This is a genomic window from Mesorhizobium sp. C372A (genome assembly GCF_030323245.1).
Taxonomy (GTDB): domain Bacteria; phylum Pseudomonadota; class Alphaproteobacteria; order Rhizobiales; family Rhizobiaceae; genus Mesorhizobium.
Map to the genome: position 1 here is coordinate 4,087,728 of NZ_CP100475.1, position 56,515 is coordinate 4,144,242.

The 56,515-nt window shown below is 63.1% G+C and carries 53 protein-coding genes, 1 tRNA gene and 1 pseudogene (2 of these 55 only partly in view); 29 read left to right on the top strand and 26 right to left on the bottom strand.

What is annotated here, in order from left to right; genetic code table 11:
* From NLY42_RS19385 to NLY42_RS19410, 6 genes are all read right to left on the bottom strand, one after another.
* Positions 1 to 644, bottom strand: the 5' portion of a protein-coding gene (locus NLY42_RS19385; RefSeq protein WP_023667664.1) for a heme-copper oxidase subunit III family protein. It extends 79 nt beyond the left edge of the window; 644 of the gene's 723 nt are visible here — the first part of the coding sequence; it begins with the start codon at positions 642 to 644; its stop codon lies off the left edge, out of view.
* Positions 645 to 657: 13 nt separating this feature from the next.
* Positions 658 to 1,362, bottom strand: a complete 705-nt coding sequence (locus NLY42_RS19390) for a cytochrome c oxidase subunit 3 (RefSeq protein WP_023753355.1) — start codon at positions 1,360 to 1,362, stop codon at positions 658 to 660.
* Positions 1,359 to 3,128, bottom strand: coding sequence for a cytochrome c oxidase subunit I (gene ctaD / locus NLY42_RS19395; protein ID WP_023681631.1), 1,770 nt, complete (start codon positions 3,126 to 3,128; stop codon positions 1,359 to 1,361). The genes NLY42_RS19390 and ctaD overlap by 4 nt, the downstream gene beginning before the upstream one ends.
* A 22-nt stretch (positions 3,129 to 3,150) precedes the next feature.
* The gene (locus NLY42_RS19400) at positions 3,151 to 4,035 is read right to left on the bottom strand and encodes a cytochrome c oxidase subunit II (protein WP_023753354.1); all 885 of its coding nucleotides are present in this window, start codon (positions 4,033 to 4,035) and stop codon (positions 3,151 to 3,153) included.
* Between the two features lie 228 nt (positions 4,036 to 4,263).
* Entirely contained in the window at positions 4,264 to 5,190 is a 927-nt protein-coding gene (locus NLY42_RS19405) for a DMT family transporter (protein ID WP_023753353.1), read from the bottom strand.
* Positions 5,191 to 5,320: 130 nt separating this feature from the next.
* A complete protein-coding gene (locus tag NLY42_RS19410) occupies positions 5,321 to 5,962 on the bottom strand; it encodes a glutathione S-transferase family protein (protein WP_031244504.1) in 642 nt (213 codons plus the stop codon).
* Between the two features lie 160 nt (positions 5,963 to 6,122).
* Here NLY42_RS19410 and NLY42_RS19415 point away from each other — a divergent pair, with 160 nt between their 5' ends.
* The gene (locus tag NLY42_RS19415) at positions 6,123 to 7,037 is read left to right on the top strand and encodes a LysR family transcriptional regulator (protein WP_023753351.1); all 915 of its coding nucleotides are present in this window, start codon (positions 6,123 to 6,125) and stop codon (positions 7,035 to 7,037) included.
* 25 nt (positions 7,038 to 7,062) lie between these two features.
* Here NLY42_RS19415 and NLY42_RS19420 read toward each other — a convergent pair whose 3' ends face one another.
* The 5 genes from NLY42_RS19420 to map form a co-directional block, all read right to left on the bottom strand.
* Entirely contained in the window at positions 7,063 to 7,419 is a 357-nt protein-coding gene (locus NLY42_RS19420; protein WP_023753350.1) for a cysteine hydrolase family protein, read from the bottom strand.
* Positions 7,420 to 7,430: 11 nt separating this feature from the next.
* Positions 7,431 to 7,682, bottom strand: coding sequence for an isochorismatase family protein (locus NLY42_RS19425; protein ID WP_023729888.1), 252 nt, complete (start codon positions 7,680 to 7,682; stop codon positions 7,431 to 7,433).
* A 172-nt stretch (positions 7,683 to 7,854) separates the two neighbouring features.
* Positions 7,855 to 8,253 (bottom strand): RidA family protein, encoded by a 399-nt coding sequence (locus NLY42_RS19430; RefSeq protein WP_023753349.1) that lies wholly within the window; start codon positions 8,251 to 8,253, stop codon positions 7,855 to 7,857.
* Positions 8,254 to 8,450: 197 nt separating this feature from the next.
* On the bottom strand, positions 8,451 to 9,218 hold the full coding sequence (gene radC, locus NLY42_RS19435) for a RadC family protein (RefSeq protein ID WP_023753348.1): 768 nt from the start codon (positions 9,216 to 9,218) through the stop codon (positions 8,451 to 8,453).
* Between the two features lie 112 nt (positions 9,219 to 9,330).
* The gene (map, locus tag NLY42_RS19440) at positions 9,331 to 10,164 is read right to left on the bottom strand and encodes a type I methionyl aminopeptidase (RefSeq protein ID WP_023681623.1); all 834 of its coding nucleotides are present in this window, start codon (positions 10,162 to 10,164) and stop codon (positions 9,331 to 9,333) included.
* A gap of 278 nt (positions 10,165 to 10,442) precedes the next feature.
* Between map and NLY42_RS19445 the strand changes: the two genes are divergently transcribed.
* The 3 genes from NLY42_RS19445 (at position 10,443) to NLY42_RS19455 (ending at position 12,162) form a co-directional block, all read left to right on the top strand.
* On the top strand, positions 10,443 to 10,739 hold the full coding sequence (locus NLY42_RS19445) for a DUF982 domain-containing protein (protein ID WP_023753347.1): 297 nt from the start codon (positions 10,443 to 10,445) through the stop codon (positions 10,737 to 10,739).
* A 146-nt stretch (positions 10,740 to 10,885) separates the two neighbouring features.
* A complete protein-coding gene (locus NLY42_RS19450) occupies positions 10,886 to 11,161 on the top strand; it encodes a DUF6074 family protein (RefSeq protein WP_023681621.1) in 276 nt (91 codons plus the stop codon).
* 332 nt (positions 11,162 to 11,493) lie between these two features.
* Positions 11,494 to 12,162, top strand: a complete 669-nt coding sequence (locus tag NLY42_RS19455; protein WP_023705981.1) for a DUF2161 domain-containing phosphodiesterase — start codon at positions 11,494 to 11,496, stop codon at positions 12,160 to 12,162.
* 146 nt (positions 12,163 to 12,308) lie between these two features.
* On the opposite strand, the gene NLY42_RS19460 is transcribed toward NLY42_RS19455, so the two are convergent.
* The 3 genes from NLY42_RS19460 to phaC form a co-directional block, all read right to left on the bottom strand.
* Positions 12,309 to 12,383, bottom strand: a tRNA-Glu gene (locus tag NLY42_RS19460).
* A 332-nt stretch (positions 12,384 to 12,715) separates the two neighbouring features.
* The gene (locus NLY42_RS19465) at positions 12,716 to 13,837 is read right to left on the bottom strand and encodes a D-Ala-D-Ala carboxypeptidase family metallohydrolase (RefSeq protein ID WP_245259993.1); all 1,122 of its coding nucleotides are present in this window, start codon (positions 13,835 to 13,837) and stop codon (positions 12,716 to 12,718) included.
* A 360-nt stretch (positions 13,838 to 14,197) separates the two neighbouring features.
* A complete protein-coding gene (gene phaC / locus NLY42_RS19470; RefSeq protein WP_023753346.1) occupies positions 14,198 to 16,033 on the bottom strand; it encodes a class I poly(R)-hydroxyalkanoic acid synthase in 1,836 nt (611 codons plus the stop codon).
* Positions 16,034 to 16,130: 97 nt separating this feature from the next.
* Here phaC and NLY42_RS19475 point away from each other — a divergent pair, with 97 nt between their 5' ends.
* From NLY42_RS19475 to recJ, 4 genes are all read left to right on the top strand, one after another.
* Positions 16,131 to 16,541 (top strand): hypothetical protein, encoded by a 411-nt coding sequence (locus tag NLY42_RS19475; protein WP_023753345.1) that lies wholly within the window; start codon positions 16,131 to 16,133, stop codon positions 16,539 to 16,541.
* Positions 16,542 to 16,631: 90 nt separating this feature from the next.
* A complete protein-coding gene (locus NLY42_RS19480) occupies positions 16,632 to 17,849 on the top strand; it encodes an LL-diaminopimelate aminotransferase (protein ID WP_023753344.1) in 1,218 nt (405 codons plus the stop codon).
* A gap of 50 nt (positions 17,850 to 17,899) precedes the next feature.
* Positions 17,900 to 19,213 carry a homoserine dehydrogenase gene (locus tag NLY42_RS19485; RefSeq protein WP_023753343.1) on the top strand — a complete coding sequence of 438 codons (1,314 nt, stop codon included), beginning with the start codon at positions 17,900 to 17,902 and terminating at the stop codon, positions 19,211 to 19,213.
* 248 nt (positions 19,214 to 19,461) lie between these two features.
* Positions 19,462 to 21,246: a single-stranded-DNA-specific exonuclease RecJ gene (recJ, locus tag NLY42_RS19490; protein WP_023701219.1), complete on the top strand. Its 1,785-nt coding sequence runs from the start codon at positions 19,462 to 19,464 to the stop codon at positions 21,244 to 21,246.
* Positions 21,247 to 21,261: 15 nt separating this feature from the next.
* Here recJ and NLY42_RS19495 read toward each other — a convergent pair whose 3' ends face one another.
* From NLY42_RS19495 to folE, 3 genes are all read right to left on the bottom strand, one after another.
* The gene (locus NLY42_RS19495; RefSeq protein WP_023753342.1) at positions 21,262 to 22,233 is read right to left on the bottom strand and encodes a patatin family protein; all 972 of its coding nucleotides are present in this window, start codon (positions 22,231 to 22,233) and stop codon (positions 21,262 to 21,264) included.
* Positions 22,234 to 22,317: 84 nt separating this feature from the next.
* Positions 22,318 to 22,776: a phosphoribosyl-AMP cyclohydrolase gene (hisI, locus tag NLY42_RS19500; RefSeq protein WP_023753341.1), complete on the bottom strand. Its 459-nt coding sequence runs from the start codon at positions 22,774 to 22,776 to the stop codon at positions 22,318 to 22,320.
* Between the two features lie 35 nt (positions 22,777 to 22,811).
* Positions 22,812 to 23,447: a GTP cyclohydrolase I FolE gene (gene folE / locus NLY42_RS19505; protein WP_023667622.1), complete on the bottom strand. Its 636-nt coding sequence runs from the start codon at positions 23,445 to 23,447 to the stop codon at positions 22,812 to 22,814.
* 241 nt (positions 23,448 to 23,688) lie between these two features.
* On the opposite strand from folE, the gene NLY42_RS19510 reads away from it, so the two are divergent.
* Positions 23,689 to 24,135 (top strand): iron-sulfur cluster assembly scaffold protein, encoded by a 447-nt coding sequence (locus NLY42_RS19510; RefSeq protein WP_023741481.1) that lies wholly within the window; start codon positions 23,689 to 23,691, stop codon positions 24,133 to 24,135.
* 60 nt (positions 24,136 to 24,195) lie between these two features.
* Positions 24,196 to 24,591 (top strand): cell envelope integrity protein TolA, encoded by a 396-nt coding sequence (gene tolA, locus NLY42_RS19515; RefSeq protein ID WP_156933737.1) that lies wholly within the window; start codon positions 24,196 to 24,198, stop codon positions 24,589 to 24,591.
* Here the strand turns inward: tolA and NLY42_RS19520 are convergent.
* A complete protein-coding gene (locus tag NLY42_RS19520; RefSeq protein ID WP_023753340.1) occupies positions 24,588 to 25,523 on the bottom strand; it encodes a LysR substrate-binding domain-containing protein in 936 nt (311 codons plus the stop codon). The two genes, tolA and NLY42_RS19520, sit on opposite strands and share 4 nt — an antisense overlap.
* A gap of 94 nt (positions 25,524 to 25,617) precedes the next feature.
* Here NLY42_RS19520 and NLY42_RS19525 point away from each other — a divergent pair, with 94 nt between their 5' ends.
* The 6 genes from NLY42_RS19525 (at position 25,618) to NLY42_RS19550 (ending at position 32,360) form a co-directional block, all read left to right on the top strand.
* Positions 25,618 to 25,776, top strand: coding sequence for a hypothetical protein (locus NLY42_RS19525; RefSeq protein ID WP_023667618.1), 159 nt, complete (start codon positions 25,618 to 25,620; stop codon positions 25,774 to 25,776).
* A 122-nt stretch (positions 25,777 to 25,898) separates the two neighbouring features.
* Positions 25,899 to 26,288, top strand: coding sequence for a membrane protein insertion efficiency factor YidD (yidD, locus tag NLY42_RS19530; protein WP_023753339.1), 390 nt, complete (start codon positions 25,899 to 25,901; stop codon positions 26,286 to 26,288).
* A 138-nt stretch (positions 26,289 to 26,426) separates the two neighbouring features.
* Positions 26,427 to 27,242, top strand: a complete 816-nt coding sequence (blaOXA, locus tag NLY42_RS19535; RefSeq protein ID WP_023753338.1) for a class D beta-lactamase — start codon at positions 26,427 to 26,429, stop codon at positions 27,240 to 27,242.
* Between the two features lie 134 nt (positions 27,243 to 27,376).
* Positions 27,377 to 29,140, top strand: a complete 1,764-nt coding sequence (locus tag NLY42_RS19540) for an adenylate/guanylate cyclase domain-containing protein (RefSeq protein ID WP_023753337.1) — start codon at positions 27,377 to 27,379, stop codon at positions 29,138 to 29,140.
* A gap of 222 nt (positions 29,141 to 29,362) precedes the next feature.
* Positions 29,363 to 31,336, top strand: a complete 1,974-nt coding sequence (gene thrS / locus NLY42_RS19545; protein ID WP_023753336.1) for a threonine--tRNA ligase — start codon at positions 29,363 to 29,365, stop codon at positions 31,334 to 31,336.
* Positions 31,337 to 31,421: 85 nt separating this feature from the next.
* On the top strand, positions 31,422 to 32,360 hold the full coding sequence (locus NLY42_RS19550; protein WP_023753335.1) for a lysophospholipid acyltransferase family protein: 939 nt from the start codon (positions 31,422 to 31,424) through the stop codon (positions 32,358 to 32,360).
* A gap of 58 nt (positions 32,361 to 32,418) precedes the next feature.
* Here NLY42_RS19550 and NLY42_RS19555 read toward each other — a convergent pair whose 3' ends face one another.
* On the bottom strand, positions 32,419 to 33,381 hold the full coding sequence (locus NLY42_RS19555) for an RgsD C-terminal domain-containing protein (RefSeq protein WP_023753334.1): 963 nt from the start codon (positions 33,379 to 33,381) through the stop codon (positions 32,419 to 32,421).
* Entirely contained in the window at positions 33,374 to 33,562 is a 189-nt protein-coding gene (locus NLY42_RS19560) for a hypothetical protein (protein ID WP_156933736.1), read from the bottom strand. Before NLY42_RS19560 ends, NLY42_RS19555 begins: the two co-directional genes overlap by 8 nt.
* Between NLY42_RS19560 and NLY42_RS19565 the strand changes: the two genes are divergently transcribed.
* Together NLY42_RS19565 and NLY42_RS19570 are read left to right on the top strand one after the other, a co-directional pair.
* Complete coding sequence (locus NLY42_RS19565; protein WP_023723386.1) at positions 33,546 to 34,130, top strand: nitroreductase family protein; 585 nt, start codon at positions 33,546 to 33,548, stop codon at positions 34,128 to 34,130. The two genes, NLY42_RS19560 and NLY42_RS19565, sit on opposite strands and share 17 nt — an antisense overlap.
* A gap of 111 nt (positions 34,131 to 34,241) precedes the next feature.
* Positions 34,242 to 36,143: a CASTOR/POLLUX-related putative ion channel gene (locus tag NLY42_RS19570; protein ID WP_023753332.1), complete on the top strand. Its 1,902-nt coding sequence runs from the start codon at positions 34,242 to 34,244 to the stop codon at positions 36,141 to 36,143.
* Here NLY42_RS19570 and NLY42_RS19575 read toward each other — a convergent pair.
* Both NLY42_RS19575 and NLY42_RS19580 read right to left on the bottom strand, forming a co-directional pair.
* Entirely contained in the window at positions 36,140 to 37,015 is an 876-nt protein-coding gene (locus NLY42_RS19575) for an HpcH/HpaI aldolase/citrate lyase family protein (protein ID WP_023753331.1), read from the bottom strand. The two genes, NLY42_RS19570 and NLY42_RS19575, sit on opposite strands and share 4 nt — an antisense overlap.
* Positions 37,015 to 37,467 (bottom strand): MaoC family dehydratase, encoded by a 453-nt coding sequence (locus tag NLY42_RS19580; RefSeq protein WP_023753330.1) that lies wholly within the window; start codon positions 37,465 to 37,467, stop codon positions 37,015 to 37,017. The genes NLY42_RS19575 and NLY42_RS19580 overlap by 1 nt, the downstream gene beginning before the upstream one ends.
* Positions 37,468 to 37,618: 151 nt before the next feature.
* On the opposite strand from NLY42_RS19580, the gene NLY42_RS19585 reads away from it, so the two are divergent.
* Positions 37,619 to 38,740, top strand: a complete 1,122-nt coding sequence (locus NLY42_RS19585) for a DUF2336 domain-containing protein (protein WP_023753329.1) — start codon at positions 37,619 to 37,621, stop codon at positions 38,738 to 38,740.
* A 4-nt stretch (positions 38,741 to 38,744) separates the two neighbouring features.
* Here NLY42_RS19585 and NLY42_RS19590 read toward each other — a convergent pair whose 3' ends face one another.
* Positions 38,745 to 40,814 (bottom strand): FUSC family protein, encoded by a 2,070-nt coding sequence (locus NLY42_RS19590; protein WP_023753328.1) that lies wholly within the window; start codon positions 40,812 to 40,814, stop codon positions 38,745 to 38,747.
* 102 nt (positions 40,815 to 40,916) lie between these two features.
* Positions 40,917 to 42,971 carry a DNA topoisomerase IV subunit B gene (parE, locus tag NLY42_RS19595; RefSeq protein ID WP_023744803.1) on the bottom strand — a complete coding sequence of 685 codons (2,055 nt, stop codon included), beginning with the start codon at positions 42,969 to 42,971 and terminating at the stop codon, positions 40,917 to 40,919.
* Positions 42,972 to 43,228: 257 nt separating this feature from the next.
* On the opposite strand from parE, the gene cpaB reads away from it, so the two are divergent.
* The 10 genes and pseudogenes from cpaB to NLY42_RS19645 form a co-directional block, all read left to right on the top strand.
* The gene (gene cpaB / locus NLY42_RS19600; protein WP_023667604.1) at positions 43,229 to 44,134 is read left to right on the top strand and encodes a Flp pilus assembly protein CpaB; all 906 of its coding nucleotides are present in this window, start codon (positions 43,229 to 43,231) and stop codon (positions 44,132 to 44,134) included.
* 78 nt (positions 44,135 to 44,212) lie between these two features.
* On the top strand, positions 44,213 to 45,613 hold the full coding sequence (locus NLY42_RS19605) for a type II and III secretion system protein family protein (RefSeq protein WP_031244501.1): 1,401 nt from the start codon (positions 44,213 to 44,215) through the stop codon (positions 45,611 to 45,613).
* 4 nt (positions 45,614 to 45,617) lie between these two features.
* A complete protein-coding gene (locus tag NLY42_RS19610; RefSeq protein WP_023667602.1) occupies positions 45,618 to 45,884 on the top strand; it encodes a hypothetical protein in 267 nt (88 codons plus the stop codon).
* A 44-nt stretch (positions 45,885 to 45,928) separates the two neighbouring features.
* On the top strand, positions 45,929 to 47,143 hold the full coding sequence (locus NLY42_RS19615; RefSeq protein ID WP_023667601.1) for a CpaE/TadZ family protein: 1,215 nt from the start codon (positions 45,929 to 45,931) through the stop codon (positions 47,141 to 47,143).
* A complete protein-coding gene (locus NLY42_RS19620; RefSeq protein ID WP_023667600.1) occupies positions 47,140 to 48,561 on the top strand; it encodes a TadA family conjugal transfer-associated ATPase in 1,422 nt (473 codons plus the stop codon). Before NLY42_RS19615 ends, NLY42_RS19620 begins: the two co-directional genes overlap by 4 nt.
* A gap of 4 nt (positions 48,562 to 48,565) precedes the next feature.
* A complete protein-coding gene (locus NLY42_RS19625) occupies positions 48,566 to 49,531 on the top strand; it encodes a type II secretion system F family protein (RefSeq protein ID WP_023688292.1) in 966 nt (321 codons plus the stop codon).
* Between the two features lies 1 nt (position 49,532).
* Positions 49,533 to 50,498: a type II secretion system F family protein gene (locus tag NLY42_RS19630; RefSeq protein WP_023695444.1), complete on the top strand. Its 966-nt coding sequence runs from the start codon at positions 49,533 to 49,535 to the stop codon at positions 50,496 to 50,498.
* 148 nt (positions 50,499 to 50,646) lie between these two features.
* The gene (locus NLY42_RS19635) at positions 50,647 to 51,483 is read left to right on the top strand and encodes a PA3715 family protein (RefSeq protein WP_023753326.1); all 837 of its coding nucleotides are present in this window, start codon (positions 50,647 to 50,649) and stop codon (positions 51,481 to 51,483) included.
* Positions 51,484 to 51,616: 133 nt separating this feature from the next.
* Positions 51,617 to 52,087, top strand: a complete 471-nt coding sequence (locus tag NLY42_RS19640) for a hypothetical protein (protein WP_023667596.1) — start codon at positions 51,617 to 51,619, stop codon at positions 52,085 to 52,087.
* Between the two features lie 842 nt (positions 52,088 to 52,929).
* Positions 52,930 to 53,298, top strand: a pseudogene (locus NLY42_RS19645) (GGDEF domain-containing protein); the annotation flags it as partial.
* A gap of 125 nt (positions 53,299 to 53,423) precedes the next feature.
* Here the strand turns inward: NLY42_RS19645 and gcvP are convergent.
* Both gcvP and gcvH read right to left on the bottom strand, forming a co-directional pair.
* Positions 53,424 to 56,234 (bottom strand): aminomethyl-transferring glycine dehydrogenase, encoded by a 2,811-nt coding sequence (gcvP, locus tag NLY42_RS19650; RefSeq protein ID WP_023753324.1) that lies wholly within the window; start codon positions 56,232 to 56,234, stop codon positions 53,424 to 53,426.
* Between the two features lie 17 nt (positions 56,235 to 56,251).
* Positions 56,252 to 56,515, bottom strand: the 3' portion of a protein-coding gene (gene gcvH, locus NLY42_RS19655; protein ID WP_023725711.1) for a glycine cleavage system protein GcvH. Its footprint extends 105 nt past the window's final position; 264 of the gene's 369 nt are visible here — the last part of the coding sequence; the start codon falls outside the window, past its right edge — the gene reads right to left on this strand; the stop codon is at positions 56,252 to 56,254.

The window sequence follows — 56,515 nt, forward strand, 5'->3', positions numbered from 1 at the left end:
TTCTCGTAGCGACCCCTGCGGCTGGTGAAGAAGCCGGGGCGACCGACGTCGTAGTCTCCACGCCAGACCTTTCGCGCCACGATGATGAGGAAGATCACCCCGATCGTCACATGCGTGCCGTGGAAGCCGGTGATCATGAAGAAAGTCGAGCCGAATTGTGCCGCGCCCCAGGGATTGCCCCACGGCCGTACCCCTTCGGTGATCAGCTTGGTCCATTCGAAGGCTTGCATGCCGACGAAGGTGGCTCCTAGCGCTGCCGTCAGAAGCATGAGGATTGCGGTTTTGCGGCGGTCGCGGCGATAGCCGAAATTGACCGCCATGGCCATCGTTCCGCTGCTCGATATCAGCACGAAGGTCATGATGGCAATCAGGATCAGTGGAATGTCCGAACCGCCGATGCGAAGCGCAAAGACCTCGCTCGGATTGGGCCACGGCACGCGCGTGGAAACGCGCGCTGTCATGTAGGAGAGCAGGAAGCAGCCGAAGATGAAGGTGTCGCTGAGCAGGAAGATCCACATCATGGCCTTGCCCCAGGACACGTTCTTGAACGCGCGCTGATCCGAGGACCAGTCGGCGGCGATGCCTTGCCAGCCTGCGGGCCGCGTCTCCGTTTGGCCGGTATGCGTCAGTGTGGTTTCTGCCATGCTCCTCGACCTCCTAGGTCAGCAACTGCCGGCAAATATCGATGAACGTCACGGCCCAGCCGGCCAAAAGAGCGAAGATGGCGAGCCAGACGAAAAGCAGGAAATGCCAGTACATGGCGCATAATTCGACGCTGAGGCGAAGCCGTTCCGGGCGTGCACCGTTCCAGGCGCCGGCGGTTGTCCTGCTCAGGCCCACCAGCCCTCCCACGATATGCAGGCCGTGCATCCCGGTTATCAGGTAGAAAAAACTGTTGGCCGGATTGGAGGCCAGAAAATAACCATCGGCGGTCAGGTCCCGCCATGCCATGAGCTGCCCGATGAGGAAGGCGATCGCGGTGAGCCCAGCCGCGGCAAGGCCTAGCCTGACCGTGTCCATCTGGCGCTTGCGCGCCGCGATCGAGGCGCATTGCAGCGCGATGCTGCTCAGCACCAGCATGCCGGTGTTGAGCCAGAGCAGGCGTGGGATGGGCAGCGGCTGCCAGTCCGACAGCGCCATACGCATGAAGTAGGCGCTGGTGAACAGCGCAAACAGGCAGCCGACCACGGCGAGGAAGACACCGAGGCCGATCTTGGCGGTCGGCAGGCTCGATCGGTCGAAGGCGACAAAATCTCCTGCCACACCTTGCTCGAGCCATGGTTTCGCCATCAGCCGCTGATGCGAGAGCCACCAGCCGGCAAAGCCGGCGATCACGAGAAGGAAGACCAGGATGACGCTCATGCCGGCTCCCTGGAGGGGCCGAACGTGCCCGGCATGTTTTGCGGAATGAAGTCCTCCTTGGCGCCGGGCACGCTGTAGTCATAGGCCCAGCGATAGACGATCGGCAGATCCTTGCCGAAATTGCCATGCGCCGGTGGCGTCTGCGGCGTTTGCCATTCGAGTGTCGTGGCTCGCCATGGATTGCCACCGGCCTCGCGCCCATGGCGGATGCTCCAGATAAGATTGAACAGGAAAACGATCTGGGCGAAGCCGACGATAAACGCCATGATGCTGATGAACGAGTTCAGGTGATGCGCCGACTCCGTCATGACCGTCACGTCGGTCAGTTCGGCATAGCGCCGCGGCACGCCCATCAGGCCGATGTAATGCATGGGAAAGAAGATCAGGTAGGCGCCGAGAAATGTGACCCAGAAATGGAACCGGCCGAGCGTCTCGTTCAGCATCCGGCCGGTGACCTTCGGGTACCAGTGGTAGATCGCGCCGAAGATGACGACGATCGGAGCAACACCCATGACCATATGGAAGTGAGCGACGACGAACATCGTGTCCGACAGCGGGACGTCGACGACGACGTTGCCGAGAAACAGCCCGGTCAACCCGCCATTGACGAAGGTGACGATGAAAGCCATGGCAAACAGCATCGGTATGGTGAGATGGATGTCGCCCCGCCACAGCGTCAGCACCCAATTGTAGACCTTGATCGCCGTCGGGATGGCGATGATCAGTGTCGTGGTGGCGAAGAAGAAGCCGAAATAGGGGTGCATGCCGCTGACATACATGTGGTGCGCCCAGACCACGAAGCTCAGCGCGCCGATGCCAACGATGGCCCAGACCATCATCCGGTAGCCAAAAATGTTCTTGCGCGCATGCGTGCTGATCAGATCGGAGACGATGCCGAAGGCCGGCAGCGCCACGATGTACACTTCCGGGTGGCCGAAGAACCAGAACAGATGCTGGAACAGGATCGGGCTGCCGCCATTGTGCTGTAGCTGTTCCCCCATCTCGACGACCGCGGGCATGAAAAAGGAGGTTCCAAGCGCGCGGTCAAGCAGCATCATCACGCAGGCGACGAACAGCGCCGGAAAGGCGAGCAGCGCCATGACGGTGGCGGTGAAGATGCCCCAGACGGTCAGCGGCAGGCGCATCATCGTCATGCCGCGCGTGCGGGCCTGCAGCACCGTCACGACATAGTTCAGACCGCCCATGGTGAAGCCGATGATGAACAGGATCAGCGAGACGAGCATCAGGATGATGCCCCATTCCTGGCCGCCAGGTGTGCCGGTCATGATGGCTTGCGGCGGATAGAGCGTCCAGCCGGCGCCGGTCGGTCCGCCGGGCGCAAAGAAGCTCGACACCAGCACCAGCACGGCAAGGAGGTAGATCCAGTAGCTCAGCATGTTGACATAGGGAAAGACCATGTCGCGGGCGCCGACCATCAGCGGGATCAGGTAGTTGCCGAAGCCGCCGAGGAAGAGTGCCGTGAGCAGGTAGATCACCATGATCATGCCGTGCATGGTGATGAACTGGTAGTAGGCCTCGGGGGTGATGAAATCGAACGTGCCGGGGAAGCCGAGCTGCAGCCGCATCAGCCAGGACAGCACCAGCGCGACCAGGCCGATGGCCGTTGCGGTCGCCGAATACTGGATGGCGATGACCTTGGCGTCCTGCGAGAAGACATACTTCGTCCACCAGCTGTGCGGATGGTAAAGCTCCATTTCCGCGACTTCGGCGGGCGGGACGGCATCTGCAGGCGTGATATCGACCATAGGCGGAGCACCTCCGTGCCCTTCAGCGGGACCCGACAGTTTCGAGTTTTGCCGCAACTTCTAGAGCTGACGCCGTCGCGTTGCCCGGCGCCTGTTCCACCGAGCCCGTCTGCTGCGGCGCCGACAACTGCGCGAACGTCTGCTGCTGGTCGAGCCAGGCCACATAGTCCTGCTCGGTATCGACCATGACGATGCCATGCATCATCGGGTGCCCCTGGCCGCACAGTTCGGCGCACAGAACCTGGAAGGTCCCGGTCTTGGTGGGGGTGAACCAGAAATAGGTGACCGAGCCCGGTATCATGTCCATCTTGGCGCGGAATTCCGGAACGTAGAAATCGTGCAACACATCGATCGAGCGCAGCAGCATCTTGACCGCCTTGCCGACCGGCAGATGCAGGTCGGCCGCTTCGACCACGACGTCGTCCTGGCCGCTGGGATCCTTGGCGATCACGCCCAGCGGATTTTCAGCGGTGACGTCGCGGGTGTCGGATGTGCCGAGTTTGCCGTCCTTGCCGGGCAAGCGGAAGCTCCACTGCCATTGCTGGCCGACGACTTCGACCACGGTTGCGTCGCTTGGAACGTTGACGAACCGGCTCCAGACAAACAGGCCGGGAACCAGCATGGCGGTAACACCCACTCCGGTGACGATCGTCAGCCACCATTCGAGCCGCTTGTTCTCCGGTTCGTAGGCCGCCTGGTTGCCTTCGCGGTGACGGAAGCGGAAAACGCAATAGGCCATGAATAGGACGACTGCGGCGAAGACGACGCCGGTAATCCAAAAGGTGATGATGATGGTGTTGTCGATATAGTCCCAATTCGAGGCAATCGGAGTCCACCACCATGGGCTCAGGAAGTGGAACAACACCGAGCCCACGACGATCAAAACGAGTACAACCACTATGGGCATGTCCCGTTCCTCCCGGTATTTCAGGGGGCGCGAAGCCGTCCCGGGAAAATACCAAGTGCATCATGCGTGATTTGCGATCGAAATTCTAGAGCCGGTTGTGGAAGGAGCGAAAAATTGCTTCTGCGGCGCCCGGACCTTGCTTCGTTGGTGACGCCGGAGCGACACCTGACCCCCCAAATCAGGGAGGGCAGGGGCTGGCTTGATTCGGCTTGCCTTGTTCCAGCGGGATCAAAGCGCCTTGATGATGATGCAGCCGGCCAAAAGCAGCACGACGCCGGCGAGCCGCATGCCGGAGACAAGCCGCTGCGGCAGGCGGAACCAGCCGAAGGTGTCGACGAAGATGCCGGCGACCTGCTGGCCGGCCACCGTCAGGCTGACGGCAGCTGCCGCTCCGATGACGGGGATGGCGGTGAACACGGTCGTGACATAGGTGGCGCCGGCAAAACCTCCGAGCCAGCCCCACCAGGGCATCGACGACAGGCCGGCGAGGCGAGGGCGGGGCGTCTTCGTCAGGGCAAGCGCGATCAGAAGCACCGCGGCCATGGCCAGCATCGCCACCAGGAACGAGATGGTGCCGACCGCAAACGGCGCGCCGCCAAGGTCGTGCCGAAGCAAGGCGTTTACAGCGCCTTGCACCGGAAGCACGGCGCCTGCCAGCAGCGCCAGTCCGATCCACCCTGGTCTTGAGGATGCGGTATTGTCGGCCGCGCCCTTCTGTCCCAGAACGATGAGGGCAGCCCCGGCAAGCAAGACGAGCATGCCGAAGGCAGGCCCGGCTCGCAGTCCGGCTTCGGGGATCCCGAGCCAGCCGAACGTGTCGAGGGCGAAGGATGCAAGCATCTGCCCAGCGATGAAGAGCCCGACGGACACGACGGCGCCAAGGCGAGGGAACAGAAGAATGGTCGAAACGACGTAGAAGGCCGAAGCCATGCCGCCGATCGCATGCCACCATTCGGCTTGCCAAACGGCAAGCAGGGCCGGTGTCGTTCCGGTGAGGGCCGTGATCGACAACAGCACGATGGCGCCGACCGCGAGCTGAAGCGTGGTCGCGGCAAAGGGTGAGCCGACCGCCTTTGAAAGTTGGGCATTGGCGCCGGCTTGCACCGCAAGCAGGCCACCGGCGACAAGCGCCAGAGGGACGAAGAGGATTTCCACGATCGTATTCCTTGAATGTGGGTGCTGCGGCTAGGCATGATCCCAAAAAGTGGGTACCGGTTTTTGGAAAAGATCATGCTCCAACAAAGGGTTAGGTCATGATGAGATTTCAACCAAATCTCATCATGATCTAAGCGGCAGCCGATGCTTCGGGCAGGGCGGGAACGGCAATGCCTCTGACAACTGCGGAGCGTCGGCCTATGGCGGCATACCAACGCGCCAGGTCTGGCGCGTCATCGAGGCTGAGGCCGAGCCTGGTGACGGCCGCGTTGATCCATGGCCATGTCATCACATCGGCGATGCCGTAGCTTTTGCCGACAATGTGCTCATGGTGCTTTAGCCGGCTATCGAGAACGCGGAAGACACGTCCGGTTTCGCGCTCAAAACGCTCGATCACGTAAGGGATTTTTTCCGGCGCGAAGATTTTGTAATTCCACAATTGGCCAAGCGTCGGGCCGACATGGGCCGCCTGGAACAAGGTCCAGGTCAGCGTATCGTCCGCCTCCTGCGCGCCCACCGGCTGAAGCTTGCCCGACCGTCGCGCCAGGTAGTGTAGGATGGCGCCGGATTCGAAGACCGTGCGGCCGGCGTCCCGGTCGACGATCACCGGGATCTTGTTGTTGGGATTGAGCGCCAGGAAATCAGGCTTGGTCTGGTGGCCCCTTTCGATGTCGACCAAGCGGACCGAGTAGGGCAGGCCGACCTCTTCCAGCATGATCGAGGCCTTGTGCCCGTTGGGTGTCTGGCAGGTGTAGAGTTCTATCGGCGTCATGGCTCTTCTCCGCGACTGTTTCTTTTGTCGTCGGACTCCATATGGCGTGCGTGCATGCGCAGATCGACATGCCGATTCGCCCGCTTGCTCTGCGTTTTTGCACAGCGAAGCGTGATTTTGACTCGCAGAGCGCAGCGCTTTCTTTTATCTTTCTGCAAGAATGCACAGCTCACGCGATATCGACTGGGAAGATCTGCGCATGGTGCTGGCCGTCGCCGATGGCGCTTCGCTGGCGGCGGCGGCTCGGATCCTGGGCGTGAACCACACGACTGTGCTGCGGCGCGTCAACGCCTTCGAGGCGCGGCTGGGTATCCGCCTTTTCGATCGGCTGCCGACTGGCTATGCCCTCACCGCGGGCGGCGAGGAACTGCTGGGCGCGGCACGCACAATGGCCGAGACGGTCAATGAACTGGCGCGCAAACTGTCGGGGCAGGATCTCAGGTTCGAAGGCAGGTTGCGGGTCACCACCACCGATACGCTGATGGCGTCGGTGCTGCCGCCGATCCTGGCGGCGTTTCATAAGCTCCATCCCGGCATACGGGTCGAGGCGATGACGCAGAATTCCATCGCCAACCTGACGCAAAGGGATGCAGACGTGGCGATCAGGCCGGTGTCGCAACCGCAGGAAATCCTGGTCGGCCGGCGCATTTCGGGCGTCGCCTTCGCCGCCTACGCGACACGTTCCTATGCCGAAACGCTACCCCCGGAGCCGAGATTGGGTGCGCTGCGCTGGATCGCGCCCGACGACAGCCTAGCCAACACCGGCGTCGCCCGCTGGATGCGGTCGTCGCTGCCCGATGTCGAGATCGCCATGCGCGCCGATTCCCTGGTGACGATGTCGTATGCGGCGGGCGCCGGAATCGGGGTTGCGGCGCTGCCCTGTTATCTCGGCGACAGCCTGCCCGGGCTTGTAAGGGTCGGAGGGCTGATCGAGGAGATCGGCTCGGCGCTGTGGGTGCTGGTGCACGACGATTTGCGCCGCACGGCGCGCGTCCACGCCTTCACCAAATTCGTCTCCGGCGAATTGCAGCAGCGGCGCGACTTTCTTGAGGGCAGGCTCGTCGCCGGAGCTTGAGACGCACGCCAGCTGACGCGCGGGCTCAGCTCCGCAACAGGTTCCCAAGCTCGGCAACCGTCATCACGCGCCCGAACACCTTGCCTATGATGTCGAGGGTTGCATTGTGCGATGCCTCGTCCAGTCCGCCATTGGCGTCGCTGATGAAAGCCACCTTGTAGTCGCGCATGAAGGCGCTCCGCGCGGTGGATTCGCAGCAGATGCTGGTCACGGTGCCGATGATGATCACCGTGTCGACCCGGCCTGCGCCACGGATGTTGCGCAACACGGTCTCGAGCTGCGTGTTGTGGAAGGCATCGTAGCGGTGCTTTTTGATGACGACATCCCCAGGCAAGGGCGCAAGCGCGGCGACAATTTCGGCGCCGGCGCTGCCTTCCCGCATGCCTTTGGTTTTCAGCTTCGGCTGATAGCTGGTTCCAGCGGCGAGATATCGAAATGGTCGCTGAGCACATGCTGGGTGTAGATCACCGGGACGCCTTGCGCGCGGCAAAGCTCGACCACCTGCCGCATCGCCGGAATGCGATGGCGGGCCATGGCCACTTCCATGACGGCGCCCTCATCGACGAAGTCGCTTTGCATGTCGATGACCAGGAGGGCTGCGCGTGGCTTGTCGAACGGCCATGGTTCGTCGCCGGGCTGGGGCATTGCGTGTTTCCTGTTTCCGACGTTGATCAGGTGAGCAGCAGGCTCTTCATCGAGACATCGCAATTCCTGCCGATGACGATGTGATCGTGGATGGATGGAGAGATCAAGGTCGTGGCAATCTCGCAGCGAGTTCCGGGATTTGTTTGGGCGACTTGACGCGTCCTCGCTTGGCCTACGGCTCGATGACCGCGATCGCATCGATCTCTATCAGGTAGCCGGGAGACATCACCGCTATCCCGACCACTACGTTTGCCGGCTTGTGATCGCCGAGCAGCTCGATCTGGGCCGCTTCGATGATCGGCACGTGTTCGTCGCGTTTGTAATCGACGATGTAGATCGTGATCTTGCAGACTTGCTCGGGCCGAGCGCCGGCGGCAGCAAGCGCTCGGCCGAGATTCCCGAACGCCAGGCGCGCCTGGACTGCGAAATCACCATGGCCAACGAGCTTGCCGTGTATGTCTTCTGGCTGCTGGCCCGAGACGAACACCAGCTTGCTTCCTGTCGCAACGACGACCTGGGAGTACATTTCCGGAATCGGCAGGTCATTTGGATTTATGCATTCGAGCGTCATTGAATAGATCTCCTGCAATGGCTGTCGGGAACTGGCTGCTTCGTATTCGCGGGTCTACCACATTGTCGCCGAAGCGGGCGCTTCCGTCGCAATATCACTTCTACACCGCAACCGTGGGCATTTGAGCCAAAGCGGAATGTTGCTGATTGGCTCGCGAGCGGTGGCGTTTGGGTTGACGGCGCCGGCGAGCGTCGGGCTCAGATCAGCAGCAGGCCCTTCATCGAGGCATTGCCTTTCTTGCCGATGATGATGTGGTCGTGGACGGCGATGCCGAGCGGCTTGGCGCTGTCGATGATCTGCTTGGTCATTTCGATGTCCGCACGCGATGGTGTCGGATCGCCTGATGGGTGATTATGCACCAGGATGACGGCGCTGGCCGACAGTTCCAGCGCGCGCTTGATCACTTCGCGCGGATAGACCGGCGTGTGGTCCACGGTGCCGACCTGCTGTACCTCGTCGGCGATCAGCACGTTCTTCTTGTCGAGAAACAAGATGCGGAACTGTTCGCGGTTCTCGAACGCCATCGCCGAGCGGCAGTACGCAAGAAGCTGCGTCCAGTTGGACAGCACCTCGCGGTCGCGAACCTCGGTCCGCGCCATGCGCTGCGCGGCAGCGGCAATCACCTTCAGGTCGACCGCCACGGCGGGGCCGATGCCCTTCACCTCCTGCAGCAGCGCCACCGGTGCGCCAAGCACTTCGCCAAAAGTGCCGAAGCGCGCCAAAAGCGCCTTGGCGATCGGCTTGGTGTCGACGCGCGGGATCAGGCGAAACAGCAGCAGTTCGAGAAGTTCGTAGTCGGGCAGGGCGTCCGCGCCGCCGGCAACGAAGCGCTCGCGCAAACGGTCGCGATGGCCGTGATAGTGTGGCTTCTCCGCCGATTTGTCTCTTGGTGCCTTGTCCTTCGCCGGTGGTTCAAGCCACCGCTCGGAGAAGAACCCCCGTTCGTCGTCACCGCTGTTCCCCATCCATCCCCCTCACTCCCCGAGGCTTCGACGGCAGATTAGAGCGGTAAGCAGCGCGCGGTCGAGTTTTTTCGGCGACGGCGCCTCAAAGCTGCGGCTTGAGGCGATCTTGTTTTCAGCTGACCGGCGGCAGGCCGGGGCGGTCGAGCTTGTTTGGCGACAGGGTGAAAATCTCGCAGCCAGTTTCGGTGACGCCGATCGTGTGTTCGTACTGCGCCGACAGCGAGCGGTCGCGCGTCACCGCCGTCCAGCCGTCCGACAGCACTTTCACATGCGGCCGGCCAAGATTGATCATGGGCTCGATGGTGAAGATCATGCCCGGCCGCATCTCGACGCCTTCCGAGGCGGTGCCATAGTGCAGGATGTTGGGTGCGTCGTGGAACAGCTGGCCAACGCCGTGGCCGCAGAAATCGCGCACCACCGAGCAGCGCTCTGCCTCGGCATAGGTCTGGATGGCGGCGCCGATGGCGCCGGTGCGGGCGCCGGGCCGGACCGCCGCGATTCCGCGCATCAGGCACTCATGAGTGACTTCAAGCAGGCGTTCGGCGGCGCGCTTGATGGTGCCGACGGGATACATGCGCGAGGAATCGCCGTGCCAGCCGTCGAGGATGTAGGTGACGTCGATGTTGACGATGTCGCCATCCTTCAACGGCTTGTTGTCTGGAATGCCGTGGCAGACGACGTGGTTGATCGAGGTGCAGGACGATTTGGTGTAGCCGCGGTAGTTGAGCGTCGCCGGTAGCGCGCCTTGGTCCATGCCGAATTCGAAGACGAAACGGTCGATGGTCTCGGTGGTGACACCCGGCTGGACCATCGGCACCAGTTCATCAAGGCAGCGCGCGGTGAGATCGCAGGCCTTGCGCATGCCGGCAAATCCTTCTTCGCCGTAGAGGCGGATCTGGCCGGTGTTCCTGAGGGGTGCCGTGGCGGCGTCGAGATAGGTGACCATAGTGTCCGTTTGCCTGTAAGCGGGCGGCGCATATCAGCCCGTTAGAAAATTTCCCCAGATTTGGCACTGCAAGCCGCAAGGTTCAAGGAAGAACTGCCGGCAATGGACTGATACTGGCGATATTCCTGGCTTGCGCGGCCGCTCAGATGACATCCAGTGCGCGATCTCCTCCGAATGCCGAGATCGCACTGACGACACATTTTCGCGCAAAAGCAGCCAAAGCAACTTTTGACGACGAACGGCGTTGCTGTGGTCGACGCCAGTTCGGGAGATATAGAATGGACAGATTGCAATTCGAGGTGCCGGTGCGCATCGCGCCCGCGCCCGGGCTGCCGGTAGAGGAAATATACAGCGTCGAACAGGCGCTGGATATCCTGCATGACTGGCCAACGAAGCGACAGGGCAAGGTCTATGAAGCGGCGTTCAATGCCTGTTTCGGGGCCACGGTGGATGTGGTCAGGACTGAGGACGCATGGCGCGCCTTCATGGCGTTTTGCCGGGTCAGTGGCCTACTGGCCAGGGACATGATGGTTACGGCCAAGCGCGCCGGCGAGGCGAGGGGCCTGAGGGTCTAGAGTTCTGCTTGGCCTGGAGGCCGGCCAACCGACTCGTTCCAATCGGCGCGGACTCCGCGGCGTTAAGGTTCCGTTTCCGACTTCACAGCTAGGCATGAGCCATAGAGCAGCGTCTGATTCGTTGCGTCGGTTTCATGGTGCAGAACATGTCTTCAGCCAATGTGCGTACCTTCCCGCTAGATCGGCAGACCGTGCTGGTGCGCGAGGTCGCCGCAAGGCTGGGCAGACTGCACGGCGACACGGCCACGTCGTTCTGGAAGGCCACGGCGCGCGAACTCCTCGACAAGGCGGTCGCGGCCGGCTGCGATGCGGCTTCGGCGGCCAACGATGTCCGCCGGTTTTTCGCCGCGGTCCAGGACGAGATGCATTTCAAGGCGGACGATGCCGCACCAGGGCAGCGCCGGACGCGCACCCGCCCCTAGCCTCAAAACACACGCGCTCATCATTGTGTGGCCAACCGTGGACCGGTCTTGGCGTCGACGTATCTCGGGTCTTACGCTGTCGATTGTGCCGTCCCAGCCACGGCGAGCGCCTTGTTGAACGCGAGACAGGCGATGAAATACTGGTCGCGCTCGGCCCTGGCGACGTCGGTCATCGCCAAGGAAATCGTCGAGCGCTATGGCGGGACTATCATGCCGGAGACCTGCCTGACGGCCGCCTTTGCAAACAGTGGGTCTCAAGGCGGCTTAGCGCAAGGCGTCGGCCTCTCGGCGATCCCTGTGCCGACCCGATCCGAATCGGCTATGCCTGCGCGATGCAGGAAACGTCTCTCTACATCCCGGTGAAGCGGTTTCTCGAGAGCCTGGAATTCACGGTCAAGGGCGAAGTCGGGCACTGCGATATCGTGGCGGTGCGCGACGGCGAGCCGCCTGTGCTGGTCATCTGCGAACTGAAATTGCAGTTCAACCTCGAACTGGTGCTGCAAGGTGTCGATCGCGCCGCGGCATGCGACGAAGTGTGGCTGGCCGCGCGCATGTCGGCGCGTGGCAAGGGCCGCGAGCACGACCGCCGTTTTCGCGCGCTGTGCCGGCGGCTCGGCTTCGGGCTTCTGGCTGTCAGCGGCAAGGGGGAGGTCGAATTGCTGCTCAGCCCGGCCGCTCTGCCGCCGCGTCGCGATCCAAAGCGGCGCTCGCGGCTGATGGAGGAACACCGTCGCCGGCGCGGCGATCCGGTGGTCGGCGGTGGCTCGCGCGCCCCGATCATGACCGCCTACCGGCAGGATGCGCTGGCCTGCGCCGCAGCCATGACCGATGGGCCGAAACGCCCGCGCGATCTGAAAGCGATTTCGCCGCGCGCGCCCAGCATCCTATTGGACAATGTCTATGGCTGGTTCGCCAGGGCCGAGCGCGGCGTCTACGCGCTGACCGAGGGTGGCCACGCGGCGTTACAGCGCTGGCCGCAGGTAGCGCACGACCAGGGGTGAGTGGCCGGAGATTGCCGCGAGCAGGCGCCGAGGGAAACCTCGGCACGGCAGCCGCTGTTCGCCGTTTCAACCGATGCGCCGCGCCACCCTTCCAGCCGCTGCTAGTTCGGCGGCTGCCGCGAGGCTTCCTGTTTTCCTGAAAGATCTGGTACGCCCAAGGGGAATCGAACCCCTGTTACCGCCGTGAAAGGGCGGTGTCCTAACCGCTAGACGATGGGCGCGCTCAGACGAAGCGGCTTATAATTGCGTTGTTGCCAACCGGCAACCCATCAGCCGCCAGATGCCAAAACTTTTTTCAAGAGGGGCGAAAACGGCCAGTTTGGTGAGCCAGCCCAGGTTTTCTGCCCTCGCGTCATTGCACATCTTTGGAGATTAGCCTGAACGCCCCGCGCAGTCGTCATCCTATGGTCTGCGCTGCGTCGCTGCGCGCCTTGCTTCGCCATAGGATGACGAAGTCGCGGGTGCCTCGGCTAATCTCGAACGTCGCTGATAGCTAATCGGGAAAAACGGCAGGCTGCTAACGGCCCCTCGGCCCGTTTGCCGAATGGGGATGCTAACCCCGCCGGCGGCAGCGCCAATTCCAGTCGCGCTCGGGGCCGACGTCGACGTGAACGGATTCGGTATGGCAGTAGGTGCCGACGCCGCCGCGGCCGGGCATGGTTCGGATGTAGCTCGCCAGTTCCCATTTGGAGACGCCGGGAACCTGGATGTCGGCGGCGGCGCAATACATGTGCAGCGAATTCTTGGCGCCGTTGGCGCGCCGGTTGCGGGCCGGGTCGCGGTAGCCTGATGTGACCATCATCTTGCGGCCGTAATGGCCTTCGATGGTCTTCAGCACACGCACCAGCGACGGCTTCAGGCAGGCGACGTCGACGCTCTCGTTTTGCTTCAACAGGCCATTGGGCGCCAGCCGGGCGAGGCCGGCGGCGGAGGCCACCTGATAGGCGCCGCCCGAACCCTCGTCCTCGTTCAGGTCGACGTCGCTTTCGTCGTCGAGGCCGGATTTGCGCTTGATCTCGAACAGCGCCGTCTGGCGCACCCCGGGCAAGGCATCGCTGCCGGTGATGTGGTTGCTCTCGTTGCCAAGCGAGGCAAGCTGCAAGGGCTTGTCGGCGGAATTGGCTGACGCTAGCGTGATGATCGGCTTTGCCGGGACGGCCTTCTGGGAAGCAACCGCAGGCTGTTCGCCCGAGCGCGAGTTGACCAGCGGAGCAGGTGCCGCGGAGGTTGGCGTGGTGCTGAACAGTGAGGCCAGGAAGCCCTTCTTCGGCGTGTCGATCTGCTGGGGCGCGGCGGTCACGTAGACCTCGTTGGTCGCGGGTGCCGCTGCCGTCGCTTTCGGTGCGGTCACGCCGGCATCGGCGGCGGCGATCTTCTGCGCCACGGCGTCCGTTGCGGCCGCGGTCTGTGCTGACTGCTGCAGCGACTGCGGCGTCTGGCCGACAATGGTTTCGGAGCCGGCGGGAACATTGACCGGGAAGCCGGTGCCGGGCTTGGCCACCGGCACATAGGCGACCTGCTCGGGCAGTGTCGCATCGCCCGCTGCCGTCATCATCATCTGCGGCCCGGTGGATGTGACCTGCACGGTCGAATCGCCCGGCGCCGCAGGGCTGGCGCCGGAAGCCGCGGCGATGTCAGAAGCGGTCGCGTTGTAGCCAGGCATGCCGACGGACATTGTGGGGTCGCCAGCGGAGGTGCAGGACGCCAGAAGCACGGAGAAAAGCGCTGCCGCTATAGTGCGACCTTCTCTCCCCGCGAGACGCGATCCTGCTGATTTCAAAACTAAATTCCCCCTCGGTGTCCGGTCGGCCTGCTATTGGTGCGGCGTCGAAACGTTCACATCCAATAACCTTGTGTTCCCAAACCGGAAACGAGACTTGTGTCAATTCTGCAAGCCTCTGAATTATTTGCTCGTTGGAGGCCAATTGAGGCTTCTTGAAGGTTGACGACACCATTTCGCCCCGTTTTGCCGGCTCGTCAACTCACCAGACATTACATTCCGTTACACACAGGCACCTGCAAAAGGTGCCGGCCGTTACACGCGCACCTTCACATAGGTGCCGGGGGCATCACCCAGGGTTTTCATATGCTTGCCCGGTTTCCGGGCCGGAACGAGGGTGTCGTCCTGGGTTTCAATCCAGTGCTGCCAGTGCGTCCACCAGGAGCCGGGATGCTCCACCGCCGAGGCGAGCCACTGGCCAAAATCGCCTGTCGGTTTGCCGCCGGTCCAGTACTGGTATTTCTTGGCTGCCGGCGGGTTGACCACACCGGCAATGTGGCCGGAACCAGCCATCACAAACTCGACGTCGCCGCCGAAATATTGCGAGCCGAGAAACACCGAAAGGGCCGGCGCGATGTGATCTTCCTTCGACGCCAGGTTGTAAACCGGGATGGTGACGTCGGCCAGCGACACAGTGCGGCCGGCGAGTTCCATCACGCCACGAGTCAGATTGTTCTCGAGATAACAGTTGCGCAGGTAGAAGGAGTGGTTTGCAGCCGCCATGCGGGTGGAATCGGCGTTCCAGTAGAGCAGGTCGAAGGGCAGGGGATCCTTGCCGCGCATGTAATTGTTGATGACATAAGGCCAGATCAGGTCGCCCGAGCGCAGCATGTTGAAGGCGGTCGCCATCTTGGTGCCGTCGAGGTAGCCCTTTTCGTTCATCGATTTCTCGACCGCTGCCACCTGGTCCTCATCGACGAAGACTTTCAGGTCGCCGGCATGGGTGAAGTCGACCTGCGTGGTGAAGAAGGTCGCCGATTTGATGCGGTTGTCGCCTTCCTGTGCCAGCAGTGCGAGTGCGGCCGCCAGCAGCGTGCCGCCGACGCAATAGCCGATGGCGTTGACCTCTTTCTCGCCGGTCGCCTTCTCGATCATGTCGAGGCCGTATTGCAGGCCTTCCCGTATGTAAGCTTCCCAGCCCTTGGCGCCGTGCCGCTCGTCGGGATTGATCCAGGAGATGACGAACACGGTATGGCCTTGCTTGATCGCCCAGCGGATGAAGGACTTTTGCGGGTTGAGATCGAGGATGTAGAACTTGTTGATCCAGGGCGGGCAGATCAGCAGCGGGCGCTTGAGCACCGTCTCCGTCGTCGGATCGTACTGGATGATTTCGGCGACATCGCTGCGCCCGACCACCTTGCCGGGAGATGTCGCGACGTTCTTGCCGATCTCGAAGGGCGAATAGTCAGCTTGTCTCAGCTTCAGGTCGCCCTTGCCGGCGGCGATGTCTTCGGCCAGCATCTTCATGCCGCGCACCAGGTTTTCGCCATTCGAGGCGACGGTTTCTCGAAACAGCTCCGGATTGGTCAGGATGAAGTTCGACGGCGAGATGGCATTGGACACCTGCTTGACGTAGAAGCTCGCCTTGTGGCGGGTGTGGTCGTCGAGGCCTTCGGCGTGCTCGACCAGGTCGGCCGCCCAGCGCGAGGTGACGAGATAGGCCTGTTTGAGGAAATCGAAGAAAGCGTTGCGACCCCATTCGGGGTCTTGAAAACGCTTGTCGCCGCGCTCGGGCTTGACCGCATCGTCCGGCGCTTCGGCATTCGGGCTAACCTTCTGGATGGCGTTGCCCCAGACCGTCATGTAGCCGGCGAACAGTCGCGTCTGCGCTTCCAGCGCGCGTTGCGGGTCGGCCAGCCAATATTCGCTGAGCTTGGAAAAGGTTTTGACCATGTCGACCACGGGTTCGGCGACATGATCGCGCACCTCGCCTTTTTCGCGCGGCTCGGCCCAGGCCGAGGCGGCTTTGCCGGCCTGTTCGACCATACGCGCCATGTTCAACGCGAAGCGTTCCGGGTCTTTCACCAGATATTGCTCGACGGTCGAAGATTGATCATCTTCCGCTTTGCTCGAATCAGGTGTTTTGGACATGGCTCGCGGGGTTCCTCCCGAGGCGTTTTCTTGACATATTATCATGGGACATCTGACCGGGTCCAATGCGCTGTACCCCGGCTGCCAGGAAAACAATATGACGATTAACACCGGCAAGACCATTTTTTCGGGGGCAGGCCGCTTTTGCCGCGTCGCGGTTGCAATCGCCTGTCTGACGCCAGGGCTGCTGGCGGCAAGTGGCTGCACGAGCGCCAACACCGGCAACGGGATGAATGTCGGCCTGACCCAGGGCGCGCAGGACACCGGCTCTTATCCCAATCTCAACATCCCACCGCAGGTGGCGGCAAAGCAGCTCACCCCTGAGGAGACGCAGGCCAAGCTTGCCCAGTTGAAGGGCGAACAGCAGGGGCAAGTGGCCAAGGGCGGCGGCGGTGCCCCGTCCACCAGCCCGGCGGCGCTGAATTCGCTGGCGAAGAACCATGGCAAGGACACGCTGAAGCAGATCGAAGCCAAATGCGATCCCGCCCTCGACCCTACCTGCAAATAAGGCTATATCGCGCGCCGAAAGCGGTCTTTGCCAAAGGCGCCTAGCCAAGCCAACTGTGCTAAAGCCAATCTTAAATCGTCTGGAACTGACATGGAAGAATTTCACAAGGTCCGCCGGCTTCCGCCCTACGTGTTCGAGCAGGTCAACCGGCTGAAGGCCAGCGCCCGTTCGCGCGGCGCCGACATTATCGACCTTGGCATGGGCAATCCGGACCTGCCGACGCCGAAGGCGATCGTCGACAAATTGTGCGAAGTGGTGCGCGATCCGCGCACGCATCGCTATTCCTCCTCGCGCGGCATCCCAGGTCTGCGCCGCGCCCAGGCCGCCTATTATCAGCGCCGTTTCGGCGTGAAGCTCAATCCCGACACGCAGGTGGTGGCGACGCTCGGTTCGAAGGAAGGCTTCGCCAATATGGCGCAGGCGATCACCGCGCCGGGCGACGTGATCCTGTGCCCCAACCCGACCTATCCGATCCATGCTTTCGGCTTCATCATGTCGGGCGGCGTCATCCGTTCGCTGCAGGTCGAGCCGGATGACGGCTTCATCCCGGCGCTCGAGCGCGGTGTCCGTCATTCGATCCCGAAGCCACTGGCATTGATCCTCAACTATCCGTCGAACCCGACGGCGCTGGTCGCCTTGCTCGATTTCTACAAGGACGTGGTCGCCTTCGCCAAGAAGAACGACATCATCATCCTGTCGGACCTTGCCTATTCGGAGATCTATTTCGACGGCAATCCGCCGCCTTCGGTGCTGCAAGTGCCGGGCGCCATCGATGTCTGCGTCGAGTTCACATCGATGTCGAAGACCTTCTCCATGCCCGGCTGGCGCATGGGCTTTGCCGTCGGCAACGAGCGGCTGATCTCGGCGTTGACGCGGGTGAAGTCCTATCTCGATTACGGCGCCTTCACGCCGATCCAGGTGGCGGCGGCGCATGCGCTGAATGGCGACGGCGCCGACATCGCCGAAGTGCGCGAGGTCTATTTAAAGCGCCGCGACGTCATGGTAGACGCCTTCAGCCGCGCCGGCTGGACCATTCCGGCACCGGCTGCCTCGATGTTCGCCTGGGCGCCGATCCCGGAGCCGTTCAAGCATCTCGGCTCGCTTGAGTTTTCCAAGCTCCTGATCGAGCACGCCGACGTCGCGGTTGCGCCGGGCATCGGCTTTGGCGAGCATGGCGACGATCACGTCCGCATCGCTCTGGTCGAAAACGAGCACCGGATCCGGCAGGCGGCGCGCAACATCAAGCGCTTCCTGGCGTCCAGCGCCAAGCAGCCGAACAATGTGGTGCCGCTCGCCGCGCATCGCTAAAGTCGCCGCACATCTTATTCGAGCAGATTTTTTGAGGGGCGTCGCCGGGCATGGCTGAAGCGTTGCGTGTTGGAATTGCGGGTCTGGGTACGGTTGGCGCCTCGGTGGCGCGAGTGCTGCGCGACAAGGCAGCGGAGCTGACGCGCCAGTGCGGACGCGATGTCATCGTCACGACCGTTTCCGCGCGCGATCCCAAGCGCGACCGCGGCGTCGACCTCAGCGCCGCCAAATGGTTCGACGATCCGATCAAGATGGCGCAGGCCGCCGATATCGACGTCTTCGTCGAACTGATCGGCGGCGACGAAGGGGCAGCGCGCGCGTCGGTCAAGGCAGCACTTGAAGCCGGACGTCATGTCGTCACCGCCAACAAGGCGCTGTTGGCCAAGCACGGCGTGGCGCTTGCCGAAATCGCCGAGAAGAAGGGCGTGCTGCTCAACTACGAGGCGGCAGTTGCCGGCGGCATCCCGGTCATCAAGACGATGCGCGAGGCGATGGCCGGCAATTCGGTCACTCGCGTTTTCGGCATCCTCAACGGCACCTGCAACTACATCCTGACCCGCATGGAGGCCGAGGGCATCTCCTTCGACGAGTGCCTGAAGGACGCGCAACGGCTGGGCTACGCCGAAGCCGATCCGACTTTCGATATCGAGGGCCATGACACGGCGCATAAATTGTCGATCCTGACCAGCCTGGCCTTCGGCACCAGGATCGCCGCCAACGACATCTACATGGAAGGCATTTCCAATATCAGCCAGGCCGATATCCGCGCCGCGGGCGACCTTGGCTACCGGATAAAATTGCTCGGCGTCGCGCAGCGCACCGACAGCGGCATCGAGCAGCGTGTGCACCCGACCATGGTGCCGACCGCGTCGGTGATCGCACAGGTGCATGGCGTTACCAATGCGGTGGCCATCGAAACCGACATTCTGGGCGAACTGCTGCTCTCCGGCCCGGGCGCCGGCGGCAACGCCACCGCGTCCGCCGTGGTCGGCGATATCGCCGACATCGCAAAGAGCCGGCCGGGCTTCCAGCACGGTCCGGTGTTCGGCCTGCCGGCCAAGGAACTGCGCCCCTACAAGAAGGCGCAGATGCGCAGCCATGCCGGCGGCTATTTCATCCGGCTGACCGTGCACGACCGCATCGGCGTCTTCGCCGCGATCGCCAAGCGCATGGCGGACAACGACATTTCGCTGGAATCGATCGTCCAGCATGCCGTCAGCGGCGAGACGGACGCGCAAAAGACGGTGATCCTGGTCACCCACGAGACGACGGAAGCAGCGGTGCGCAAGGCTGTCGACGGCATCACCAAGGACGGCCACCTCACAGACAAGCCGCAGGTTATCCGCATCGAGCGTGCGGGCTAGGCCAAGTCATTTTTCTCCTTTAACCGATTGATGCTGCTGCTGAAAATGGTTTCGGACGCCATAATGCTCTCTCTCTTTGATTTGGAGCCGGATTGAGATTTCAGGTCGAACCCACCAGTCATCATCGGGTTCTGGCGGAGGCGTGAGCCGCGAGATCAAGGCGCGTCACCAGGAGGTGGAAAAGTTGAGACTTTCCTGTTTAGCCGTCGCATATTGCCGGAAATGACAATCTGTAGACTACGCCTCCTATGACGGGCGACAAACGCTTCTTCCTCGACGTCAGGCAGTCGGCGACCGGTGTTTCCTGGGAACACCGGTTGAGCGAGCGGCAGGACATGACTGCGCTGGCCATAGCGCAGGGCCACGGCGTGCCCGACATTGTGGCGCGCGTGCTCGCCGGGCGCGGCGTCACCGCGGACCAGGCCGAGCGCTTCCTCGATCCGACGATCCGCAATCTGTTGCCGGATCCGGCTTCGCTGACCGACATGGGCAAGGCTGCGACCCGCATCGCCGAAGCGGTCATGGCCAAGGAGAAGGTGGCAATCTTCGGCGACTACGATGTCGACGGCGCCGCCTCTTCGGCGTTGCTCAAACGCTTCCTGACGCATTTCTTGGTGCCTTCGGAGATCTACATTCCCGACCGCATCTTCGAGGGCTACGGCCCCAATCCGGAGGCTATGCGCGAACTGGTCTCGCGCGGCGCGACGCTGATCGTCACCGTCGATTGCGGCACCAACAGCGCTGTCTCCATTGATGCCGCCAAGGCCGCAGGCGCCGATGTGGTGGTGCTCGACCACCATCAGGTCGGCGGCCCGCTACCGGAGGCGACCGCGGTCGTCAATCCCAATCGCGAGGACGACCTTTCCGGGCAAGGCCATCTGTGCGCCGCCGGTGTCGTCTTCCTCACTCTGGTGCAGACGGCGAGGGTCCTGCGCAGCCGATTGCCCGACGCAGCGCCACCGGACCTGTTGTCGTTGCTCGACTTGGCGGCGCTGGCCACGGTTTGCGATGTGGTGCCGCTCATCGGCGTGAACCGCGCTTTCGTCGTCAAGGGACTACAGATGGCGCGGCAGCAGAAGAATGAGGGGCTCGCCACACTGGCGCGGGTGTCCCGCATTGGTGAGCCGATAAGCACCTTTCATCTCGCCTATCTGATTGGGCCGCGCATCAATGCCGGCGGCCGCATCGGCGATGCAGCACTTGGCAGCCGGCTGCTCGCCACCGACGATCCGGTTGAGGCCAGGACCATTGCCGAGACACTCGACCGGCTCAACCAGGAACGCCAGCAGATGGAGCTGGAGATGCTGGCAGCGGCGCGCGCCGAGGCTGACGCCGAACTTGCCGGCGGCAACGGGCCGGCCATCATCGTCACCGCCAGCACCAATTGGCATCCCGGCATTGTCGGCTTGATCGCCTCGCGGCTGAAGGACCATGCGCGGCGGCCGGCCTTCGCCATCGCCTTCAACGCCAATGGCATCGGCACCGGCTCCGGCCGTTCGGTGTCGGGCTTCGATCTCGGACGGCTGGTGCGCGCAGCCGCCGATGCCGGGCTGATCGTCAAGGGCGGCGGCCACGGCATGGCCGCCGGCATCACGGTGGAACGCGCCAAGCTCGGCGAACTCCGTGCTTTCTTCGAGGAGCGCGCGGCGGCCGAAGTGTTCCGGCTGCAGGACGAAGAAAGTCTGGCCGTCGACGGCGCGCTCGCCGCCGAGGGCGCGACGATTGCTTTGCTCGATGCACTGGAAAAGGCCGGGCCTTTCGGCGCCGGCCATGTCGCGCCGGTGTTCGCGCTGCCGCGCCACCGGCTGGCCGACGCGCGGGCCGTCGGCACCAACCACATCCGGGCTGATCTGCAGTCGGAAAGCGGCGGCCGCATCCAGGGCATCGCCTTTCGATCCGTCGATACCGCGCTGGGCGAATTCCTGTTCAAGAACAGGGGCAACACGATCCATGTAGCCGGCTCGCTGTCGGGGAATTATTGGAACGGCAACCGCACGGTGCAGTTCCGCATCACCGATGCGGCCAAAGCCTGACATTGCCGAACTGGTTTAAGCGAGAACCGTCTGCAGCCGCTTCAACTCGCTGATCTGCGCCATCGTCGCCTGGTAACCGACGCTGATCGCCTCATCCGCGCGGTGGAATTCGGTCAAGCCGATATGGCTGAGTTTCGGTTGCAGCGACATGTCGGGCGGATCGCCCGCCAGCCTTGCGCGTGAAATCCGGTCCTGGATGATGTTGAAGGCTTCGACCATGACGCCGGTGATGCCGAGACGGCTCTGGTGCGGCTGGTGGTCGGGGCTGGCCTGGCCTGGCCGGGGCGCGTCCTTCTCGATGAGCAGTTCGCCGGCGCTGTGCTTGATGACGGCGGCGCGGCCGAACAGATCGTAGTGAAGGTTGACCGCGACGACCAGCGGCTGCTCGTAGGCGCGGCAGACCGAAACCGGAACCGGGTTGACCAGCGCGCCGTCGACCAGAATGCGGCCGTTGCAATTCACCGGTTCGAACACGCCGGGCAGCGCATAGGAAGCCCGCATCGCGGTGATCAGCGAACCGCTGGACAGCCAGATCTCATGGCCGGTGCGAATTTCCGCGCCAACGGCGACGAAGGGTTTCGTCAGATCCTCGAAGCGGATGCCTGCCATGTGCTCGCGCAGCCTGACGTCCAGTTTCATGCCGCCGAACAGGCCGCTGCCGCGCAGATTGAGATCGAGCAGGCCGAAGATGCGCCGCTTGGTCAGGCTGCGGGCGAACTCCTCGAGTTCGTCCAGCTTGCCGGCGAGATAGCAGCCGCCAACCAGCGCGCCGATCGAGGTGCCGGCGATCATCGAGACTTCGATGCCGGCTTCGTCGAGCGCGCGCAGCACGCCAATGTGCGCCCAGCCGCGTGCGCAGCCGCCGCCCAGCGCGAGCGAAATGCCTGTCTTGCGCGCGGGTTGCGGGTCAGGCACGCCGCCGGACGATGAGGGGCCATTGGCCTCCCGCACGTCCGGTCTGCTACGCAATGACGCCCACTCGAGCATCATGATCTCCCTTGTCCCGCGTCCGTTCTACAGGAAGGACGTTTGAGAATAGTGAATAGGAGTGGTTTGCGACTGTTGAATGGTTCACGCGGGCTTCCGATACGTTTTTTCCGCATCGAACAGCGGCGTGCTGCCATCGCCGGCAAGCGTTGCCTTGCCGCCGATTAGCCCCACCGTCCGATAAAAACATGAACGCCGGCCGGTGTGACAAGTTGCGTCGTGGCCCAACACTTTGACGCGCAACCATATGGCGTCCTGGTCACAATCCGTGAGCATCTCGACGACGGTCTGAAAATTGCCTGATGTTTCGCCCTTCTTCCACAGCGCCTTGCGCGAGCGCGACCAGTAGTGCGCGATGCCGGTTTCGAGCGTCAGCGCCAGCGCCTCGGCATTCATATGCGCGACCATCAGCAGCATACCGTCAGCGGCGTCGGTGACGACGACGGTGACCAGCCCGGCAGCATCGAAGCGCGGGGAAAACACCGCGCCTTCTTCGAGAGCCTTCTTGTCTGATGGAGCCTTGGGAAATGTTGGTGCCGACATCGCCGGTCCTTGATCTAGCGATGCCGGCGAGAGGCTTACGCCCCGAGGCCGCGCACCATGGTGACGAAACGGACCTGTTCCTCGGGCGTGTCCTTGAACACGCCGGTGAAGGTCGAGGTCAGCGTGGTGGAGCCCTGCTTGCGGATGCCGCGCATGGCCATGCACATATGCTCGGCCTCGATCATGACGGCGACACCGCGCGGATTGAGCACGTCCTGGATGACGCCGGCGATCTGTGCGGTCATGGCCTCCTGAGTCTGCAGGCGATGGGCGAAGATATCGACCACACGGGCGATCTTGGACAGGCCGACGACCTTGCCATCCGGGAGGTAGCCGACATGCGCCTTGCCGATGATCGGCACCATGTGGTGCTCGCAATGCGAGTGGAACTGGATGTCCCTGACGATGACGAGATCGTCATAGCCGGCGACTTCCTCGAAAGTGCGGCCGAGCTCTTCGGCCGGGCACATGTCATAGCCGTTGAACATTTCGAGAAAGGCCTTGGTGACGCGCTTGGGCGTGTCGATCAGGCCCTCGCGGTCCGGATTGTCGCCGGTCCAGCGCAACAGCGTGCGCACGGCGGCCTCGACCTCGGCTTCGCTCGGCCTGTCGGTGACCGGCTTGTCCAGATAGTCGGAAGGGGGCATTATTTTCTTGATGACGGCATCCATAAAGGCGTCTCCCGTAGTTCCTCTCTCAGGAGGAACGAGTTGAACGGACCACGACCTTTCGGGTGCTGAAAACTCGCCCGGTTTCCAGCCCGCAAGCGGCGTGAACGAAATGGGCAAGGACGATGGCTTTGCGTTGCCTTGTCGATACCCGACTGCCAGCATTATATATGGTCGTGCGCAGCGAATGAAAGACGCCACAGCGGCAATCGCTGTTCGCTTGGCGGCGACGGATTGGAAAAATATGATTGACGACGTCTACAATGCGAAAATTCTGGGTTTTGCCGGAAACATCGCCCGCATAGGCCGGCTCGATCATCCGGATGCGAGCGCCAAGGCTCATTCCAAATTGTGCGGCTCGACGGTAACCGTCGACCTCAAGATGGACAATGGCGTCGTCACCGATTTCGCTCATGACGTGAAGGCCTGCGCCCTCGGCCAGGCTTCGTCCTCGATCATGGCTCAACATGTCATCGGCGCCAGCGCCGACGAATTGCGGGCGGTGCGCGACACCGTGCTGAAGATGCTCAAGGAAAACGGCGCGCCGCCGCAAGGCCGCTTTGCCGATCTGAGATATCTGGAGCCGGTGCGCGACTACAAGGCGCGCCATGCCTCGACCATGCTGACCTTCGATGCGGTCGTCGATGCCATCGGTCAGATCGAGAAGAAACGCGCCGAACAAGCGGCGTGACCCTTGCCATTTGATCGCCAAAGCCTGGTGTTCGCCGCGAGCCTTGCTGGCGCAGTTGCGTTGAGCAGCGGCGCGAGCCGGGCGGACGTGGCGGTCCAGCGCGATATCGGCGAGTATCTCAAGAAGGCCATCCAGCTCTGCTGGAGCATACCTGTAGACGCCCACAGCATAGTCCGCGTCCAGTTCAGCCTGAACAAGGACGGTTCGCTCGCCGGTCCGCCAAAAATCCTCAGCCCTGCGCCACCGACGCCGGACAAGGTTGCCGAGGCCGCTGTCCGGGCCATCTCGCGCTGCGCACCATTTTCCAGGCTGACATCCTATACGGCCCATTATGATCTGTGGCGTGATGTCGTGCTGACATTCGACCCGGGACAGGATACTTCGGACAGGGCTCTGGGCATCGATGCGAAGGAGCTCGACCAAGCCCTCGAAAAATTCCGCAAGAAGCCAAATTAGCTGAGGCCGGTCAGGCGGCTCTTGGTTTGCTGCGCCCGTCTGCTTTCGGCAAATTCGCTTCTCACCCAGTCGGCAAATGCCTTGGCCGGTTCGGGCAAATCCTTCAAACTCCTGGCCACCAGCCAGTAGGCGCCGGATGCGACGTCGATGTCGAACGGCTTGATCAGCGCGCCGGACGCAATCTCCTCGCCGATCTGCAAGAGGTCGCCCAGCGCCACGCCGTGGCCGAGCAGGGCGGCCTGCTTCGACAGCGACACATCCGCCAGCATAGGGCCGCGCGCCGGAATGGCGTCGGCGGCGACGCCAGCCGCTTCGAACCAGCGCGCCCAGCCCTGACGATTTTCCTCGTGCAACAGCGTGTAGCGGGCAAGGTCGAGCGGCTTTTCGAGGGCAGGGCCCGATGCCAGCAAGGTGGGCGACAGGACCGGTGAATCGACGGTCGAGGCGAGCCATTCGGCCTCGCTGCGCGGCCATGAGGTGGCGCGCGCGCTGAAGCGCAAGGCGAGTTCGGGCTGATCGCTGCGGAACTCGATCGGCCTTGGGTCGACTTCGAGGGAAACGTCGATATCGGGCCGCAACTGGCTGAAGCGGTTGAGCCGCGGCAACAGCCATACCGAGGCCAGCGACGGCTCGACACTGACGCGGACCACCGACTGCGTCGGGGCAGCCACCAGGTCCGAAAGCAGCCTGTCGATGTCATCGAAACTCCTGACCAGCTGATCGAGCAGGCGCTGACCGGCCTCGGTCAACTCGACGCGGCGGTGATGACGGTGGAACAAGGGCTGGCGCAGGAACTGCTCGAGTTCGCGGATCTGCCGACTGATGGCGGCTTGCGAGACGAACAGCTCCTCGGCGGCCCGGCTAAAGCTCAATTGCCGGCCGGCTGCCTCGAAACTTCGCAACGCCGTCAGGGGCAACCGTCCGCGCTTCATTTCGCATAACCCGAAGTTATCCGAACCGGAAATTATACTCGTTTGAAGGCGAAGGCCAGCGGGCGTCTAATCCGCTCTTAGAGGAGACACGGACATGATCCAGTTTCTGGAAATCTTTGGCGATGTGATGCGGATCGCGACGTTTCAATGGCGTGGCGACAGGCAGCATCATGTGCAGCGCACCGAGCAAAGGCCGGCCACCCGCTGGGCGGCTCCAGCGGAGCGGCATCCCTTTCGCCGCTCGCGACCCTGAAGCCGACAAAGAGGCGAGTGAGTGAAGAGGATTGCGTTTGCCGGCCGAAGCTCACATCTATCGGTTTGGAAACGCAAGCTGACCCGGAAGCCGGTTCGGGTCGCGTTCGGAAAGAGACTGCGGTGGGCGACCAGCATCGGCATGTGCATGCCGCCGGACGGACCCGGCGCGGGCGCAACTGGCCCGGTCCCTGGCGCAAAACACCCGGCCGCATTTTCGGCACGTCGCTGGTGCGCCTCTATCAACTGACGCTGTCCGGCTTTGTCGGTAATTCCTGCCGGCATCTGCCGACCTGTTCCGAATACGCGCATGAGGCAATCGCCCGCCATGGCCTGTGGGCCGGCGGCTTCATGGGGCTGTTCCGCGTGCTGCGCTGCGGGCCGTTCGGAACGCACGGCATCGACCGCGTGCCGGAGGTGCTCGCCCCGCGCTACGTCTGGTTCACGCCATGGCGTTATTGGCAGATCGGCAGGAAGCGCGGCGAGGCCGACGGCGGGTGCGCTGGTCCCTGATCCAGATCGCCAGCGCGGCATTTCTTTACAATCCGGTAGGGTTAACAACGGGCTGCACAAACACTGCGCATTTGAGTCAAAATCGAGCCAAGACACTTCGCTAAGCGGCTCCTGGTCATTCCCCAGGAGAGAGCTCGCATGCGCCGGATCGAAACCCATCCCTTCATTATCGCCGCGGTCCTGTTCCTGCTGGCCTGGTTTTTGGGATTTCCGATGCGGGCGCAATCGGCGCCGCTGGGCGATGTCCAATGCACGTTGATTCAGGACGCGGCGAGCGGCGAGACGCTCTATCAAAACGGCGTCTGCGACCAACGCGTCAGCCCGGCGTCGACCTTCAAGGTGCCGCTGGCGCTGATCGGTTACGACAGCGGCATCCTGAGCAACGCCCATACGCCGAGCTGGGACTACAAGCCCGAGTTCAAGGCCGTGAAGCGCGACCACAAAACCGTCGATCCGACGATCTGGGAGCGCGACTCGATCGTCTGGTATTCGCGCGAAATCGTGCGCCGGCTCGGCGCAAAAAGCTTTGCCGGCTACGTCTCGAAATTCGGCTACGGCAACATGGATGTCTCGGGCGATGCCGACAAGGACAACGGGCTCACGCAATCCTGGATAAATTCCTCGCTTGAGATATCGCCGGTCGAACAGACAGCCTTCCTGCGCCAGCTGCTCGCCGGCAAGGTGCCGGTTTCTGCCAAGGCGCATGAGATGACCCGAGCCATCCTGCCGACTTTCCAGGCCGGCGGCTGGACGGTGCGGGGCAAGACCGGCAGCACCAGGCTGGGAAACAGCAAGGACAAGCGCGCGCTGGGCTGGTTCGTCGGCTGGGCCGAAAAGGGCGGCCGCCGGATCGTCTTTGCCCGGCTGGTCGTCGACACCAAGCCGATCGACATGCCGAAAGGCCCGGCGACACGCGCGGCGTTACTGAGGGAGTTGCCGCAACTCGTGAAGTGAGTTGCCGCGACAAATCCCGGCGGCTGTGCCAATGACCGCTGCGGAAATGTATCAGTCGACGTTCCGGCTCGTGGACTCTGTCGGCCGTCGCCCTTACAATCCCGGTCCTGTTGCTCTTGAAAGCAATGCACCACATGACCGAAGGACGCGTCCAACGCCGTCTTGCCGCAATTCTGGCCGCTGACGTGGTGGGGTATACGCGCCTGATGGGCAGCGACGAGGCCGGCACACTTGCCGATCTGAAGGAGATACGGGCCCACCTTATCGACCCAAATATGGCCGAGCACCAAGGTCGCATCTTCAAAACGACTGGCGACGGCATCCTCGCCGAGTTTCCAAGTGTCGTGAACGCCGTGGCTTGTGCCGTTGCTATGCAGCGTGCCATGTCGGGTCGCAGCGCAAAACTGTCCGAGGACCGAAGAATACAATTCCGCGTTGGGATCAACCTCGGTGACGTAATCGTCGAGAATGACGATCTGTTGGGTGACGGCGTGAACGTGGCGACAAGGCTCGAAGGCATCGCTCCTGTTGGAGGTGTTATGGTTTCGGGCACGGTGCGAGATCACCTCGGAAACCGGCTTGAACTGCAATTCGACGACATTGGTGAGCAGATACTTAAAAATATTGAACGCCCCGTGCGAGCTTATGCGGTGCGCCTCGACGGTCCCGAAGCGGCCCCCACTTCGCCGGCGTCGCTTGCTGATAAGCCATCCATCGCTTTGCTGCCGTTCGTCAATATGAGCGACGACCGTCAGCAGGACTACTTTGCGGATGGGATCACAGAGAACGTCATCACCGGATTGTCTCGGTTTCGCGATCTTTCCGTCATCGCCAGTAATTCGACGTTTGCTTACAAGGGCAAAGCCACGAAGATACAGGATGCCAGCCGAGAGCTGGGTGCCCGCTATATCTTGGAGGGCAGTGTACAGAGGTCGAAGGACCGGGTCCGCATTACCGCCCAGCTCATTGACGGCAAGACTGGGCGGCACCTTTGGGCAGAGCGCTACGACCGAGGCATCGAGGACATCTTTGCCGTGCAGGACGATGTCACTGAAAGAATAATCGGCAGTTTAGCCACAGCGTACGGAGGCCGACTGTTAAAGGCGTGGCAAGAGCGCCCGGAAGTCGCGGGGACGCGGAATTTTGAGGCGCTGGACTATTTCGTGCGCGGCATGGAGTCTCTCAACCGCTACACAAAACAAGACAACTTGCGTGCTCGGGAACTCTTCGAGAAGGCAGGCGAACTCGATCCGAAGTTCGGAAAGGCGTTTGCCAAGCTCGCTTGGACGCACATGATCGACGCAAGCGACGGTTGGAGCGCGAATCCCGAGGCTTCACTGGCATGTGGCCTGAAATACGCCAATTTGGCGATCGAACGGGACGACGCCGAGGCATGGGGGCACTATGCGCTCGCAGGGCACTGCCTATTTTGCGGACAATACGAACGCGCTATCGTTGAGTATCAACGGGCCCTTGAGCTTAATCCAAATGACGCCGACGTGCTGTTGGATTACGGTTCCTGCCTAAGCTATTGTGGGAGGGCACAGGAAGGCCTTGAGGCGGCGCAAAAAGCCATGCGTCTCAACCCTCACTACCCCGAGTGGTACATCCTACAGATTGGCCAGATTTACTACGACGTTCGCAGATATCGTGAAGCGATCGCGGCGTTGGAAGGTCTACGAACCCTCGACACCGTATACCAACACTTATACCTGGCAGCGAGCTACGCGGCTTTAGGGAGCGAAGACGAAGCGCAGCAGGTCATCGAGCACATTTTGCAGCTGGAGCCGCGAGCCACAATCACGATGAGAACGACCTCGGACATGGCGCCATACAAGAACTCAGGTGACTTGGAACATCTTCGCGAGAACTTGCGCAAGGCAGGCCTGCGCGAGTGAGTGAAAGCTCGCGCTAGCCTTGAACGGCTGCAAAGTGGCGGTCCTTGGTCGTTCCGATCGGGGAGGCCGATGGCAACGTTCCAACTGGAATTCAAACTGACACACTACCAGCGCTCTTTACCTCACACCGTGCTGCCTCTAAAACCCGCCCGCTGCCGGATGCCTCCGGCTTCACACCACGACCACCCGCGCTCGTTTGCGGGACTGGATAGGAGATACCCGATGCTGAATTCCGTTTCCCTGACATTTCCCGATGGCTCCGTCCGCGACTATGACACGGCGATGACCGGTGCGGGCCTCGCCGAATCGATCTCGAAGTCGCTGGCCAAGAAGGCTGTCGCCTATGCCATCGACGGCACCGTTCGCGATCTTTCCGACCCGCTTGGCAAGTCCGGCAAGGTCGAGATCATCACCCGCAGCGATCCGCGCGCGCTGGAGCTCATCCGTCATGATGCAGCACACGTGCTGGCGGAGGCCGTGCAGGAACTGTGGCCGGGAACGCAAGTGACCATCGGGCCGGTGATCGAGAACGGATTCTATTACGACTTCGCCCGTAACGAGCCGTTCACGCCTGACGATTTCCCGGTGATCGAAAAGAAGATGCGCGAGATCATTGCGCGTAACAAGCCGTTCACCAAGGAAGTCTGGTCGCGCGACAAGGCGAAAAAGGTCTTTGCCGAGAAGGGCGAGCGCTACAAGCTCGAGCTGATCGACGCCATTCCCGAAGACCAGGATCTCAAGATCTATTCCCAGGGTGACTGGTTCGACCTCTGCCGCGGCCCACACATGGCCTCCACCGGGCAGATCGGCAACGCCTTCAAGCTGATGAAGGTGGCCGGCGCCTATTGGCGTGGCGATTCGAACAACCCCATGCTGACCCGCATCTACGGCACGGCCTGGGCCGAGCAAGCTGAACTCGATGCCTACCAGACGATGCTGGAAGAGGCAGAGAAGCGCGACCACCGCAAACTCGGCCGCGAGATGGACCTGTTCCATTTCCAGGAAGAGGGGCCGGGCGTCGTCTTCTGGCACGCCAAGGGCTGGAAGATGTTCCAGAATCTGGTCAACTACATGCGCCGCCGCCTCGACGAGCAGGGCTACCAGGAGGTCAACGCACCGCAGGTTCTCGACAAGAGCCTGTGGGAGACGTCGGGCCACTGGGGCTGGTATCGCGATGCCATGTTCAAGGTGACGGTGGCCGGCGACGACACCGACGACGACCGCGTGTTCGCGCTGAAGCCGATGAATTGTCCGGGCCACGTGCAGATATTCAAGCATGGGTTGAAATCCTATCGCGATCTGCCCGTAAAACTTGCGGAATTCGGCAATGTGCATCGTTACGAACCGTCCGGCGCCTTGCACGGGCTGATGCGCGTGCGCGGCTTCACGCAGGACGATGCGCACATCTTCTGCACCGAGGAGCAGCTGGCCGCGGAATGCCTGCGCATCAACGATCTGATCCTGTCGACCTACGCCGATTTCGGCTTCGACGATGTCAGCGTGAAGCTGTCGACGCGGCCGGATAAGCGCGTCGGCACCGACGAGGCCTGGGATCATGCCGAGGCGATCATGGGCAACGTGCTGGATACAATCAGGACGCGCTCGGGAAACCGCATCAAGACTTCGATCAATCCGGGCGAGGGCGCTTTCTACGGGCCGAAATTCGAATATGTGCTGAAGGACGCCATCGGCCGCGAATGGCAGTGCGGCACCACGCAGGTCGACTTCAATCTGCCGGAACGCTTTGGCGCCTTCTACATCGGTTCGGATTCGGAAAAGAAGCAGCCGGTGATGGTGCATCGCGCCATCTGCGGTTCGATGGAACGCTTTCTCGGCATCCTGATCGAGCATTATTCCGGCCATTTCCCGCTGTGGTTCGCGCCGCTGCAGGTGGTTGTGGCGACGATCACCTCGGATGCTGACGACTATGCGCGAAAGGTTGTCGCACAGTTGAAGGCGGCAGGACTTTTGGCCGAACCGGATCTGCGCAACGAGAAGATCAACTACAAGGTGCGTGAGCATTCGCTGGCCAAGGTTCCTGTGATCCTCGTCTGCGGCAAGCGCGAGGCGGAGGAGGAGACAGTCAACATCCGCCGGCTCGGCTCGCGCGATCAGGAATCGCTCAAGCTGGCCGACGCGCTGAAGCTGCTTTCCGACGAGGCTGTTTCGCCCGACCGAAGGCGCAGCGCGGCCTGAGCAATCAATATTTCGGAGAAATGGCGGTGGAGCGATCCACCGCCATTTTCACATGCCTGTCACGCCAACCTTGTAACGAGCCCCCATGCTCAAGCTGAAGATACGGGAAAGGCCGTTTCCCGAACTCTCCTACGCCAATGCGAGCCAGCCGGCGCTGACGCGCTGGTTCATCCATTCCATTGAAGGCCTGTCGGGGCGCGACCGGTATGCCGCGCTCTATGATTTCTGGCGCCGCCAGGTGGCGCCGACCGGCGAGCGCGTGTTCAGCCGCATGCTGGAGCTGATCGACGTCAAGGTGCGCAGCACCGATCGGTGGCCGCCGGCGGGGCTGCCGGACACGCCGCTGGTGATCGTCGCCAACCACCCGTTCGGCATTGGCGACGGCATTGCCGTGCTGTCGTTCGTCGAGCAACTCGGGCGTCCGTTCCGCGTCATGATCCACAAGGATCTGCTGAAGATCCGCGAGATGGAACCGTACTCGCTGCCGATCGACTTTTCCGAGACCAAGGACGCGGTGAAGAACAACATGGCGGTGCGCCACGAGGCAGTGCGGCTGTTGAAAGAGGGCGTCACCATCGTCGTATTTCCGGCCGGCGGCGTCGCCACCGCGCCGAAAGGCTTTGGCCGGGCGCGCGACCTGCCGTGGAAGATGTTTCCGGCGCGCCTCGTGCAGGACGCCAAGGCGTCGGTGGTGCCGATGCATTTTTCCGGGCAGAACGGCCGGCTGTTCCATCTGGTCAGCGGCCCGATGAACATGGCGGAGCGCGAAGGAAGGGTGGCGAAATTCGTCGGCAAGGCGTCGCTGACGTTGCGCCTTTCAATGCTCATCCGCGAATTCGCGCGGCTGTCCGGCAAGACGATCGACGTGCGCGTCGGCAACCTGTTGAGCTGGGCCGAGCTGGAATCGCTGCGCGATCGCAAGGCGCTGCTTGAGCGTCTTCATCGCGGCGTCTTCGATCTGGCGCCCGACGCGCCGCGCGGCCGGGTCCACTTCCTGCAGCGCCGCCTGCGCAAGGCCGCCTGACGTAGCCCTGAACTACCACTTCAACTGAGGGCCAAACCGAGGCCAATGGGCGCGCCGGTCAGTCGGCGCCTTCCTCGGGATCGATGGCCGACGCCTCGGTGGCCAGGACCTCGATCTCCTGGTTCTGTCCGGCAACGACGGTGAAATCCTTCTGGTAGATGCGGTCGCGGTTCTTGGCGATGATGGTGTATTGGCCTTCGGCCAGCACCATCGAGGCGAAGGCGCCGACGGCCTCCTTGATCGGATCGCCGGATTCGTTGAGCAGCGACCAGGATGTATCGGCGATGGCCTCGCCGCCGGTCTCGCGCACCAGCTTCATGGTCTCCTCCGCCGCGCGATGCTCGACGGTGGCTTCGGTCAGCTTGCCGGCTTCGACACGGATGTCGGAGCGAATGACGGCATTGACCGCGCCATAGGTGGAGACGACATGATAAACGCCGGCGTTGAGCCGCACGACGCTGTTCGGCTCGACATCGGGAATGACCAAAGCGCGGTCGCCATTGGCCTCGGCGGTGCCCTCATAAATGGAGAAGCGCAGTTTTTTCGGCGGAATACGCACGCCGCCCGACAGCACCGCGTCGAGCTTGAGGCCGCCGGCATCGAGCACCAGGCTTTCGCGCCTGGCGTCCTTGCCGACGGTGATGCGCTTGGTGGCGCCGGCGCGTCCGTATGAGGCGTGGACCAGATAGCTGCCGGGTTCGAGCTGGAACACGGCGCTGCCGCCATGCGCGGAAGCCACCATCGGCAGCTTGCCGTCGCCGGCGGCCTCGGGCTTGAAGACGCGCCAGACGATGCCGCGCGTGATGTCGGCGCCCTTGTCGGTCAACTGGGCCGACAGCGTTATGGCGCCGCCGCCACCGAGTGCCAGCGGCGTCTCGCCCTTGGGCGGTGCATAGCTCGAAATATCGGGGAGTTTCAGATTGCCGATACCGTCGGCATTCTGCGCCATGGCCATCGAGGCCGGCGCAAACAGCGCTACGGCGAGCCAAATCAGGAAAAGGCGCGATGTCCCCTCAAACATGCCTTGCGTTGAAGCCCAAGGCGGTGGCAATTTCAAGGCTTAAGAGTCCGACCGCCTTGGCAACAGGTTCTTTCGTCCGGCGCGCCCGCGCCAATGCCCGAGCCGCCCCGTCCGCAATGGCGCGCTTCAGCTCAAAATCGAGTGCTTTAGGAGACCTGGCCCCCATGGCGTCGCCGATCATCGACTTCCTGCTGACCCGAAACTCCGCACCGATTCCTGAATTGAAGGAACCGGCGCCCAGCGATGGCGATATCGCGACCATGATCGCGGCTGCAAGCCGGGTGCCCGATCACGGCCGGCTGGAGCCGTGGCGCTTCATCCTTTATCGCGGCGAGGCGCGCGTCGAGATCGGCAGGAAGCTGGCGGCGCTCGCCGAACAGCGCGAAGGACCGCTGCCGGAAAACCGCCGCAACCAGGAACTGGCTCGGTTTTCGCGTGCGCCGCTGGTGATCGGCGTGGTCTCGAGCCCGAAGGACAATCCAAAAATCCCGCAATGGGAAATGTTCCTGTCCGGCGGCATGGCGGCGATGAACCTGATGATCGCAGCCAATGCGCTGGGCTACGGCACCAACATGATCAGCAACTGGTATTCCGACGTGGCGGAGGGCAGGGCGCTGCTGGGAGTGGCGCCACAGGAACGTGTTGTCGGCTTCGTCCACATCGGCTGCTATCAGGGACCGGCGCCGGAACGGCCGCGGCCCGATCCGGCAAAGCTCTATGCCGATTATGCTGGGCCGTGGAACGGCTGACACCCGAAAGCGATTCCCCTTTATTTAAACACAGGCTAAGACAGCGGCTTCGGCGATGCGTTGGGGGTTGGCGCATCGACCATGGGGATTTTTTTGGGGGTCGCCGGCGACATGAAGAAACGAGACTCGCTGCGAACCCGGCTGCGCTATGGGTTTGACAAGAGCATGGCGGCCGGGCCGATCGCGCTGATCGGCTGGCTCGCCGTCGCTTCGCTGCTGATCATCATCGCCGCCGCGGCTTTTCTTGCGGTGACCCGCATCGCGCCGGAGGGCGGCGAACCACTGAACTTCTTCGAAGCATTCTGGGAATCGCTGATGCGCACGCTCGATTCCGGCACGATGGGCGGCGACACCGGCTGGGCCTTTCGTCTCGTCATGCTCTTTGTCACGCTCGCCGGCATCTTCGTCGTGTCGGCCCTCATCGGCGTGCTCAGCGCCGGCGTCGACAGCAAGCTCGATGAATTGCGCAAGGGCCGTTCGCGGGTGCTGGAGAGCGACCACACCATCATCCTCAACTGGTCGCCGTCGATCTTCGACGTCATCTCCGAACTCGTCATTGCCAATGCCAGCCGCCGCCATCCGCGCATTGTCGTCATGGCCAATATGGACAAGGTGGCGATGGAGGACGAGATCGCCGCCAAAGTCGGCAGACTGGGCAATACACGCATCATCTGCCGCAGCGGCGACCCGACCGACCTCTACGATCTGGCCATCGTCAACCCGCAGACCTCGCGCTCGATCATCGTGCTGTCGCCGGACGGCGACGACCCGGATTCGCAGGTGATCAAGACGGTGCTGGCGCTGGCCAACGACCCGAACCGGCGCACGGCGCCCTATAACATCGCCGCCGAGATCCGCGACGGAAAGAACGCCGAGGTCGCCCGCGTCGTCGGCGGGGCCGAGGTACAGCTTGTCCTGGCCGACCAGCTGATCTCGCGCATCGTCGTGCATTCGAGCCGGCAGTCGGGTCTCAGCGGCGTCTATTCGGAGCTGCTCGATTTCGACGGCTGCGAAATCTACACGACCGAGCAGCCTGATCTCACCGGCAAGACCTTCGGCGAGGCAGTGATGGCGTATGAGCATTGCACGCTGATCGGGCTCTGCGACCAGCAGGGGCGCGTCAATCTCAACCCGCCGTCGGAGCTGGTAATCGGCAAGGACACGCGCGCCATCATCATTGCCGAGGACGATGCCGCCATCAAGCTGGGAAGCGCCGGAGCCAAGATCGATGCCGCGGCGATTCTTCGCCATCAGCCCATCGAGGCGAAGCCGGAGCGCACGCTGATCCTTGGCTGGAACCGGCGCGGTCCGATCATAACCTATGAACTGTCGCGCTATGTCGCGCCTGGTTCGATCCTGACCATCGCCGCCGATACGCCAGGCCTCGAACAGGAAGTTACCGGGCTGCCGGTCGTCGGCGACAATCTGTCGGTTTCCTGCCGGATCACCGACACGTCGAGCAGCACAGCACTGGCAAGCCTGGACGTGCCTTCCTACGACCACGTGCTCGTCCTCGGCTACAGCGAGACCATGGCAGCGCAGCCCGCCGATACGCGCACGCTGGTGACGCTGCTGCATTTGCGCAAAATCGCAGACGATGCCGGCACGCATATCTCGATTGTTAGCGAAATGATCGACGTGCGCAACCGCGAGTTGGCGGCGGTGACCAAGGCCGATGACTTCGTCGTCAGCAACCGGCTGGTCAGCCTGATGCTGGCGCAGGCATCGGAGAACCAGCATCTCGCCGCGATCTTCGATGACCTGCTCGACGAGGAGGGCTCCGAAATCTACATGCGTCCGGTCGGCCACTATGTCGCCATCGATCAGCCGGTGACGTTCTGGACGATCGCGGAATCGGCGCGGCTGCGCGGCGAGATCGCCATCGGACATAGGCGCGTTCGCGCTGCGCAGAGTGATGAGCGGGCTCTGGGCGGCGTCACCGTCAACCCGTTGAAGTCGCAAGCGCTGGCCTACCTGCCTGAGGACCGGGTCATCGTGCTGGCGCGGGACTAAACCCCGACTGCCTTGGCGCGAGCCAGAAGCCGTTCGGCGAGCCTGAGATGCGGCCGGTCATACATCTTGCCGTCAATGCCGACCACGCCGGGATTTCCGGCCGCCTCGAAGGCCGCGACGATGGCCTGCGAGCGTTGCACTGCCTCCGCCGATGGCGTGAAGGCGGCGTTGATGACCGGCACTTGCGCCGGATGGATCGCCATCTTGCCGGTAAAGCCGTCACGCTCGGCCTCCGTGCATTCGGCTTCGAAGGCGGCCATGTCGCGAAAGGCGGGGAAAACCGTGTCGATCGCCGCGACTTCAGCTGCGCCGGCGGCAAGGATGGTCATGGTGCGGGCAAGGCGGAAGACATCGGTGTAGCGGCCGTTATCGTCGCGCGCAGCCTGCGCGCCGATCGCCGCCGACAGATCTTCGGCACCCCAGGTGAGGCCGGCAAGCCTGGCGCTTGCCCCGGCATAGGTCGCGGCGGCCAGCAACCCAGCAGCGGTCTCGGTAATGATCGGCAGGATCTTGATCGCGCCATCCGGCAATCCGTTTTCGGCCTCATGTACGCGGAGCTTTACGGATAGCTGCTGGACATCCTGGCCGCTGTTCGACTTCGGCAGCATGATGCCGTCGGGTTTGACCGGAACCAGGGCGGCCAGATCGTCGTCGGTCAATCCGGTCGAGAGATCGTTGACGCGGATATAGATGGCGGAGCTTGTCTGCTGCCGGTTGCCGCCGATAAAACGTGCCGCGATGTCGCGTGCCGACGCCTTGTTTTGTGGCGCCACGGAATCCTCAAGGTCGACGATGACCACGTCGGCGCCGGCGCCAAAGCCTTTGTCCAGCTTCTTTTCGGAATCGCCGGGCACAAACAGCAGCGAGCGCATCAGGCCGCCTTTTTCATCATCATCGCCTGGCGCGTGCATTTGGCGACGAGCACATCGTTCTGATTGTAGGCGCGATGCTCGAACTCGACGATGCCGCGGTCCGGCTTGGATTTCGATTCCCTGACCGAGATCACAGTCGTTTCGACACCGATGGTGTCGCCATGGAAGACCGGGTGCGGAAACACCGTCTCCTTCATGCCGAGATTGGCAATTGTGGTGCCGACGGTGATGTCATTGACGGAAATGCCGATCATCAGGCCGAGCGTGAACAGCGAATTGACCAGCGGTCTGCCCCATTCGCTCTTGGCGGCGAAGTCGAAGTCGATGTGCAGCGGCTGCGGGTTCAGCGTCATCACCGAGAACAGCATGTTATCGCTTTCGGTGACGGTCTTGCGCAGCGTGTGCCGAAAGACATGTCCGACGACGAACTCTTCGAGATAAAGCCCGGGCATCGTTTTTCTCCTCCGCTGCCTGACGGTTGATAGGCGCTGCCCATGCCACCCGCAAGCCAGTTAATAAACATGGTGAACCGTTCGTAAACCATTTCTGCCTAGGGTCATTCCTGGGGCCGGAAGCTTTCCGGCAAGGGGCGTAGCAGGCAGTATGGTTGTCTCGCATTTTCTCAAATGGATCTACACCGCGAGAGTTTCGGAGCGCGCCGCGGCGGCGAGCGCGCTGGCCCGCGCCTACGTCAATTCCGACCTGCCTTTCGAAGACCGTTGCGCGGCCGAAGCGGCGCTGACGCTGCTGCTCGACGACGCCTCGTCGAAGGTGCGGCTGGCTATGGCCGAAGCGCTGTCGATGAGCCATCACGCGCCGCTGCAGATCATCAGCGCGCTTGCCTCCGATCAGCCGGAAGTGGCAGCCCTGGTGCTGGCGCGCTCCCCGCTGCTGACGGACGCCGACCTGATCGACCGCGTCGCGGCCGGTCACAAGGCGACGCAAAAACTGATCGCCGACCGGCCGGTCGTTTCGATGGCGGTTGCCGCGGCAATCGCCGAGATCGGCGAACCGGAAGCGTGTGCGGCGCTGCTCGCCAATGACGGCGCCGATATCGCGTCGCTCAGCTTCCGCCGCATGGCCGAGCGGCATGGCCATATCGCTCATTTGCGCGAGGCAATGGTCACGGATGTGCGGCTGCCGGCCGACTGCCGGCACATGCTACTGGTCAAGCTCGGCGAAACGCTGAAGGCTTCGCCGCTGGTGATGGCGCTGATGGGGGCGGCCAGAGCCGAGCGCGTCACGCGCGATGCTTGCGTCAAGGCTTCGGTGCGGCTGGTCGAAGGCACGCGCGCGGAGGAACATGCGGCACTTATCGAACATCTGCGCCTGCGCGGCGACCTGACCGCAAGTTTCGTCATCCGTGCCATTGCCCACGGCAAGGTCGACTTTTTCGGCTCGGCCCTGGTTGCGCTCAGCCAGCAGTCGGAGCAGCGGGTGCGGGCCTTGCTCGCCGGCGGCCAGGACGTTGCGTTGCAGGCGCTGTTCCGCAGCGCCGGCCTTGCCGCTTCCACCCATGGCATCATCCTGCGCGCGCTCAAGATCTGGCGCGAAGTCGCCAACGGCAAGCGCCTCGCCGGCGTGCAGGAAGTCAGCTGGCTGATGCTGAAGGAACTCGGAGGTCAATCCACTGAGGGCGATCTCGCCGGCCTGGTCAAGTCGATCCATCTCGACGCGCTGCGGGAAAACGCGCGCGGGCATGCGCTGGCGATAGCCGCGGCCTGACGCCCTAGCCACGGTCCCTGGTGAAGAAATCCGGGAAATCCTCGATCGCGGCGGCGATGATGCGCAGCGAGGCTGCGATCTGCAGCATATCCGCACCGCCGCTGCGCTCTGAAAGGCTGGCTGCATATTGCCGGGCCACAGTGACAGTTGCTGTCTGTGGATCGCCGGTTGCGCGAAAGAGCAGTTCACGCGCGAGGCCGCGCAGGAAATTGGCGATCGAGAGCGCGGTGTCGGAAGGAGTGGACGGGCTCTGCTGCGCGGCGCGCAGACGCAGGATTTCAAGGCCGACGGTAACGGCGGCGACCCCGCCGCCCAGAATCGCATCGCCTTTCCTGCCGGCATTTTGCAAGAGCGGCATCAGCTGGTTGATGCGGTCATAGGCCAGGCTCTCGAAGGCCGAACGCCGCGGCACCCGCTCATGCAGGCACAGCCGCGCCAGATCCTCGCGCATGGCCCGCACGATGCGGTTGGCCGCGCGCCATGGATCCACCGGCAGCACCACGATGAAGACGCCGATCGCCAGCAGGATGCCGACCAGCACCGACGCCGAGCCGGCGAAAAACGGGCCTGGGGCATAGGTCATCGCCTGATGCGGGCTGAGGAAGGCGAGGAAATTGATGGCAAAGGCCGTCGCCACGCCGACGGTGCGCGGATTGGCCATGCCCAGCGCCGTCGGTACCAGGATCGGCACGACAAACAGCGCGAACCAGCCGAAGCCGGGCAAAGCAGGCAGCGCGACCTGGCCGACAAGGAAGGCAAAGGGCAAAGCCAGCAGCGTTCCCTTGAAGAAGCCCCAGGACACCCGCACCGGGTCAGGCCGCGCGGCGAAAAGACTGGAGACGACGGCAACGAGGATGACGGTGCCGGCCGCGTCGGACCATTTCGTCGTCAGCCAGAAGGCGGCGACCGCCAACGTGGCAAGGCCGGCGCGTATGGCATTGCGCGAAGCCCCGGGATAATCGCGGTGCACCACCAGCGCAGGCGGCTGCCTGTTGCTCCGGCTGGGGCCCGTCACCGGTGCGCGCAGGGCGTCGAGGCCGCGCAGCACCTGCTTGAAGGCTTCGGCGAAATCGGCGGCGATGGTGAGGCGGGTTATGGTGCCGACCCTGTCGTCGCCCTGATCGGTCGAGGCGTCGGGCATTTGCCGGGCCTTGCCGGCAATCGCGTCGAGCCGCGTCACCCAGGGCGACGTGTCGTCCAGCGCCTCGGGCGTCGCTGCCAGCTCGCTGACCAACGACTGCAGTTCCGAGCGCACCGGAATGAGCGCTGCGTTTTTCGGCGCGGCATGCGAATGCAGCGCGCGCGCCGCCGACAGCGCCGAGAGAAGCTGACCGATGGTTAGGCGGACCGGATGGGCGCGGGTGGCGAAGCTCGGGGCTTCGAGCCGGGCATAGGCGCGCATCTCGGCCAGCATCTGGGCGTCCGTGATCAGCTTGCGGTGCAGGCCGGCCAGCGTCGCCGGGTCGCCACCGGAAAAAGCGCCGCCTGCATAGGTTGCAAGGTCGAGGATGCTGCGCTTCAGCCTGGAGATGATGGCGTCAGCGGCCAGCTTGGGCAGGATCAGCCGGCTGGTCAGGCCGGCGCAGACGATGCCGAGCACGATCTCGGCGCAGCGCGCGACAGCGAGATCGACGACCACGTGCGGCTGGCCGAAAGCCGGCAGCCCAATGATCATCGCGGTATAGCCGGCAAGTGCGGCGCCATAGGCTTCCGGATTGCGCAGCAGCGACGAAACCAGCGTGCACAGCCCAATCCAGACGGATAGCGCCGTGACCAGCAGCCAGGGATTGGTGCCGAAAACCGAGGTGATGCCGATCGCCGCAAGTCCACCGGCCAGCGTGCCGAGCAGCCGGTAAAAACCTTTCGCCAGCACCATGCCGGCGACCGGCTGGGCGACGATGAAGACCGTCATCATCGCCCATTGCGGGTGGTCGAGTTTCAACGCGTAAGCAGCGAGAAGCGCGATCAGACCGGCCGAAACCGTGCGCAGGGCGAAAATCCAATCCGAGCGCGTCGGCTGCGTCAGGCCCGCCAAACTGGTTTCGAAGTAGCTCTTCAGCCGCGCCCGGATCACAAGCTGGTCTCCGTATCGGAAGTGCAGGCTAGAGCAATTCCAGGAAAAGTTTGAAACGGTTTTCCGCCCGGAACTGCGTCAAAACGAAGAGTCGGCCGGCGCTCAGATATCCAGCACTTCCGTCGCGGCGAATTCGGCGCGTTCCTGGATGAAGCGGAAGCGGGCTTCCGGCTTGGTGCCCATCAGCGCGTCGACAGCATCCTTGGTCGCCGCCACGGCGTCGATCACATCGACCCGGAGCAGCGTGCGCTTCCTCGGGTCCATGGTGGTTTCCTTGAGCTGCGCGGCCATCATTTCGCCCAAGCCCTTGAAACGGCCGATCTCGACCTTGGCGCGGCCGGTGAATTCGGTGCGCAACAGCTCGTCCTTGTGCGCATCGTCCCTGGCATAGGCAACCTTGCCGCCTTGCCGGATCGAATAGAGCGGCGGCACCGCCAGATAGAGATGGCCGCCATTCACCAGGTTCGGCATTTCCTGGTAGAAGAAGGTGATCAGCAGCGAGGCTATGTGAGCGCCGTCGACGTCGGCGTCGGTCATGATGATCACGCGGTCGTAGCGCAAATCCTCGTCGCGGTATTTCGAGCGCGTGCCGCAGCCGAGCGCCTGAATCAGGTCCGAAATCTGCTGGTTGGCGGCTAGCTTGTCGTTGCCGGCGCTGGCGACGTTGAGGATTTTTCCGCGCAGCGGCAGCACCGCCTGGCTGGCGCGGTCGCGCGCCTGCTTGGCCGAGCCGCCGGCCGAGTCGCCTTCGACGATGAACAGTTCGGCGCCCGCGGCGGCATTCTGCGTGCAGTCGGCGAGCTTGCCGGGAAGGCGCAGCTTGCGCACCGCGCTCTTGCGCGACACTTCCTTTTCCTGGCGCCGGCGCACCCGCTCGTCGGCGCGCGCAATCACCCATTCCAGCAGCTTGGAGGCTTCCTGCGGATTGTCGGCCAGCCAGTGGTCGAAGGGATCGCGGATGGCGGTCTCGACAATGCGAATGGCTTCGATCGTTGCCAGCCTGTCCTTGGTCTGGCCGACGAATTCCGGCTCGCGAATAAACACCGACAGCATGCCTGCCGCCGAGATCATCACGTCTTCGGAGGTGACGATCGAGGCGCGCTTGTTGCCGACCAGGTCGGCATAGGCCCGAAGCCCGCGCGTCAGCACATTGCGAAAGCCGGCCTCATGCGTGCCGCCTTCGCCGGTCGGGATGGTGTTGCAGTAGGAGTTGACGAAGCCGTCACCGCCGAACCAGGTCACCGCCCATTCCAGCGAGCCGTGGCCGCCCTGTTTTTCGCTCTTGCCGGCGAAGATCTCGCGGGTCACCTGGAAGTCGTCGCCAAGCGATGCCTTGAGATAGTCCTTCAAGCCGCCGGGGAAATGGAACTCCGCCTTGGCGGGCGTCTGGTCCTTTTCCTTGATCAGCGATGGGTCGCAGCTCCAGCGGATCTCGACGCCGCCGAACAGATAGGCTTTCGAGCGGGTCATGCGATAGAGCCGCGCCGGCTCGAAGGCGGCGCCCTTGCCGAAAATCTGCTCGTCGGGATGGAAGCGGATTTTGGTGCCGCGCCGGTTGTGCACTTCGCCGAGCTGCTCCAGCCCGCTCACCGGAACGCCGCGCGAGAACCTTTGGCGATAAAGCTGGCGACCGCGCGCGACCTCGACTTCGAGATGGTCCGACAGCGCATTTACGACCGAGACGCCGACACCGTGCAGACCGCCGGAGGTCTCATAGACCTTGCTATCGAACTTGCCGCCCGAATGCAGCGTCGTCATGATGACTTCGAGCGCCGGCTTCTTGAATTTCGGATGCGGATCGACCGGAATGCCGCGGCCATTGTCGGTAACGGTCAGAAACCCGTCGGCCGACAGCTCGACATCGATGAAGGTGGCATGGCCGGCGACCGCCTCGTCCATCGAATTATCGATGACCTCGGCAAACAGATGGTGCATCGCCTTGTCGTCGGTGCCGCCAATATACATGCCGGGACGGCGCCGCACCGGCTCCAGCCCCTCCAGCACCTCGATGTCGGCGGCGCTATAGCCCTCGCTGCCGTCCTTGGTCGCGGCAGGACGCTTCGTGGCCTGCACCAGCGGGTCGGCCGGGCGCTCCGGTGTCCGAGCCGGTTGGGGCTGCTTTTCCAGATTGCCGAAAAGATCGTTGTTGTCGTCCATGCCTGCCATAGAATCCGGTGCCGCGAATCACCCGTCGATACTGCCACGCTTTTCGGCGCCAAGCGACGGAAGTTCCTGTTACGTTCGGGGATTAAACCCTTCTTATCCTAAAACCTTTCGATAACCAAGCTGGCGGAAATAGGTCCCTGCGGAGCGGGCGCGATTCCTGAATCTTTAACAAAGCGGCCTAGCGTCGCCTCAACAAAACAAAAGACCACGAATGTCAGGGGTTGGTTGTGAGGGGCAAGGCCATAACGATGATTGGCATCGCTGCCGTCTTCGGCGCGATTTCAATCTTTGCCGCGGATTTCTGGGTGAAAAGCCAGGCCAAGGCCGATGCCGAAGAGAAAACGGCGTCGATCCCGGCGCCCGCCGTCCCCAAGATCGTCTTCAAGACCATCGTGGTGGCCAACGCGCCGTTGCGTTACGGCATGGAGCTTGACCGGGCGCAGCTCAGCGAAATCCCATGGTCCGAGGATTCGGTGCCGCAGGGCGCGTTCACCACAGTCAATGCATTGCTCGCCGAAGGCAGCCGCGTGGTATTGTCGCCGATCGAGATCAACGAGCCGGTGCTGATCAGCAAATTGTCGGGGCCGAACGGCCGCGCGACGCTATCCAACATGATGACGCCCGGCATGCGGGCGGTGACAATCCGCACCGACGAGATCGCCGGTGTCGGCGGCTTCGTCATGCCGGGCGACCGGGTCGACGTGGTGCTGACACGCGATGCGGGCGAAATCCAGGAAGTGGCCAAGAACGCGCAGGGCGCTGCCGGATCGACCGTTACCTCCGAGATCGTCGTCTCCGACGCCAAGGTGCTGACCGTGGGGCAGGGCGCCGACGAGCGCCAGACCACACCGCAGATCGCCAATTCCGTCACCATCGAGGTGACGACCGAAGGCGCGCAGAAAGTGGCGCTTGCCCGCACCGTCGGCACCTTGTCGCTGTCGCTCCGCTCGGCCGCAGACGGAGGGGCCGCCAAGGACGGCGTCACCACCATCTCGTCCTTCGGCGGATCGGTCGCCTCCGGCGTCCAGGCCGCTGCCGGCGCGCTGTTCACTGCCGCGACCAAGGAGCCTGAGAAGCCGAAATTCAAGACGATCATCGTGACGCGCGGCACGCAGGTCGAAGAATACCAGGTTCCTGCGCGGGACCAGCAATAACTGCCGGTGGGGACCGGGCGAGGGACGGGACAGATGTCGGGACTTCATGCATTTCGAACTACGAAAGGGCTGCGCCCAATGCGGGCGCTTGCGGTGGGGGCTTGCCTGGCCGCGGCCGCAATGCTCGGCCTCAGTGCGCCAGCCAAGGCCGACAACGATATCGTCCATGTCTCGTCGACAACGAATGCGTCGATCAAGGTAGCCAAGGGCAAGCCGAAGACGGTCATGACCAATGCCGCCTTCTACCAGATCGTCATCGGCGATCCGGAGATCGCCAACGTCAATCCGCTGACCGACAAATCCTTCTATGTGCTGGGCAACAATCTCGGCACCACCGGCATCGCGCTGTTCGACGAGAACAAGCAGTTGGTCGGCACCGTCGACATCGAGGTGACGCTGGACACCGACCAGCTGGCCAGCACCATTCGCGCCAGCGTGCCGGACGCCAAGATCAAGGTCGGCTCGGCCAATGGCCGCGTCGTGCTGTCGGGCGAGGCCGATGACGCGGTCGCCGCCGAGAAGGCAAGCAAGATCGCCAGCCGCTTCTCCGGCAATGAAGAAGTGATCAATTCGGTCAACATCTCGTCCTCGCAGCAGGTTCAGCTCAACGTCCGCTTCGTCGAGATCAATCGCCAGGCCGGACAGGATCTCGGCGCCAAATACAGCGCCAATTTTGCTTACGGCATTGGCGGGCGCGACGTCACCATCGAGCCGGGCTCGGTGCCGGGAGCCGGCAATGGCGAGATCATCGGCCGGCTGCTGTCCAACGGCCTGTCGATCGACGTCGCCATCAAGGCGCTGGAGGAACGTGGTCTTGCCAGGCGGCTGGCCGAGCCGAACCTGATCGCCCGCTCGGGCCAGACGGCAAGCTTCCTCGCCGGCGGCGAGTTCCCGATCCCGGTCTCCGAGGACAATGGCAAGATTTCCGTCAGCTACAAGAAATACGGCGTCAGCCTCGACTTCACGCCGACGGTTCTCAAGGACGGGCTGGTGAGCCTCGACATAGCGCCGGAAGTGTCCTCGATCGATGCTTCGGCCTCCTATAATATCGGCAATATCTCGGTGCCGGGCTTTATCGTGCGCCGCGCCAAAACATCGGTCGACCTGAAGAACGGCCAGAGCTTCATGATCGCCGGCCTGCTGCAGTCACAGAACGACATCACCACGTCGCGTCTCCCCGGCCTCGGCAAGCTGCCGGTGCTCGGCTCGCTGTTCTCCTCCAAATCCTATCAGCGGCGCGAGACCGATCTGGTGATCATCGTCACCCCCTATCTGGTCAAGCCGGTCGATCCGTCGAAGAAGCTGCTCGAGCCGACCGACGGCACGCAGCCGGCCAGCAATGTCGACTATTTCCTCAACAACACCGAGGAAGTGAAATCGTCCGAAGCCAATCGTGCAGTGGCAATGGCCAGCGGCAGTACGGCACAGCCGGCCGCGGTCACCACCGTCGGGCATTTCCTCGACCTGCCGAAGGATTGAAGCCATGCGCGTGGAATCATGCATCGCCCTGCTGATCGCCGGCCTCGCCGGCGGCTGCACCAGCGACGACTATGTCCGCTCCGAGGGACCGACGATTGCCGCCGGCAACGCACAGGCCGCCAATACGGCCATGCAGATGGTCGATCCCTGGAAATACGGCGTCCAGAACACCAGGCTGCTGGTGCCGGCGCAGCGCAGTGAGGCGGCAGTCAACGCCGCCGACCAGGCTGCTGCTGCCAAGGCCGTGCAACCGACAGCGACAACCGATTGATTTGCCCGGTGATTTGACCGGGAATGACCTGACAGGCTGACAAAATGGCAAGCGGCATCAAGACCAAGAAGATCCTGCTGGTGTCCAGCGACCGGACCTTTGCGCAGGATACGCGCACCGCGTTCGCGGCCTCGGAGGTGATCCAGCTTTCGACCGTCGAGAAGAACATTACCGAACTGCGCGGCGAGGTCCAGGAAGCCGATTTCGGCGCGCTCATCGTCGACATGGATGCGGCAAAGCTGGAAGAGATCGAGTCGCTGCAGCGCATCATGCGCCGGCTTGAAGGCCGCGTTCCGGTGGTCGTCGTCACCCAGGAATTCAACGCAGCCGCAGTGCGTATCCTGGTGCAGCTCCAGGTCGCCGATTTCCTGGTCAAGCCGATCACCACCGCCGATCTGGTGCGGTCGGTCGTGCGCGCGCTGCAAGGGCCGGGGCGCGAGGAAAACACCGAGTCGCAGATCTATACCTTCATGCCGGCCGCCGGCGGCGTCGGCACCACGACGCTGGCGCTGCAGACCGCCTTCCAGCTGCATCATTCGGTGACGCGCGGCGCGTCGACCTGCGTGGTCGACCTCAATTTCCAGCAAGGCGCCTGCGCCGAATATCTCGACCTCGAGCCGCGCTTCGACATCACCGAAATCGAGAACCAGCCCGAGCGCCTCGACCGTCAGCTGCTGGATGTGATGCTGTCCAAGCATGCGAGCGGGCTCTGCGTGCTGGCGGCGCCAACGCATCCGTCGGAAATGCGCTCGTTCAAGACCGATGTCGTGGTGCGCATGCTCGATCTCGTTTCGGCCTATTTCGACAACGTCGTCATCGACATGCCGCGCACCTGGTTTCCGTGGACGGAAACGGTGCTGCTCGGCTCCAACAAGCTTTACATCGTCGCCGAAATGACGGTGCCGTGCCTGCGCCATACGCAGCGGCTGATCCAGGCGGTCTACGAGACGGCAGGCAAGGAAGTGAAGCCGAACGTGATCGTCAACCGTTTCGAGCAGAAGATGTTCGACAACGGCATAAAGCAGGCGGATGTCCAGGAAATCCTCGGCGAGCATTTCGTCGGCGGCATCTCCAACAATTACCGGCTTGTGCGTGAAGCGGTCGACCGCGGCGTGCCGCTGCATGAGATCGACCCGAACGCCAATGTCGTCAACGATCTGAAGAGGATCATCCTGCCGGAAGAAGCCGTGGTGACGCCGGAGAAATCGCGCTCGCTGTTCGGCATCGGCAGGGGCCTCCTGAAGAGGAAAGCCGGATGACCAGCCGCTTCTCGACCCTGCAGAACCGTGACGTCCGCGCGCTGAAGCCGGCCGAGGCGGCGCCGGTCGCGCATCACGCCGTGGTCATCCCGACGAACCGCAAGGCCTTGCCGCCGAAGCCGGAGACAACACCGGGAAAAAGCGCCAACAAGGTGCTCGATGCCCGCGTGCGCATCCACCGGCTGCTGCTCGAGGAAATCAACCTGGTCGCGCTGGAGCGCCTGCCCAAGGATGAGATGCGCCGGCAGGTGCAGGAGTTCGTGTCGGAAAAGACCCGCCAGGAGCGTATGGCGATCAACACCGTCGAACTTGAAGCGCTGGTCGATGACATCGTCGATGAGATGGTCGGCCTCGGCCCGCTGGAACCGCTGCTCAAGGACCCCGACATCAACGACATCCTGATCAACGGCCACCAGAACTGCTTCGTCGAAAAACGGGGCAAGCTGCAGCAGGTCCATATCCCGTTCAAGGACGAGGCGCACCTGTTGCGCATCGTCAACAAGATCGTCGCCGCCGTCGGCCGCCGGGTCGACGAATCGCAGCCGATGGTCGATGCCCGCATGCTCGACGGCTCGCGCTTCAACGCCGCCATTCGCCCGGTCGCCGTCGACGGGCCGCTGGTGTCGATCCGCAAGTTTTCAAAGAACAAGCTCGGCCTGCACAAGCTGGTCGAGTTCGGCGCCATCACCCAGAACATGGCCGAGGTGCTGGCGGCTGCAGTCCACGCCCGCAAAACGACCATCATCTCGGGCGGTACCGGCACCGGCAAGACGACGATGCTCAACGCATTGTCAGCCTTTATTCCGGAAGACGAACGGTTGATCACCATCGAGGACGCGGCCGAACTGCAGCTGCAGCAGCCGCATGTCGCGCGCATGGAAACGCGCCCCGCCAACATCGAAGGTCATGGCGAGCTGAAGCAGCGCGACCTGGTCAAGAACGCGCTGCGCATGCGCCCTGACCGCGTCATCCTCGGCGAGTGCCGCGGCGAGGAGGCCTTCGACATGCTGCAGGCGATGAACACCGGCCATGAAGGCTCGATGGCGACCATCCACGCCAACACGCCGCGCGACGCCATTTCGCGCCTCGAGCAGATGCTGGGCATGACCGGCATGCCGATGACGGTGCAGTCGATCCGCAGCCAGATCGCCAGCGCGCTCGACCTTATCGTCCAGCTGACGCGACTGTCGGACGGCAAGCGCAAGGTGACCAGCGTCGCCGAGGTGACCGGCATGGAAGGCGACGTCATCCAGATGCAGGAGATATTCCGCTTCGTGCGCACCGGCATGGAAGCCGACGGCAAGATCCTCGGTCACTACGAGGCGACCGGCATTCGCCCTCGTTTCCTCGAGGACCTGCGCAATATGGGCATTGAATTCCCCGGCAAATATTTCGAACCCGGCCGGCCGCAGGAGTAGCCGGGTGTTCGAGAATTTCAGCCCGATCTATGTCGTCTATGCCGCGGCAGCGCTGACCGGCATCATGATCGCCGAAGGCTGCTATCTGCTCTATGCCGGCCGCAGCGACAAGCGCCTGGCTATCAACCGGCGCATGAAGCTGCAGGAAAACAAGATCAGCCAGGAACAGGTGCTGATCCAGCTGCGCAAGGAACGCGGCCTCGATTCCGGCACGTCATTCTTCTCGCCCGACCGTTTTCGCGCGCTGCGCACGCAGTCTGGCATGGTGATGCCCTTGCCGAAATTCCTGACGATGACGACGGGCGTGGCGCTGGCGATGATGCTCGTCGCGCTCTGGTACGGCCTGCCGCTGTTGCTCGCCATTTTGCTGTTTGTGGTGCTGACAGCGCTGCTGCCGGTAATTGTGCTGCGTTCCAAGCGTGCCCGGCGGGTGAAGCGTTTCGGCGTGCAGTTGCCGGAGGCGCTGGAATTGATCACGCGCGGCTTGAAGGCCGGGCATCCGGTTCCCGTGGCGATCTCGATGGTGTCGCGCGAGATGCCCGATCCGATCGGCACCGAATTCGGCGTTATCTCCGACGAGGTGACTTATGGTTCCGACCTGGTTTCGGCGCTGAATTCACTGTTCGACCGCGTCGGCCAGGAGGATCTGCCGCTGTTCGTCACCGCGGTGTCGATCCAGACGAGCTCGGGTGGCAATCTGCGCGAGATCCTCGACGGGCTGTCGACGACGATCCGCGAACGCGGCAAGCTGCGCCGCAAGGTGCGCGCCATTTCAACCGAAGGCCGTATGTCGGCCTATATTCTGACGGCGGTGCCGGCGCTGCTGTTCGCCGCCATCATGGTGATGATGCCGCAATTCTATCAAAGCGTCTGGGATGTGCCGAAGACCTGGTATCTGCTGGGCGGTTCGGTGACATGGCTGATGCTGGGCAACATCATCATGTTCAAGATGTCGAACTTCCGGTTCTGAGATGGATCAGGTGATCCAGTTTCTTGCCTCGTTGGCGCCGACGTCGCTGATGCCGGTAGCCGCGCTGCTGCTGGCATTGGGCGGCAGCGCGGTGGCATGGCCGCTGGTGGTGGCCAAAGGCGACCGCAACGATCTCAAGCGCCGGCTCAAGATCGACGACAGCAAGACTCCCCAACAGGCCGAGGCGGTGCCGAAGAAGAACCAGAGCGTCGTGCGCGAGAAGGCGGTGAAGCGGGCGCAGGAATTCTACGCCAAGAGCGATCCGGAAAATGTCGCCCGGCTGCGTATGAAGCTGATCCAGGCGGGCTATATGGAGCCGCGCGCGGTCGGCACATTCTTCCTGATCCGCTTCGCATGCCTGGTGGGCGCAGCGATCGGCGCGTTCCTGGTCAACCATTGGATGGGCAGCGCCGATTCCACCGCGACCAGCCGCTGGACCTTCATCATCCTGTCGGGAGCCGCCGGCTATTTCGTGCCCGGCCTGGTGCTCAGCCAGAAGGTGCGGGAAAAGATGCGCGAATACCGCAACGGCTTTCCCGACTTCATGGATTTGATGATCGTCTGCTCCGATGCCGGCATGAGCATGGAGGCCGGCATCGAGCGGGTCTCGAAGGAACTGGCCAAGACCTATCCGTCGCTGAGCCAGAATCTGCAGCTGGTGTCGCTGGAACTCAGGGCCGGCCGCAGCCTCGACGATGCATTGAAGGCGCTCGCCGACCGCCTCAGCCTGGACGAGGTGCGCTCCTTCGCCACGCTCTTGCAGCAGTCGAAGGAACTCGGCACCAGCCTCGCCGGGGCGCTGCGCGTGTTCTCCGACGAAATGCGCCACAAGCGCATGTCGCTGGCCGAGGAGAAGGCACATGCCTTGCCGGCCAAGATGTCGGTGCCGGTGGTGGTGTGCATCCTGCCGGTGGTGCTGATGATCGCCGTCATCCCGATCATCGTCAAAATGACGGCGGTTCAGTAGATATACCAAGGCAGTAGATACCAAGTGGCCGCCCGGCGGCTTTCTGCGGTTACTCACTTCAACTACGCTTCGCCTGGATGTCATATCCGGCCGGTTTGGCCGCTCTCCTTCGGCAAAATCCGCAAAAAGCAAAATGAGTGAGCCGTCCATGCGAATAGTCTTGTGCACCGCCTTCCTCGGCCTCGCCGCGGCCAGTCTGTCGCCGGCCTCGGCCGCGGCCGACGATTGCGGCGACGCTGCCGCTCTGGTGCAGCAGGCATATCCCAAGGCCCAAAAGAGTGCCGATGGCGCCTCCTTCACGCTCGAACCTCATACCAGCATCGCCCAGACGCTTTGGGATGGCGATGCGCCATTCGGCGTGGTCTGCAAGATCTGGCCCGCCCATGCCGACCTGTTGTTGGTCGCCGTGCCGCTGATCGACAGCTCCCAATCCAGCGACGACGGGCATTTCGGCGATGTCGAGCTTCTGGTCGTCGACAGGAAGACCCGGCAGGTGCGCCAGCGCCTGCTCCAGCCCGGGCTGATGACCGATGATGCCGTCGGCATCCGCGAGATCGACTTCGATACCGGGCGCTACAGATTGGCGCCCGATGTCGGCGCCTTCGGCCTGCGCATCGACATGGCAAACCATTCGCAGCCGAATCCTTTCAGTGAAACCGACCTGCGGCTCTATGCCCTTGACGGCGGTGCTCTGCGCCTGGTGCTCGACGGCATCATCGTGGCCGGCTTTGGCGGCGAAGGCGACACCAATTGCGCAGGATCCTTTCAATCCAACCGGGTCAGCCTGGCGATGAGCCCGGCGAGACATCACGGCTATCACGACATCACAGTGTTCGAGCGGTTGGACACCGACAATCCATCTGTCGACAAGAATGGCGAGTGCCAGTCCCATCCCGGCAGGTCCATGAAACGAACCTATCGGCTCCGCTACGACGGCAGGCGCTATCAGTTTCCGGCGGGGCTCAAGGCGCTGGAGCCGGAATAGGCTTCGGTTGGTTAATGGCTTCTGTGCCCGAAACCAAATTTTAGGCGCGTTTCCGCACTGAAGTTTAATCGCCCTGTTGTAGTCTGCTTCCTCAGAGAACGACCCGGTAAATCGGGCGATTGGGGCCAGGGGCATGCGTCACAGAAGTTTCACGGCAATGGCCGCGCTAGCGGCGGTCTTGATGGTCGGCGGCTGCACGACCGACAACGTCGACAAAACCAAGACCACATCGATCCAACCGGTGGCAAAAGACGTCAGCACCTCCGACCTTGCGCAAGGCAAGGCGCAGTTCCGCGAGGCCAATTACGGCCTTGCCGAACAGCATTTCCGCAAGGCCGTGGAACTGAAGGCCGACAGTGCCGAGGGATGGATGGGGCTTGCCGCCTCCTATGACGAACTCGGCCGCTTCGACTTCGCCGACCGCGCCTACGACCAGCTTTTGAAGGTTGCCGGGCGCAAGCCGCAGATTGTCAACAATATGGGCTATTCGCAGCTGCTGCGCGGCAACAAGAAGAAGGCGAGAGCGCTGCTCATGGAAGCAAGGGCCGGCATGGCCGACCCGAGCGTGATCAACGCCAATCTGGCGCTGCTCAACAAGGGCTGAGACTAGGGACACTCGCGTGCCGAGCTTCGCGGGACGGCAGTCGACGCTTTGTAAACCCTGTCGGCAGGTTGCTTTGAAAACCGGCCGAAAACGGTATCTCCGGCCGGTTGCATGCCTATGATGCGCCACAAATCGAAGATCCCAAAGGTTGCCGCTCATCCATGCTGGATTTCAGTTCGCTATTGCTGGCGGCTGCGCTGTCGGGCACATGCCTGAGCGTCACCATGTTTGTGATCTGGTTCACGGCGCCGCGTGCACGCTTCGTGCTGACGGTGGCGTGCGGCATTCTCGTCCTTGTCGCCCACGTCATCGTCTTCTGGCGCTACACGAGGGAGCCCAGTCCGTTGCTTTGTCAGGCAGCGTTGGCGCTGCTCAGCCTCGGTTTCCTGGCGCTTTCACTTTCGGCCATGCAATATCTTGGTGTGCGCAATTACAGCCGCGCTGTCCTGCCGGCCATGCTCGCGATCGCTGTCTGCGCCGGCGTGACCTATCTCGGTTTCGATGGTGTCGGCTTCATCCTCACCTATACGACGGTAACAGTGCTGCTCGCCTCGATCGGGGTGATGTTCTGGATCAAGGGCGGTCAGGATCGCGGCATTCTGCTGGTCGTTTCGGCGCTAAGCGGCGTCTGCGGCGTATCCTTCGGGCTCTGCGGCGCCGTGCTTCTGGTCAAGGGCCAGTGGGTGCTCGGCGTCGCACCCGACAATTGGGCCGAGCGGTTGAATTCGGTCGTGGCGGTCGCCTGCATGACGGCTCTCGGCGCGCTGACGCTGTCGCTGCATCATCTGCAGGCACAGATCGAACTGAAGGCCGAGACCCTGACCGACCCGTTGACCGGTCTGATGAACCGGCGGGCTTTGAACTCGCTCTATCGCGAGCGCGTCTTCGGCCCGTTCATGTCGGTCGCCATGTTCGACCTCGACCACTTCAAGCGAACCAACGATGTCTATGGCCATCCCGTCGGCGATCGGGTGCTCTGCCGTTTCGCCGCAGTCATCAAGAAGTATGACAGGGTTGGCGTCGACGCCTTCCGGCTGGGCGGCGAGGAGTTCGCGTTGGTCATGTCTCGGATGACCGAAGACAAGGCCTACGATTTCGCCAGCAGGATCGGCGTCGCCTTCGGCACGGAAGTGGTGCCGACGCCGCGCGGGCCGTTGCGCAGCAGCGTCAGCGGCGGCATTGGCTTTGGCAAGGAAGACGGCAGCAGCCTGGATGAAGTGCTGGCCGAGGCCGACCGGGCGCTCTACGCGGCCAAGAACGCCGGGCGAATCGCGTGCTTGTCCTCAACGGCAAAGCCGACGGACCGGCCCTGCGCTCAGCCTGACAGGCCAGAGTGTTATTCGGCGGCGCCGAGATATTCCGACAGCGGCGGGCAGGAGCAGACGAGGTTGCGGTCGCCGGCGACATTGTCGATGCGCGAGACCGGCGGCCAGTATTTGGCCGCTGTATCGACATCGTCGGCGGGGTAGGCCGCTTCCAGCCGCGAATAGGGGTGGGTCCACTGGCCGGCAAGGGTTTCGGCCGCCGTGTGCGGGGCATTGACCAGCGGGTTGTCCTCGAGCGGCCATTCACCCTTCGCCACTTTCGCTGCCTCGCCGGCAATGGCGATCATCGCCTCGCAGAACCGGTCGAGTTCGCGTTTGGGCTCGGATTCGGTCGGCTCGACCATCAGCGTGCCGGCGACAGGGAACGACATGGTCGGCGCGTGAAAACCGTAATCGATCAGCCGCTTGGCGATATCGTCGACGCTGATGCCAGCGCTCTCCTTGAGCACGCGCGTGTCGAGGATGCATTCATGCGCGATGCGATCGTGCCTGCCCTTGTAGAGAAGCGGGAAGTGCGGCGCGAGCCGCGTCGCCACATAATTGGCCGAGATGATCGCCGTCTCCGTCGCCTGCTTCAGGCCGGCGGCGCCCATCATGCGGATGTACATCCAGGTGATCGGCAGGATGGAAGCGCTGCCGAACGGGGCAGCGGACACGGCATGCGCCGAACCTTCGGTGACATGACCCGGCAGATAGGGTTTCAGATGCGCCCTGACGCCGATCGGACCGACGCCCGGACCGCCGCCGCCATGCGGGATGCAGAAGGTCTTGTGCAGGTTCATGTGGCAGACATCGGCGCCGATATCGGCGGGCCGCGCCAAAGCAACCAGGGCGTTAAGGTTGGCGCCGTCGAAATAGACCTGGCCGCCATGCTCGTGAATGAGAGCGCACAGGTGGCGCGCGCCTTCTTCGTAGACGCCGTGCGTCGAGGGATAGGTGAACATCAGGGCTGCGAGATTCTTCGAATGCTCGTTGGCCTTGGCCCGCATATCGTCCATGTCGATATTGCCGTCCTCCAGGCAACGCACGACGACGACGCTCATGCCGGCCATCGCCGCACTCGCGGGATTGGTGCCATGCGCGGACTGGGGGATCAGGCAGATGGTGCGATGGCCTTCGCCACCCGAACGGTGATAGGCGCGGATGGCGAGCAGGCCGGCATATTCGCCTTGGCTGCCGGCATTGGGCTGCAGGCTGACGGCGTCGAAGCCGGTGATCTCCGCCAGCCAGCCTTCCAGCTCGCCGACCATGGCGCGATAGCCGGCCGAATGGCTGGCCGGCGCGAAGGGATGGAGGTTGGCGACAACAGGCCAGCTGACCGGCATCATTTCGGCCGCCGCGTTGAGCTTCATGGTGCAGGAGCCCAACGGGATCATGGTGCGGTCGAGCGCCAAATCCTTGTCGGCTAGCCTGCGCAGCAGGCGCATCATGTCGGTCTCGGAGTGGTTTTCGCGGAAAACCGGCTGGGTCAGAAACTCCTTGCCGCGCGGCTTGCCGGGCATCGCGCCGGCCTCAGTAGCGCCGGACTTGGCGCCGAACAGGGCGGCGATAGCCTCGACATCCGCCTCGGTCGAGGTTTCGTCGAAGGCGATGCTGATGCGGTCGGCATCGATGACGCGCAGCAGCCGGCCACCTTTTTCAGCGGCAGCGGCGATCGAAGCTGCCTTGCCCTTCACTTTGGCCGTCACCGTGTCGAAACGGCTTGAGCCGAGCACGGAAACACCAGCGGTTTTCAGGCCTGCTGCGAGGCGGTTGGCGAGCTCATGGATGCGCGCTGCGATCGCCTGCAAACCAGTGGGGCCGTGCCAGATCGCATAGGCGGTCGCCATGTTGGCAAGCAGCGCCTGCGCGGTGCAGATGTTGGAGGTCGCCTTGTCGCGGCGGATATGCTGTTCGCGCGTCTGCAGGGCGAGGCGATAGCCGGGACGGCCTTTGCTGTCTATCGACTGCCCGACGAGGCGGCCGGGCATCAGCCGGGTCAGCTTGTCGGAGACGGCGCAATAGGCGGCGTGCGGGCCGCCAAAGCCCATCGGCACGCCAAAGCGCTGCATCGCGCCGACGGCGATGTCGGCGCCAAGCCTGGCCGGCGCGTCGGTCAGCGTGAGACCAAGCGGATCGGCGATGAAGACGACCACGGCGCCGGTGGCGCGAGCCTTCTCGATCGCCGCCATGTGGTCGCCATAGACGCCAAACGTGTCCGGCCAGGAGACCAGCAGGGCGGCGGTGTTGTCGTCGATGGTCTCGCCATCGATCTCGATGCCGAGCGGCTCGGCGCGGGTGCGCACGACGTCCAGCGTCTGCGGATGCGGCGTGCCGGCCAGCGCTACCTTGGTGCGCTTGTCGCGATGATGGCGCAGCGCGATGCCGACCGCTTCGGCCACCGCCGTCGCTTCGTCGAGCAGGGAAGCCGAAGCCACCGGCAGGCCGGTCAATTCGGTGACCAGGGTCTGGAAGTTGAACAGCATTTCCAGGCGGCCCTGGCTGATCTCGGCCTGGTAGGGCGTATAGGCGGTGTACCAGGCCGGGTTCTCGAACAGGTTGCGCTGGATGACCGGCGGCACGTGGACGCCGTGATAGCCGGCGCCGATGAAGCTCTTCAGCACCGTGTTTTTTGCCATGATCGCCGACAATTCGGCCAGCGCTTCGGCTTCGCTCGCCGGCGCGGGAAGGGTCAGCGGCAGATCGAGGCGGATCGACTGCGGCACAGCCTGGCTGATCAGCGTCTCGACAGAGGGAACGCCGATCACGGCAAGCATGGCTCTGACATCGTTTACATCAGGACCGATGTGGCGGGCCGAGAAGGGGGTAAGTGCTGCGCTCATGGCAATAGGTCCTGATATCAACCGATATGGGCTTTGTAGGCGGCCTCATCCATGAGGCCTGCGAGTTGGCCTTCGTCGGCGAGCATCATCTTCCACAGCCAGCCGTCGCCGGTCGCAGCGGAGTTGACCAGCGACGGGTCCGAGGACAGCGCGCCGTTGGCGTCGGTGATCTCGCCATCAACCGGCGCATAAACATCGGATGCCGCCTTGACGGATTCGACGACCACGGCGGTGTCGCCCTTACTGAGTTTGGTGCCGATTTGAGGCAGTTCGACGAAGAC

Coding starts and splice junctions, on each gene's coding strand:
- NLY42_RS19520 (WP_023753340.1), bottom strand. CDS start 25,523: ATGAAGCGCGGACGGTTGCCCCTGACGGCGTTGCGAAGTTTCGAGGCA.
- NLY42_RS19485 (WP_023753343.1), top strand. CDS start 17,900: ATGGCTGAAGCGTTGCGTGTTGGAATTGCGGGTCTGGGTACGGTTGGC.
- NLY42_RS19555 (WP_023753334.1), bottom strand. CDS start 33,381: ATGTTTGAGGGGACATCGCGCCTTTTCCTGATTTGGCTCGCCGTAGCG.
- NLY42_RS19430 (WP_023753349.1), bottom strand. CDS start 8,253: ATGACGCTCGAATGCATAAATCCAAATGACCTGCCGATTCCGGAAATG.
- NLY42_RS19425 (WP_023729888.1), bottom strand. CDS start 7,682: ATGCCCCAGCCCGGCGACGAACCATGGCCGTTCGACAAGCCACGCGCA.
- NLY42_RS19420 (WP_023753350.1), bottom strand. CDS start 7,419: ATGCGGGAAGGCAGCGCCGGCGCCGAAATTGTCGCCGCGCTTGCGCCC.
- folE (WP_023667622.1), bottom strand. CDS start 23,447: ATGGATGCCGTCATCAAGAAAATAATGCCCCCTTCCGACTATCTGGAC.
- hisI (WP_023753341.1), bottom strand. CDS start 22,776: ATGTCGGCACCAACATTTCCCAAGGCTCCATCAGACAAGAAGGCTCTC.
- NLY42_RS19570 (WP_023753332.1), top strand. CDS start 34,242: ATGAAGAAACGAGACTCGCTGCGAACCCGGCTGCGCTATGGGTTTGAC.
- NLY42_RS19630 (WP_023695444.1), top strand. CDS start 49,533: ATGGATCAGGTGATCCAGTTTCTTGCCTCGTTGGCGCCGACGTCGCTG.
- NLY42_RS19585 (WP_023753329.1), top strand. CDS start 37,619: ATGGTTGTCTCGCATTTTCTCAAATGGATCTACACCGCGAGAGTTTCG.
- NLY42_RS19465 (WP_245259993.1), bottom strand. CDS start 13,837: ATGTCCGTCGGCATGCCTGGCTACAACGCGACCGCTTCTGACATCGCC.
- parE (WP_023744803.1), bottom strand. CDS start 42,971: ATGGACGACAACAACGATCTTTTCGGCAATCTGGAAAAGCAGCCCCAA.
- NLY42_RS19615 (WP_023667601.1), top strand. CDS start 45,929: ATGGCAAGCGGCATCAAGACCAAGAAGATCCTGCTGGTGTCCAGCGAC.
- gcvP (WP_023753324.1), bottom strand. CDS start 56,234: ATGAGCGCAGCACTTACCCCCTTCTCGGCCCGCCACATCGGTCCTGAT.
- phaC (WP_023753346.1), bottom strand. CDS start 16,033: ATGTCCAAAACACCTGATTCGAGCAAAGCGGAAGATGATCAATCTTCG.
- NLY42_RS19525 (WP_023667618.1), top strand. CDS start 25,618: ATGATCCAGTTTCTGGAAATCTTTGGCGATGTGATGCGGATCGCGACG.
- NLY42_RS19560 (WP_156933736.1), bottom strand. CDS start 33,562: ATGATCGGCGACGCCATGGGGGCCAGGTCTCCTAAAGCACTCGATTTT.
- NLY42_RS19610 (WP_023667602.1), top strand. CDS start 45,618: ATGCGCGTGGAATCATGCATCGCCCTGCTGATCGCCGGCCTCGCCGGC.
- NLY42_RS19640 (WP_023667596.1), top strand. CDS start 51,617: ATGCGTCACAGAAGTTTCACGGCAATGGCCGCGCTAGCGGCGGTCTTG.
- NLY42_RS19510 (WP_023741481.1), top strand. CDS start 23,689: ATGATTGACGACGTCTACAATGCGAAAATTCTGGGTTTTGCCGGAAAC.
- NLY42_RS19410 (WP_031244504.1), bottom strand. CDS start 5,962: ATGACGCCGATAGAACTCTACACCTGCCAGACACCCAACGGGCACAAG.
- blaOXA (WP_023753338.1), top strand. CDS start 26,427: ATGCGCCGGATCGAAACCCATCCCTTCATTATCGCCGCGGTCCTGTTC.
- NLY42_RS19605 (WP_031244501.1), top strand. CDS start 44,213: ATGCGGGCGCTTGCGGTGGGGGCTTGCCTGGCCGCGGCCGCAATGCTC.
- cpaB (WP_023667604.1), top strand. CDS start 43,229: ATGATTGGCATCGCTGCCGTCTTCGGCGCGATTTCAATCTTTGCCGCG.
- NLY42_RS19575 (WP_023753331.1), bottom strand. CDS start 37,015: ATGCGCTCGCTGCTGTTTGTGCCCGGCGATTCCGAAAAGAAGCTGGAC.
- NLY42_RS19550 (WP_023753335.1), top strand. CDS start 31,422: ATGCTCAAGCTGAAGATACGGGAAAGGCCGTTTCCCGAACTCTCCTAC.
- map (WP_023681623.1), bottom strand. CDS start 10,164: ATGGTCACCTATCTCGACGCCGCCACGGCACCCCTCAGGAACACCGGC.
- thrS (WP_023753336.1), top strand. CDS start 29,363: ATGCTGAATTCCGTTTCCCTGACATTTCCCGATGGCTCCGTCCGCGAC.
- NLY42_RS19495 (WP_023753342.1), bottom strand. CDS start 22,233: ATGCTCGAGTGGGCGTCATTGCGTAGCAGACCGGACGTGCGGGAGGCC.
- NLY42_RS19565 (WP_023723386.1), top strand. CDS start 33,546: ATGGCGTCGCCGATCATCGACTTCCTGCTGACCCGAAACTCCGCACCG.
- recJ (WP_023701219.1), top strand. CDS start 19,462: ATGACGGGCGACAAACGCTTCTTCCTCGACGTCAGGCAGTCGGCGACC.
- NLY42_RS19415 (WP_023753351.1), top strand. CDS start 6,123: ATGCACAGCTCACGCGATATCGACTGGGAAGATCTGCGCATGGTGCTG.
- ctaD (WP_023681631.1), bottom strand. CDS start 3,128: ATGGTCGATATCACGCCTGCAGATGCCGTCCCGCCCGCCGAAGTCGCG.
- NLY42_RS19580 (WP_023753330.1), bottom strand. CDS start 37,467: ATGCCCGGGCTTTATCTCGAAGAGTTCGTCGTCGGACATGTCTTTCGG.
- NLY42_RS19390 (WP_023753355.1), bottom strand. CDS start 1,362: ATGAGCGTCATCCTGGTCTTCCTTCTCGTGATCGCCGGCTTTGCCGGC.
- NLY42_RS19480 (WP_023753344.1), top strand. CDS start 16,632: ATGGAAGAATTTCACAAGGTCCGCCGGCTTCCGCCCTACGTGTTCGAG.
- NLY42_RS19620 (WP_023667600.1), top strand. CDS start 47,140: ATGACCAGCCGCTTCTCGACCCTGCAGAACCGTGACGTCCGCGCGCTG.
- NLY42_RS19475 (WP_023753345.1), top strand. CDS start 16,131: ATGACGATTAACACCGGCAAGACCATTTTTTCGGGGGCAGGCCGCTTT.
- NLY42_RS19455 (WP_023705981.1), top strand. CDS start 11,494: ATGCAGGAAACGTCTCTCTACATCCCGGTGAAGCGGTTTCTCGAGAGC.
- NLY42_RS19450 (WP_023681621.1), top strand. CDS start 10,886: ATGTCTTCAGCCAATGTGCGTACCTTCCCGCTAGATCGGCAGACCGTG.
- radC (WP_023753348.1), bottom strand. CDS start 9,218: ATGGGGAACAGCGGTGACGACGAACGGGGGTTCTTCTCCGAGCGGTGG.
- NLY42_RS19635 (WP_023753326.1), top strand. CDS start 50,647: ATGCGAATAGTCTTGTGCACCGCCTTCCTCGGCCTCGCCGCGGCCAGT.
- NLY42_RS19540 (WP_023753337.1), top strand. CDS start 27,377: ATGACCGAAGGACGCGTCCAACGCCGTCTTGCCGCAATTCTGGCCGCT.
- NLY42_RS19445 (WP_023753347.1), top strand. CDS start 10,443: ATGGACAGATTGCAATTCGAGGTGCCGGTGCGCATCGCGCCCGCGCCC.
- NLY42_RS19400 (WP_023753354.1), bottom strand. CDS start 4,035: ATGCCCATAGTGGTTGTACTCGTTTTGATCGTCGTGGGCTCGGTGTTG.